This is a genomic window from Blastomonas natatoria, from assembly GCF_003201955.1.
Lineage (GTDB): Bacteria > Pseudomonadota > Alphaproteobacteria > Sphingomonadales > Sphingomonadaceae > Blastomonas > Blastomonas natatoria.
This window is the reverse complement of sequence record NZ_QJJM01000018.1, coordinates 1-57,671: the sequence shown is the minus strand read 5'-3', so window position 1 is coordinate 57,671 and position 57,671 is coordinate 1. Positions and strand designations below refer to the sequence as shown.

Below are 57,671 nucleotides of genomic sequence, written 5' to 3'. Positions count from 1 at the left end.
CCACGAAGAGCACGCGTCCGTCTGTGAAAGTCCGCTGTTCCTGAATCGCACAAGGTGCATCATCCCAGCCCGCAGATTGCAGCTTCGGCACAATGTATTTTCGGCAGGTGTCAGCTTCGGTATTCATCCTACTGCGCAATCTTGCTGATCAAATCGACTTTGGCAACTACGTCAGCGCGAGGGGCCGCCGCTCCACGTCAAAAAAGCGCACTCCGTAGTTGGGATCTGGACGGTGATTTTGCCAGCCAACATGGTGCACTCTATCGAGTTCAGGAGGGCCTTGCCAAAAGCTGGGCCTGATGGCGCTGTGCAACTACGATATGTCCGGTGCGAAAGCGATCGTCGCAAGGGCTTTGGTAGCATCCCCGCGGGTCTGGTACCTGCCAATGAAGATCCCCGGATCCGCCTGATCGGCAACGCGGCTAACTTCGCATTGACCGTTGGCACATCGCGTGAGGCGATAGGCGCGCCCATTTGATCGGCAGAATACGTCCTTCGAACCTGAAACCGGCGTCCATTTGCAGTCAGCGCCTGACACAAAGCGCTGCTCAAGCGATCGGCGCTTCTCTTCTTCGGCTTCCTTCCAGCGGGCGCGTTGCTCCGCTTGCAGCCGGTCCCCCTCACGCTCGACATGCTCCTGAAGGGCTCCAACGATCGCCGGCAGTTCAGTGCCTTCGGCATGCTCGCGATCAAAAAGCTCTTTGCAGGATTCCCGCAGATCATCCCTCGCAAAGTCGCACCGATCTTGCTCCTGCAGGTCCCGCATCCGCTGAGCCACATCAGTCCGTGTGAGTGTCGGCCCAGGCATGGTGTTGAGGTGCTGCGTCAAAGCATCGGTCGGGACCCAGCAAGGACCCGCACGGATCACAAGTTGCTCGCGCGTAGGTGTCCACTTCCGCCAGGCCGTATTGTTCCGGTTGAGGGTCGACACGATTGCGGCTGCAAGGTTCGACAATGCGCGGTAGTCGCGTATGTGTTTGAGCGACGGGCTGCTGATATATTCGACGAGCAGTCGGCGGACCATCTCGGCTTCATCGGGCATGGGTTTCCTCCGTATAGCTGATGCAGCGTGGTGGATAAGTAAGGGTCATCTTGCACCTCTGTCGAACCGAGCCTCCAAGCGGTCCTCTAAGGAAGGCCATCAGGATCGATCGGTTCAACGATCACATTTCCGGATTGCGCTACAGCTGCTGCGATATTGTCCAAAAGATCACCCCCTTTCATGACTTCAACACGCCCCTGACCGAACCCGGACAGGCGCTGCAACGCGCACTCGTGCGCACCGAGTTGCCGGCCGTTGTCCGGCTGCCCGCACCACTCCTTCGAGCGGCGTTTCCCTCTCTGCGATCGGTGCAGACCTGACCGTGCCCGGTCTCATCGGGGCTCAGTCAAAGGGATGGTCCCCTGGACGACAAGAACAGCTTCGAAAGGCAAATCTCATGAAGAACACGGTCACCCTCGTCGGCTTTGTTGGCAACACTCCCGAAACCCGGCAAACGCAGTCCGGCGCAAAGATCACCACGGTCTCTCTTGTCACCACACGCAGCTTCAAGGACAGCGAAAACAATCGCCAGACCGAGACCGAATGGCACCGCATCACCTGCTTCAACGGTATTGGCAAATGCGTCGCTGATTACGTTGCGAAGGGCGCCATGATCATGGTCACCGGCCGCATCCACTACACCCGCTGGACCGAAAAACGGTACCGAACGGTACGGCTGCGAGATCATTGCCGAGCAGGTCGATTTCCTGGCCAAGGCCAAGGAAGCCGCTCCGGTCGAAGCGGAAAAGAAGCGGCGCTCAAAGTAGCGCCGCCGGCATTCTTCGCCTGCCAGAATGAGGACCCTTGCCGCTGCGGCGGCAGGGACTTTTCGCATGCTTGAATCACGCTGCTCGAAGTGTTCAATTGTTGAAAACCATAGATCGCTGGTTTGCAAAAAAATCGAGTTCGCAAGGCTCGATCCGGGCCTTGTGACGGCCACCTTGTCAAGCTTGTGCAGCCGAGCGGAACATCAGCATGATAGAGCCCTCTATCAAGCAAGCAAAGTGCGTAAAAATTCATCTGAAATCGTGCAGCCGGGCCATTGGCCGAGGCGGGGTCCGAGGCTAGGCCATCTGCGTGTGTCGCATCCGCGCCGAGGCCGCTGCCCACTTCCAAAAGTTCGGCCTTCAACGCCCGATCGCTAACACCGACTGGCGCGAACGCAGGGTAAGCTTGGCGGCATCGACTGCGCGCCAAGGTATCAATTGAGGAACCCAATAATCGGCCCGATACGTCCGAATCCGGGTGGGGGATTCCGGACACTATCTTCTGCCCACCATGTGCTTGCATGGCTATCTGAGGGAGCGCCCGCAGGCCTTTGACAAACCGCGGCATCTTGACCCCTGCGTATGGCCAGATGACAACTTTTGCCGGTTTTGAGGTGGAATTCAGGTGCCTGAAGGGCTAACAGCCCTAGTCAGGAAAGCCAAATCATCAGCGAATCCAATGTGCTAGGTTTTTCGATATCAGCAAGGAATCAGTCCCTATGAGCAGCACACCGTACACCGCTGCGCGGTAGGCTGATGCAGCGAAGTTCTGCATATTTCACAATCAGTTAGGTAAGATTTTGCTCGAAATTCGCACGGTGCAGTCCGCTGCATACCGTCCAGTGCTCCATCATAAATATAAAAATACAGGGGCTTAGCGCTGCACCGGGCTGCATCTTCTAAGCTCTTGGCAAGGGGGCTGCAGCGTTATATACTCGGTCCTGCGATAGACGAACCACGCCTGAAAAGGTGTGGTAGTGGAAAAGAAACAGTTTCAGAGCGTCGGTGTAACGCTCAGCCCAAGGATGATCGACGTCGTCGATCAACTTGCGGCAAGCCGCGGTGTATCGCGGTCAGAAGCCATCCGCATTGCCCTTGAAGTCGGTATTCCGCTCCTGAAGGCGGGACTATCGCTCAATGCCGAGCGGGCTGTTACAATCCTCGAGCATACCCAGCTTGCGCTCTCGCTCATCGTCCAGGAGCAATATCCGGCTGATGCCGAACACCTGATCGCTCAGGCGCTCTCCAACGTGCGAGAGCATCATGGCTGAAGACATCAGGTTCAGCAAAAAAGCTGCCACTCTCACCCACGCTTCCGCGCGCGGAAAAGTGAAGCGGAACGCAGGCAATTTCACGCGCGGATCGCAGCTGTTCCACCATGAAATCCTGATGACCTGGGCGGGCATCAGAATGCCCCTCTACGTCTGGGTCGGAACCGCCATTCTTCTGCTGTGTGCCCTCGTCAGTTTGACCTTCAAGAACCACGAGGTGCAGCTCGTGCTTATGAAGCTCTACGCCGAGGCTTGGGGCTGGGTTCAGCTCAATCCGAACAAGCCTGTAAACCTGACGCTTCCATCGGGTCAGATGGTGCAAGGCACCATGTCCATGGTGCCCTATCATCCTGCAGTGGAAAGGGCGTGGGCCAAGGCTGTGCAGGTCAGCATTTCTGCGGGTCTTGGTGCAGCCTTTATCTGCGTCCCATTGACCGTCTGGTTCGTCGACTTTTCGAAACGGCGCGGCACCGACATTCTGACCGAGCGCCATGAGCGGGGGGCCGTGCTTGTGACACACAGCGAACTGGCCCAAGCCATCACCAGCCATAACTGGAAAGCGCATATCAGCGAGTGCCGCAAGCGCACGCCACCAGTGGACCCCGACAAGATCCTCGCAGAGCCCTTGAAGGACCGTGTTCGGGCGGGTCTGCATGCGCCTTACCGCCTGGCAGGTGTGCCGGTTCCTTGGCGTCTTGAGCAAAGCCATGCGATGTTCATCGGTACTACCGGTGCTGGCAAGACGACCGAGCTGAAGAAGATCGTCACGCAGGCGCGTGAACGCGGGCATCGCTGCGTCATTTTCGATCTGACCGGCACCTTCGTCGAAAGCTTCTATGATGCCGAAACGGACATCATCCTCAACCCGATGGATCGCCGCTGCGTGCCATGGTCGATCTTCAACGACTGCGACAATTACGCCGAATTCATGAGCGCTGCGACAGCGCTGGTTCCCAGCGGCCATAGCGCGGAAGATGACTTCTGGCAGAAGTCGGCACGCACCCTGTTCGTCGAGATGTGCGTCAAAATGATCAAGATGGGCGTGCGCTCAAATGGCGCGCTTTCCTACTTCCTGATGCAGTCGGATCTGAAGACGATCCATGCTCAACTTGAAGGCACGATCGCAGGTCCGATGATGTCACCCGCCGCTGCCAAAATGGCAGAGTCGATCCGGACCACCTTCATCGCCAATGCGAATGTTTTCCGCTTCCTGCCCGAACCTCCTCCGGGCGAAACCGGCTTCTCAATCAAGAACTGGATGACCACCGAGGTCAAGGAAGGGTCGATCCTTTTCATCACTTCCACGCACCCGGACCTGGTCCTCAATCGCCCGCTTTTGACGCTGTGGATGGACCTGGCCGTCAATGCGCTGTTCCACATGGGACGGACCCGAGATCTGCGCACCTGGTTTCTCATCGACGAAGTCCATGCGCTGCATCGTCTCCCGGCGATCGATCATGGTCTTCAGACCGCCCGCGCGTTTGGCGGAGCCTTCGTGCTTGGCATGCATTCCTTCGACAAGCTTGAAGAAACCTATGGCGAGAACGGAGCTACCAATCTGGCCTCGCTGGCGGGCACCAAACTGATCCTCAAGACGGCCGATCCCGAGACGTCGCGGCGATGCTCCGAGTTCATTGGCAACCGTCAGGTCCGGATCATGGATGAAGCCTATTCCTACGGCTATAATGACAACCGCGACGCCTCGACGATCACGCCTCGTACCAACGTCGAAGAACTCGTCATGCCGGTCGACATCAGCGACCTGCCCAGCATGCACGGGTTCGTGAAATTCCCCGACGGTTTCCCCGCTGCCCGGATCAGGCTGACGTGGAAGGATTACGAACCCCGCGCCAATGGCTTCGAGCGTGTCACCGACATGCGCGCCGCCGAATACACACCACCGTCCGGAGATATCGCGGAAATGGGGGGTGGAGATAGGGAAGGCGCGGAACCTGATATCGTGCCTCTGGAGCGCAGGGATCGCGAAGAGGTGGCGCTGAGTGAGGCGGAGCGGGCGGCGCAGCAATTGCGGGAGGCGATCGAGGGGCCATTGAACCCTGAGCGCGAGCTGACCGGAGAGGAGGTGGCGCGCAGGATCGAGGACGAAGAGGAGCGGGCAGAGTTCGAGCGCAGGCCAGCGCAAGGGGAGCTCTATGGCTATACCCGCCCGGGCAAGAAGGACCAACGCGAGCGGCAAAACCTTGCCATGCGCGACAGCGAAGAGCGCAGCGCGCAAGCGAAGATCGAAGGGCAAACGGGGCGAGCGCAGAACAGCAGGGCAGACGCGCAGGAGAGCGAGCTTTCCAAAGAGAACATGCGCGGCATCGGCAATGAAAAGCAGGGCCGGCAGGACCCTTCGATCGACGATGATCAGGAGCTTGGGCGATGAGCGCGGCAGGACAGACCTGCCATGTGTGCCCCCTATTTTGCGCGCCATGTGCCGGGCCGATGCTCCGGCGCGAACAGGCAAGGGTAGCCTGAGATGCTGTCGGTCGCATCAGTCGCATCAGCAGGCGGCGCCGCAAACTATTTTGCCAAGGACGACTACTATGCCGGGGATGGCCCTGCCGAGCTCAGCGAATGGGGCGGGAAGGGCGCTGAAGCGCTCGGGCTTGCTGGTCCCGTTGCCAAGGACGACTTCGAAAAAGTCCTCGATGGCAAACTGCCCGATGACACGGTCGTAAATGGCAACGCAAACCGCCGCTCGGGAATTGACCTCACATTCTCCATGCCGAAATCGGCCAGCCTGCTCGCGCAGCTGGGCGGCGACAAGCGGATCCTCGATGCACAAGTGGCCGCGGTCAAGGCGACCATGGCCTATCTCGAGAAGCATTATGCGCAGGCCCGCGATCGATCACGCAATGCCAACGGCGAGGGCGTGGTCACAGGCAAGCTCCTTTACGCCTTGTTCCAGCACGACACGAGCCGGGCGCTGGACCCGCAGAACCATACCCATGCTGTCATCGCCGCGATGACCCAAGACAAGGATGGCAACTGGAAGGCGCTGTGGAACGGAGAGATCTGGAAGAACAACACAGTCCTTGGCTCCATCTACAACGCCGCGCTGCGGACGAACCTCGAGAAGCTCGGCTACGAAACCCAGCTCACGGGCAAGCACGGTCAGTTCGAAATCAAGGGCGTGGCGCGCGATGTGATCGAAGCCTTCAGTCAGCGCCGCCTCACCATTCTGGCAACGGCGGAAAAGCTCGGGAAGAGCGCAAACGACACAGAAGCCTTGCGGGAAATCACCAAGCGGACCCGTGATCCCAAGCTAAACCCGGATGACAAGCAGGCGCTTCGGCGGGAATGGGAGAGGCGCGCCGCCGGGCTCGGGTTCGATGCCAAGGCCCTGGTCGAACAGGCACGGGAACGCGGCTCTGTAGAGCGCGAGAGCCCATTGGGATCGCCTCAGCGGGTGCAGGAAACCCTGAGCGCGCTCCGGGAAAGCGTGAAGCTCTACACGCGGCCAGCGGACATACTGACGACCAATGGCCTCCAACGGATCACCCTGACGCCCACGCAGCTGCGCACCGAGATGGCAACCGCTTCTGCAATCAGGATCATCGGCGAACGTGAAACCTCCTGGACCCGGGGCGAGCTAGTCAAGACCGCGCTCGACCTCGGAGTAAAGGGCGTGACCGCTGACGGGGTGGAAGCACGCATCGGCGTATTGGTGGCCGGCGGTAGGGTGCTGGAGGGCAAGAGCGACAGGCTCGATGGCCGGCCTGAGAGATTCACCACGCCCGAGCATGTCGCAATTGAGCGGGCAACTCTTGCCAATGTCGCCGCCGGAAAGGGCGCAGGCCAGGCCATCATTGAAGCTGCCGAGGCACCCGGGCGCTTGCGGCAAGTAGCGGGCACCCACGAGCTCAATGCCGAGCAGATTGCCGCGGGAACTCTGGCGCTGGCCAGCAAGGACCGCACGATCGTGATCCAGGGTGTCGCAGGCGCAGGTAAGACGACAATCATTTCGGCAATCGCAAGCGTAGCTCATCAGGAGGGAAGGGAGGTGATCGGACTCGCCTTTGCCAACAAGATGGTGAGCGATCTTCGCTGCGATACAGTGATCCGGGGGCCGGACGGTGAGGTTGTCAGGCAGGGTATCACAGCAAGAACCGTCTCATCCTTTGTGAATGAGCATCTGCGGCCCGCGCTTGAGGGCTCGGGTCCGAAGTTCGAGGCATCACGCGAAGCCTTGCGCGGCAAAGTGTTGGTGTTGGACGAGGCTTCGCTCGTGGCGAACAAGCCGATGAATGACCTGCTCACGATCGCCAACCGGCTTGGGGTTGAAAAGTTGGTCATGATCGGAGACCGGGCCCAGCTGCAGCCGATCGAGGCGGGCAAAAGCTTTTCCCTGATCCAGTCCGATATGCGATCAACATGCATCAGGCGCAGGGCGACACGCGCGACATGGCAATCGGTGAGATGCACTCATCAGCCAGGCACTTGTCGAACCAGCGTCTGGCGCTCGTGATGATGACCCGGGTGCGCGACGACATCACAATCGTCACCAACGACCGCGACCGACTTCTCGCGCAGATCGGCCGCAATCCGGGCGACAAGACCAGCGCACTTGAAACCCTTGGTGAAAAGCAGGTCGAGGCGAAGCGCGGCAGTCGCGAGGCTGGCGAGTTCCGGCCCACAATTCCCGATCATTTGAGGGCACCCGAGGACAGGCAAGCATCTGCCTCGCGGATCGATCCGGCGAGCCTTCGGGCAACGCCGCAATTGGACGTGCCCGAACGCAACATCGAACGCAGCCGATAGGAGGAAGATCGTGACACAGATGGGCCATGCCAACGCAGACACGACGCATTTCGACGCTGTCGAGATTTACCTCACGCAGCAGCTGACCCTGACCAATCTGGTGAACGAGGCAGGACTCTCGGAGATTGCGCGTGCCGCTGGCGGGGACAGCTTCGTGGTCTGCGATCTCAATACGCACGGGGTTCAGGGATGCGCCGATCTGCGGGCCGCCCTCGATAACCAGAAAATGGCCGCTGAGTTGGTGGCGATAGGTCTGATGATCCTTGTCGCTGTTCTGGTGGGCACGATCGCGGCCACCTTTGTGAGGCTGCTGGCGAAGCGGGCAACTCTTCTCCGCGAACAGTGCGCAGATGCCTCACTCACGCTGCCCAAGGGGCGGGCAAAACCACTGGAGGGGGCCGTTAACATCATCGTCAGGAAGGAGAAAAGACATGGCATTTGACTACGAAGACGCAGGGACCTTCGGGAGCGAGCGCGAGGCGAAGGACTGGGGGGCATCGATATCCCTGCAGAGCGGGTGCCCCTGTTCGATGTGGAATTTGCAGCCGGCTCGATACAGCATTCGCGCATCGAACTCTCGAGCTTCAGCAAAGGGAATTCGACGCTCCAGGCTGAAGCGCTCGTTGAAGACATCATCCAGGGTCGCGCAAAACTGAGGCAAAATGGCGACCTCAGCCAAGCCGAAGATAGGCTGAAGAATCTTCTGTCCCCCAGCTTTCCTGGACACCGCCCTGATTTGCGCGCCCGCCTGATCGCGTCCGGTCATTTGAAGCCACGCGCTGCCCGTTATGAGGCAACAAGAGCAAAGCTGGAGGAGCTATTATGCGGGATCGAGAGCGGAGAGGTGTGCTGGAGTAGCAAGCATCCGGACTATCGGTGGTTGGACAAGTATTACAATCCAACCTGCGTCTGCTTTCGGCCGGAAGTGCGCGAGAGGATGATCAAATGTGGCGCATTACAACCGGCCTCCATACCACTCGAGAAACAGGCGCGAATGCTGGAAGTCGTGGAGCAAGTGTTGGTTTGCCAGGAGTTGCCGCCGAAGGGCTCAGCAGATCGTGCTCTCCTCAACCCATACATACCGCGCCGAAACGCCAAGTTTGATGAACAGGTGCGAAGCAGGTTCGAGCACCTTCTCAGGAAGCGACCCAATGCTGTGTCCCAACCTTCTTCACTCCAGGCATAATGCGATACCTCTGATGGGATCCTGATCGTGAGCCAAAGAACAGGTATTCGTAGGTATGTCTTTGCTTTGGGCTCGAAATACACTGATTTCTGTATCAGCTGCGCTATGGGAGGTCGGGTGGCCCGAGGCGACCCAAGATGCTTCACCGGGGCGAAATAGGAAGGCTTACGGAATGAGTTTTTTGACGCTGGCTGCCAGTGCATCGTTCCTCTGCACGCCGGTTGCTGTCTGGGATGGAGATGGCCCGATCTGGTGCGCGGAAGGGCCGAAGATCCGACTGGGAAGCATTGCTGCGCGCGAACTGGACGGCAGTTGCCGGGCAGGCCACCCTTGCCCGCGGTCTTCAGGGGTCGAGGCTCGTGATGCACTGGTAGCTCTTCTGGGCGGAGCCAAGGGGAGGCTTTCTACTGGGCACGTAAAGGTTTCTGCGCCACAAATGCGCTGCAGGGCTTCGCACCAAAGCTACGGTCGCGTTGTTGCGTCTTGCAGGTTGAGCGATTGCCGCGATCTCGGCGCTGCAATGCTGCGCACGGGCACCGTTGTGCGCTGGCGCTGAGCCAGACATCTGGGGGCATGGTGGCAGAGGATATCGCCTGTTTCACTTGCCATCGCATTTCGGGATTGCTGGTATCGATTGCGGCCATCCTTTTCGCTGTTGCGCTTCCCGGTGGCATAAGGGCTGCAGTTTTCATGGTAGCCGCAGCGCTGCTGGCATTCGGCGCTGCCGATATCATACAAGAGACTTTCGCGATGTGAGCCCGGCGGCGGCGGCGAAGCGATGCGATCATCGGCGGGCCGAGAGCCCAAAGGTGGAGGGCAGCCTTGCGACTGTCAGCCGGACTGACCTGCCTCATGCTCAGCGTCGTGGGGTTCATGATCTGGGAAAGCGTCATAACCGAAATGTGAGAACCCAACCGAGCCAACGCCATGCGACCAATTCCGCAATCATTGCCAGGATGACCGGTCTTTGGGCAGGCGATTATCGTCATCGACGACGGTGACCTTGTGCGGCTTGTCTCGCGTCCAACGCCACAGGACCAGATTGATATCTCTCTCGCCAGCCCGCGCCGCAAAAGACGGGACAATGATTCCAGCGCATCCGGCTTCGATCAGGCGGTCAGCGAGCTCCCAGGTGGGCACGGGCTTGCGATCGGCGGCCAGCACTTCCCAGGCGCATGCGAGTTCGGCCCGCGTGACCAGAGCTGCTGCAAGACCCTCATCTGTGGTCAGATCGAGGATGTCACTGCAATCGATCCGGTAGCTGGACAGGGTCATTGGCTGCGCTTTGAAAGCGAAGCCCTGTTGCGCCTCGAGCCACGCGGTCTCAAGGCGCAGCGATGTGTAAAAGCATGCGGTGCTCGGCCTGTTGAACCGGCCGCCATACATCCGGGCACCCTCGCCGGATTCGGGATCGAAAGCCCAACCCGGGTGATGCGCGCGATATACCAGCCCTTCGAACCGCGTAACCGGCAGCGTCAAGCAAACCCGCCCTGTGCGATACGGGCGAGGTAGCTGCGGACGAGCTCGGCGCGTCCTTGACGAACCAATTCCTCGGCAGTTGCATCGCCCAGAGAGGGCAGGGGCTGCGAACGATACCACGCATAGGCCGCAAGCTCACTTCCGGTCCATGGGATCACGCGATTGATGATCTCGCTCATCTCGCGCAGCCGTGTCTGGGTGGGTACACTGCCATACCGTGAGCTCTTGGAGACCGCATCGCGTGACAGGCCCGCCGCCGCAGCCAGCTCGGACTTGGTTATCCGCAACGCTCCGGACAGACGGTCAGGCGATACGCCATCCTTTCCTGTGATCTCGCTAAGAAATGCAGCCGACGCCATAATGCCTCACCAATTGCACCATATGCGTCCAATGTGTGCGGCAATCCTGGCTCTGTCAAGGCTGATCCCAAAGAAGGCGGGAACATTGGGAGAGCTCGTCGCGGCTACGGATTACGGGATGCCGAAAGCGATGGCTGGCGCACATGCCTTGCCGCGATGCCCGGAAGAGCGTTCGCGCATCCGCAGGTCCGATCCCTTGAATTTCGCACATGCCAATGGCATTGTCGTGCGGCGACAGCAAGGCGCGAAGACCCGATTTCTGCGATGCGATAGGGAAAAGCCGGGCGCAACCCATTCAATACAAACAGAAATTCGTCAGTTTGATAACATACATTATGTTAAATGATGATCTATCCTACGATTATCTCGCCTGCCATCCAAAGTGCCATTGCGATCATCATCAGGTTCTCAGTCAGTGACACGAAACCAAGCGGTACGTTGCTCGATCCTCCGACGCATGCGCACTTGAGCTCGCGCTGGTCGATGTAGACCGCCTTGAACACAGAAACCGCGCCGATCGTGCCGATGAACAGGGCCACCGGGATCGAGACCCAATGTAGCACACCTGCCACCATCAGGACGCCGGCGAGACCCTCAGCGAAGGGGTAGATGCGCGCATAGGGGACCCAGCGCTGCGCCAGCAGGTCATAATTGAGGAACATGGTCGCAAATTTCTCGACATCTTGCAGCTTGAGCAGCGCCAGCACACACATTGAGAAGGCGATGAACCATTCTGCCACGCTGATGCTGACCGCTTGGCCGTCAGTCGCAATTCCGGTTGCGACTGCCATCAACGCTGTCATCGTGAATAGCGCAACAACAGGGCGATAGGTGGTGACATTTGGGTCAGCGACCTTGAGGCCGAAAAAGCGGCGGAGGTCATCGTGGCCGCCGATCCGCTGCCCATTGATGAAGGTTTGCGGCGTGCTGATCACGCCATGCTCGGCTTTGAATGCGTCGGTTTCTTCGCGCGTTGTCAGGTGATGATCCTCTACCCGATACCCGCGCGAGGAGAGCAGGTGCTTTGCCTTCAGGCCATAAGGGCAGGTGTGGCCGGGCATGACCATTCGGTAGAGCACGGCGGATCTTGCTGATTGGGGCACTGCGATTTCCTTTGATTCGCTGACAATGCCATCGCTATAAACTCCGTACCATGATACGGGATCAAGCAGGTTTATGAAAATCGGCGACTTCGCCCGTGCGGGCGGCGTAAACGTTGAAACGATCCGTTATTACCAGCGGCGCGGCCTGGTCGCTGAGCCGCCGCGTGATCATGGCCCGCGGCGCTATGGCACCGATGACCTTGATCGTTTGCGCTCAATTCGCGCGGCCCAGATGGCCGGCTTCACGCTCGATGAGATTTCTACCCTTTTGGATCTCGAAACGTCTGACCGATCGGCAGCGCAGGCGCTCGCCAACAGTCGGATCGCGGCGCTCGACGAAAAGATTGCGACGTTGCAAACCATGCGCGGAGCCTTGGTGCGTCTGGCAGAAGCCTGTGCCGCAGAGGACACCGGGCCATGTCCGATCATCGCCGCCTTTAATCCGGCGGCCCATACCTGAGGCGTGGTTTACTTGCTCGCGCTCCCCATGCAAATCCCGGTCCTCTTGCATCACTCTCGGCGAAAACGTTCCTGATAACCGCCGTCGCGGGTGCTGAATGCCAGCGTTTACCGTCACTCCGAGGTTATCCGGCCGACTTGCCCAATTGCAAGGTGCAGTTGGGCCGTCTGGAAGTCTCCAAGGTGCGGCGGCATCGGAGGTGAGTAGCATAATTCGCTGATGAAGAAGCAGCCCGCTGGATCGATGCTCGGCAACGCCGTACTCCCCGAAGGGCTGTAAGGCCAACGATTTGAAGTCGAGAATGGTTACGCACAATGCCTAGCCGAAAGGCCACGCCTGACCATCACGGTGCACGCAAGGGTTGTGTTCGAACGCCCTTCCAAAAGCGCGCTTCTAGCGGCCAACCTTCCAAGGAAGGTGTAATGAATGCCAGCGTCCATTGCGCCGTGATATTTCGAACGAAATAGCGACCCGCTGCCAGCCTGCATTTCTGAATGCGCGCAATGATGCGTGGTGGTTCCACCAGATATAGGCAAAAGCTTGTCGATAGCGACTGGGAACCAGCAAGCTCGTCGCTTGCGCAATCAAGAGAGATGCGTAGCGCTGCGACCGATGCTCGGGCAAAGTTGTGACGTTGACCAAAGCGACTTCGTTGTCCGCAAGCGGCCAGGTCGAGCTACTTTCATAGCTCGATCTATCGGCGAAATGGATGCAGGCTGCCGGCTCGGCATCGGCCAGAAGTACAAAGCCGACACAGCCCGCGCGATCGAAACTCATTGCACTTCGGACACGCGCGTCAGGATGACGTGCAAAGGCGGCGAGATGCTGCTCATCGAAAACAGCGATTTCGATAGATGGCGGCAGGGCTGGCGATTCAACAGCTGTGTTTTGCGCGAAAATCCAGTTGATACGGTAATCCACAATCCTGGACAAAGCTCGCTTAAGGAAATCCTTGATGCGTGCCCTCAGCGAGGCGTCTCTACGCTTCACATCTTCGGCTTCCAAGATCGAAGCGACACTGTCTTGGCTGGCCATCTGCAGGGCTTCCTTAGACGCCCCATTGTGCCCCATCCTGTCTTTACGAAAGACAGGGTCGTCATTCAGTGCGGATGGGCGGCAAGGAGGCCTCATGTGCCGACGTACCGATCCAGTCTGAAAAGCTGATTTCTCCAGCCTAATGTTCGACAGGACATTGGCTGGCGCTGGTCTAGGACCGTTGTCGACGCTGGTCCGCAGAAGACCAATGAATATGAAATATCTGCCAGCTTCCGTTTTCGCGCCGAAGCAACATCGTTTCGACAGACCGGCTCTTGATCTGCCGATCGCGGTACGTTCCCTCGACATTCTCGACGCTCATCACCCAGGCAATATCGCCCTGCTCACCGTGCGTTCTGCTGACGAGCATGCGCGGAACTGCGGCGCTGAAAGCGGCATCTGATTTGAGATGATGACTGGAATACTCAGCGCGGCTGTTTTCTGTGCTACCGGATTCAAAAATGATCACATCTTCGGCCAGCAGTGAAAGTGCAGCGGCAGTATCGCTCCTCGCTAGCGCAGCATGGAAGTTCGCCACCGCTTCAACGGGACCATCCAAGGCCGGAGCTACTGTGGCCCCTTCCTCAACGTCCTTCCCCTTCGCGGTGGTACTGGGATGCGCCAATACTGGGCTTTGTATCAGCAAGATCACGACCGCCAGTACGCCCGCAATTCGGCCTGCTCCATATCGAACCATTGAAACCCCCTTTTTGCGTGAACCTTCGATCTACATCATTCCTGGCGACGCGAGGCCCAGAACAGCTACGAGGCCCAGAACGCCAACGGCAAAACAAAGCTCACCTCCCAGACTGAGGCGCAACCGCGCTAGGACGTCGCGCACCGAATTTCCCGATTGTTCACCAGACGTAGCAAAACGGCGTCCGATCGCCGCGTTGTTGGCGCCGAACGCAACCATGCCGCCGACGAGGATCAGTTTGGCAGCCAGCATCAGCCCATAAGGTGTGCTCAAAACAACCAAACTGTTTAGAATACCGAATATCAGCTGGGAATTTATGAGACCCGTGATGGCCACCACTGCCACCAAACCCACGCCGAGCGGCGCGAAAGCATGGATCTGCGAAAGCAATGCGAGAGCCTGCTCTCGATCCGGCCGCCGATGCAACTTCACAGTGAGGTCAACAAAGCAAATGATGGCGCCCAGCCACAACCCTGCTGCGATCAGGTGGGCGCCATTGTTGAGCCGGTGCAAGAGTCCAATACCTCCCTCGCCAGCAGCGGCATGACCGCTCCATCCGAGCGAGAGAAGCGCCGCCGCGAAACAGGCGGCGACGACCACCTGGCTGAGTGTCGTGGTCCTCACTGCGACAAGAAAGCATAGCGCGAGCAACAGCAAGACGATGCGAACGGCAAATGCAATCCCGATATCCGTGCCGGAGACCATCATGGAGATCGTCGACCAATCAAGGTCGAATAGGGGCACGCCCATCATTGCGGCCACCGAGACGAGCATAAGAACAACTGAAAGCACGAACGCAGCTGCAGCACCCCCGATCAGGCGTAGCGACGCCCGACTACGGACAGTGAGAAAGCGGGCGCTCCGAAGTGCGATCAATCGAAACGCGGTGCTCCCGAACATGCCCAGAAGCACCGCGTAATTCAGAAAACGCAAGCCAGGTTCGACCGCCCACCCCATAGCGCGATCAGCTGATGGTGAACTTGACAGTGCCGTTCATGCGGTGGCCGTCAGCTCCTGCGGCTTGCCAGCGAACCTCATAGCTGCCCTTTGCCAAAGCTTTGGTAAGAGTGAGGGTCATGGTCTTGTTCCCTTTCGACCAGGCGGTGGTGAAATTGCGGATCGCCATCGGACTGTGGTTCGCCATCCCCGGCATTGCCGTCATTACGATGCTGGCGGCCGCAGTGGGGGGCAACAGCGCTTCATTGAAGGTCAGCGTGACCGTGCGCGTGCCAGCAACGGTTGCGCCCTCTGCCGGAGTAGAGGCGACCACGCGAGTGTGAGCAGCAGCCATGGACGGGAATGCCAAAGGCGCCGCAACCATTGCAAGAGCTGCGAAAATCGGAGCAAATTTCATGAGATTTTCCTTCGTTTCAAAACCAGAAGCGGATGCCGAAGACATAGTTGGTGGCACTCGGATCCTCGCCGCGGGCGCGGGCGAAGTCCGCGCCGTTGCCAATGCGCCAAGTCTGTTCGATCCCGATGTAAGGCGCAAATTCGCGGATAATCTCGTAACGCAATCGCAAGCCAGCCTCGACCTTGTCGATCCCCGCTCCGACGCCAAGGATCGGAATGTCCTGGGCAGCCATGTTGATCTCGACACGAGGCTGGAAGATCAGGCGCTGGGTAATCCGCTGGTCAAGCTCTGCCTCGATTCTGGCCGTAACGTCGCCGCGTTGTGAGACGAAAGCCGCCGCATCAACCTGAAAAAGATAGGGCGCAACACCTTGGATGCCCAGAACGGCATAGGTCGTATCGGGTCCTGCGAGGTCCTGGCGAATACCGGCCTGAAGGTCCCAGAATGGCCTGATCGCACGTGAATAGAGGGCTTGAAACTCAGCGCTTTCGGGCTTGTCGCCGAACGCTCCCTCACCTTCGGTCTTGAACCAGAACCGGCTCGTTGGACCGCCGTAATACCCCTGAAAATCCCAGATGTAGTCTTCTGCGCCCTCTCGGGCATGGACTTCCAAACGATCACCCTGAAACCAGAAAACCGGAAAATCACCGCTTTCACGCCTGAGATCGTCTCGCGAGGCCCGCATTGCATCGGCGCCCCAGATCGCGTCGGCGGCGCGCGGAGGACCGCTTCCTGCCTCTGGCGGTGGGGGGGTTTCCATCTCGGGACCGGGCGATGCAGGCATGGCGTCATCCATGGTGCTGTGATCCATGGTACTGTGATCCATGGTTTCCTGCTTCATTCCGGCCATGGCATCCGGGGCCGGCATTGATCCTTCGGGCATGGCATGGCCCGCATGCGGATCGACCGTTTTGTCATCGGACGCGGCGGGACTATCGGGCATGGCATGCCCGGCGTGGGGATCTGACTGCTGCAATGCCTGCGCCGGACTGGGGGCCGGCGCAGGCGCCGGCATCGGCATAGAATGCCCCTGATGCTGGGCCATCGCCGGTGCTGCGCTCAGCGCCGCTCCCGCAAGGAGGAGCGAGACAAGGGGGCGGAGGTTCATGCTGCACCGCCCGGGCCGACCACGGTCACGGTCTGCATCATACCGCCGTGCATGTGGTAGAGCAGGTGGCAGTGGAACGCCCAGTCACCCGGCTCGTTGGCAGTGAGGTCAAACTGAGCGCTGGCGCCCGGTTGCACGATCACGATGTTCTTGCGAGGCTGGTGGGCTGGCTCTGCCCCATTGACCAACTCGAAGAACATTCCGTGAAGATGGATCGGGTGCGCCATCATGGTGTTGTTGATGAGTTTCACCCGAACCCGCTCGTTCCAGGCGAAGCGGATCGGAACATCACTGACAGAAGAGTACATTCGCCCGTCAAAAGACCACATGTAGCGGTCCATATTGCCAGTGAGATGCAGCTCGAGGAGCCGCGAAGGTTCGCGCGTGTCACGATTCGGCTCAAGCGCCGTCAGCATGCGATAGTTGAGCACGCGGTGATCCACGTCCCGCAGGCCAAGACCGGGATCTCCCATCTTGTCCACCGGAGACATCGAGACCATGTCGAGGCCGGGGCCGACCTTGACATCAGGAGGCAGCAGCGTCGTGTCGCGCATCTTCATGCCGGCCATGCTCATGCCACCCATTGCCATCCCAGCCATAGTGTCATCCGAAGCGCCCATTGATGCATCAGGTGTGGTATGACCCATCGCGGCATGGTCCATGGCGCCCGCACTGCCCATCGCTTCCTTGGCACCGGTATCGGCAGAAGGCGCGCTATGGTCCATGCCACCCGAGCCGTGATCCATGCCCATGTCGCCCATCGTCAGCAGCGGTGGATCGCGCAGAGCGGGTACATCCGCCCGCGCTCCGGGACGGCTCGCCAGCATGGCCAGCGCCATTCCCGACCTGTCCATCGACTCTCCGACAATCGCATAGGCCTCCGCATTCCCTGGCGTAACAATCACATCATAGGTTTCTGCCGTGCCGATCTGAAATTCATCGACTTCAACCGGCCGGACGTTCTGGCCATCTGCGGCGATGATGGTCATTGCCAAGCCGGGGATGCGGACGTTGAAGAAGCTCTGCGCCGAGCCGTTGATGACCCGCAACCTTACGCGCTCACCGGCACGAAACAGATATTCAAGCCCCTCGGTCGGCCCTCGCCCATTGGCAAGGAAAGTGTAGGTCGGAGAGCCGATATCCATGATGTCGGTCGGCATCATCCGCATTTGGGCCCACATGCGTCGCTCTTGCGCAGACAGCGGATAGTCGTCGGTCCACGTGTTCTGCTGGCGATTGAAGTAGCCTTCGCCGGTGCGCAAACGGCTCATGATGAAATGCGGGTCGAGCACCGTGAAATCGCTGAGGAGCAGAATGTAATCCCGGTCGAACTCGACAGGTTCCGGACCAGAAGGATCGATAACCAGAGGGCCATAATGCCCCGATTGCTCCTGCAAACCGGAGTGGCTGTGATACCAATAGGTCCCCGACTGCCGGATCGGGAATTCGTAGCTGAATGTCTGGCCAGGATGAATGCCAGGGAAACTCACGCCGGGAACACCATCCATATGGAACGGGACGAGCAGGCCGTGCCAATGGATTGACGTGTCCGAACCCAGTTCGTTCGTGACATTGAGACGGACGTTCTGCCCTTCGCGCAAGCGGATCAAGGGACCGGGTACGCTCCCGTTGACCGCGACACCCGGACCACGCCGTCCTTCGACGATGCGATGACCGCTGGCCACGGTCAGATCGATCACTTCGCCGGAAAGCTCACCGAACCCAGCAGGAATGAGCGGGCCACCCCGACCGTGTCCGCCTCCCTGATCACGATGGATACTGTGGCCCTGCGCCCAGGCGGGCACAGTGGCAAAGGCTGACGCGGCACCGAGGCCTGCAATCAGGTGGCGGCGGGTAAGGATCGGAGTGTTCATACAAGCATATACGCGCCTGATGCGGACACCCCTCAAATTTTTTTCGCGTCTCTCGACTTTTGCAGTGATGAACTACGCTAGCAGGGCGGGATCGGTTGCTGCGCAGGATAGGCGGCAGCTCGGGGCGATCAGCGAACTTGCTTGCGATGGCCGCTGTGCATGACGATGACCAGCTTTATCGGCCAGACGCACTGGCTCACTCGGGGTCAGCCCATAGTCCCCGCGCCTAAATTCGGCGGCCAGTGGTCATTTGCTTTCGAGATTTGCTTTCAATCGGGCTCGCGCGCGATGCAGTCGCGTCTCGACCGCCTTTTCGCTTACCCCCAGCACAGCAGCCGCTTCTGACTGACTTAGCCCATCAATCGTGCGAAGCACGAGCGCTTCCCTGAGCCGTGACGGAAGGCGCGAGATAGCGGCTGAAACCCGCTTCAGTTCAGCCCGGCTCTCTGCCTGCACATCGCCGGATGTGGCGTCATCAGCGACTTCGAATGCGAGCTCGATCGGCTCCGCCCGAACGAAGAATGCCCGGGCTTTTCGTCTTCGCGACCAGTCGCGACACTTGTTGAGCGCGATACGCTTCAGCCAGAACAGGAATGGTCGGTCATGATCATATTTTCCAAGTGAAGCGAATGCTGCAACGAACGTCTCCTGCGTGAGGTCTACTGCTTCTTGAGAATCTCCAACCGACGCAGCCACGAACCGGAAGATTTTCTCACGGTAGCGTGCCAGCAGTTCCCGGTAAGCATCCTGACGACCAGCAAGTGCGAGAACCGCAAGTTCGCTGTCGCTCCCCTGGCTGAGCGGGAAAGTCACTGCACTTCTGGTGTCAGCGCTTTTGTTACGGTACGGTCAAACCGTGCTGCCTGGTCGGGCGTAAGCACCGCGCGCATGGCGAAAAGATGCTCCAGCGTTTCTTTTTGCAGTTCGCCCATCACCTGATGCGTGTGATCGACCGCAGCCGAAACCTCCGGCCCGTAGCCGTGTTCGGCCTCCATCGCTTCGGCAAGATGGGCATTGGCGGCGCGCATCTCGAGCTCGAGTGCTTTCCGGCGGGTTGAAAAACGGCGTTCAATCAACTCGATTTTTGCCGCCTGCTGCGCGTCAAGGTCAAGCTCGCTGTGCAGGAGCGCATGCAACTCCGTCTCGTCCTCGCCTGTGCTCGCAAGCAGCTCACGGCCAAGATACGTGCCCCCAAGAGCTGCCCCAAATGCAACAAGCCCAATCACGAGCAGGCGCTTTGTCCGGGTCATGAATGAACGTCCAGCAGCGTGGAGGGCGCCAGAGGATTATCGGGCGAAAAAGGCGAAAGTGGCTGGGCTATCGCGGGGCTGGCATCCGCCAATGTACCGGAGATGACGCCGAGCACTAACGCAAACGCGCCGGCGAGGCCCATCAGCCGGGATCCGGCACCAACTTCGCGCCGATGTGCCTCCAGACCTGCGAACACGGCCTCGTCGATCATAGCGAGGTGCGCGGGAATGGGCTGTGCAGCAAGGGCCCGCAGCGAATGGTCAAGGTCATACATTTACAATCTCCCGGACGTTCATTTCACATACGCATCTTATGATAAGATCCCTCAAAATATTTTTGCCCAACCATCGTGAGGGATAATGCGGCGACATGCGTATCAGTGTGTGTGGACAAAGGGATCGATCGCAAAGTCGGCGACTTGCCGTGATTGACAGTACGAGGATGCAGCATGAGCGAAACCCCAACTTTCACTCCGGCTGCGGGCCGGTTTGCTTCGACAAAATTGTATGACCGCGGCGTGGCATTGCTGACGCGCGAACGTCGCTGGCGCAGTGCCTTGCTGGACCTGCTTGACCCCAAGGCTGGGGAAACGATCCTCGATGTGGGCTGCGGGACAGGATCGCTTGCGATCGTTATGAAGCAGCGCGAACCCCAAGCCACCATCATTGGCCTTGACCCTGACGGGCAAGCCTTGGCGATCGCAAGAGAGAAAGCCGCAGTCGCAGGCGTTTCCATCGAATGGAAGAAGGGTTTCGCGCAGGATGCGGTAGCCTGCGGCCCGGCCGACAAGGTCGTGTCGAGCCTCGTATTCCATCAGGTGCCACTCGAGGGCAAGCGAGCCGGGCTCGCCGCAATGTTTGCCGCTGCCGCCCCCGGCGGCAAAGTGTTTGTTGCCGATTACGCCCGGCCGACCAGCTGGTTCATGCGACAAGCCTTTCGGATTATCCAGTTGATCGACGGACAGACCGACACCCAGCCCCATATCGATGGTTTCCTTGAGGCCGAGCTCGGAAAGCTTGGTGGCCGCACGGTGTCATCAAGCTATCAGTTGGATACGCCGACAGGGACGATTTCGATCTTTGTTGTGCCAAGCAGTGAAGACATCATGAAAGGATTGCACTAATGGTCAAGAAGTTCGCGATTTTGCTCGCTCTGATGTCGTCATCCGCCTTGGCGGCTAACGACATCGTCATGCACCGTGATCCGGGCTGCGGATGTTGCGAAAAGTGGGCCGCACAGGTGCGCTCAGCGTTCGGTCGCAAAGTCCAGGTCATTGATGACCGACAACGATCAAGCTTGCAGCGCAAGATTGGCCTGCCCGCAGATCTGGTGTCGTGCCATACCGCGCTGATCGATGGGGTGGCTTTCGAGGGTCACGTTCCGGTTGCAGATATGAAGCGTGTGCTTGCCTCCAAGCCGAAAGGCGTGAAGGGTCTGGCGGTCGCCGGCATGCCGCTCGGTTCGCCGGGGATGGAAGTGCCGGGGCGCCCTCGTGACCGGTTCAATGTGATCGCATTCGGCACGGCCAAGCCGATGGTCTTCAAGAGCTACTAGACGCTGACGTTTAGTCGCAGAGCTTTCGAGCCGCAGCCGGGCCTTACAACCTTAAGAGGGCCGCATATCCTCTCGATCTAAGGCTGAAACCACATCGCCATGTGCAATGGGCTACCCAAGGAGCATGAACATGACCGAGACGCAGCATCGCCATCGCGGGGAGAATGACCACCAGCCTCACCTGGAGGAGATGGCAACGGATCCGGTCTGCGGGATGAAGGTCGATCCGCAAACCGCTAAGCATGTCCTCACCCATGCTGGCGTTCATCACTATTTCTGCAGCGCGCGCTGTCTTACTAAGTTCACTGCCGATCCTGGCCGGTACATAAGCGATTCCCCCCAGCTGCCCAGTCCCGTTCCAAAAGGCGCAATCTGGACTTGTCCGATGCATCCGGAGATCCAGCAGTCCGGCCCAGGAAGCTGCCCGATCTGCGGCATGGCGCTTGAGCCGATGACCCCGACCCTCAGCGATGGGCCATCGGACGAATACAAGGATATGAAGCGCCGCTTCGCGTTCGGCCTCGTGCTTGCCTTGCCGGTGGTCGCGCTCGAAATGGGTGGGCACATGACAGGCCTGCGTCATGTTCTGGACGGAAACCTTGCAAACCTGATCCAGATGGTGCTGGCAACACCCGTGGTTTTGTGGGCGGGCTGGCCATTTTTCGAGCGCGGTTGGGCATCGATCAAAAGTCGCAGTCTCAACATGTTCACGCTGATTGCCATGGGGACCGGGGTCGCCTGGATCTACAGCATGGCCGCCTCTCTGGTGCCGGGAATATTTCCGCCAGCGTTTCGCTCCGATGACGGTTCGGTTGCTGTCTATTTCGAAGCCGCAGCGGTTATCACGGTGCTCGTCCTGCTTGGCCAGCTGCTTGAATTGCGGGCCCGGGAGACGACCAGCGGCGCGATTCGTGCATTGCTCGATCTCTCCCCCAAGCTCGCTCGCCGTGTTCGCGATGATGGCAGCGATGAAGAGATTGCGCTGGACCAGGTCCTGGTCGGCGACACGTTGCGCGTGCGTCCGGGAGAAAAAGTGCCCGTCGATGGCGCGGTCGTCGAGGGCCGCAGCACGATCGACGAATCCATGGTGACCGGCGAGTCGATGCCGGTGAGCAAGGAAGCTGGTGCTAAACTGGTCGGTGGCACAATCAACCAGACCGGGGGCCTGATCATGCGCGCTGAAAAGGTCGGACGCGATACCATGCTTGCGCGCATTGTGCAGATGGTTGCCGATGCCCAGCGCAGCCGGGCACCGATCCAGCGGCTTGCCGACACAGTCTCTGGTTGGTTCGTGCCTGCAGTTATCGCAGTCGCTGCCATAGCCTTCGTCACCTGGTCGCTGATGGGACCCTCGCCGGCTATGGGTTACGGCCTGATCGCAGCCGTGGCCGTCTTGATCATTGCGTGCCCCTGCGCGCTTGGTCTGGCCACGCCGATGTCAATCATGGTGGGCGTCGGACGCGGCGCGCAGGCCGGCATCCTGATCAAGAACGCTGAAGCCCTCGAGCGTATGGAGAAGATCGACACGCTGGTGGTCGACAAGACCGGAACACTGACGGAAGGCAAGCCGGCTGTCGTTGCTATCGAAACCGCTCGCGGCTTCGATGAGGACGATCTTCTTCGCCTTGCCGCCAGTCTTGAACGCAGTAGTGAACATCCGCTGGCGTTGGCGATTGTACGCGAAGCCGAAATCAGAGGGCTCGCGATCAGCGAGCCGACCAATGTCGATCAACCCGTCGGCAAGGGCATCATCGGCCAGGTCGATGGCCGCAGCCTCGTTGCGGGCAATGCTCGTTTTCTTGGCGAACAGGGCATCCAGCTGGGCGCCCTTGCGGAGCGCGCAGATGACCTGCGCAGTGAGGGCGCAACAGCCATTTTTCTTGGCATCGACGGCCAGGCTGCCGGCGCCATCGGCATCGCCGATCCGGTCAAGCAGACGACGCCCGCAGCGCTCCTTGCTCTGGCTCAAGCAGGCATTCATGTCATCATGCTGACAGGTGACAATCGCGTCACCGCCGAAGCAATCGCCCGGCGTCTCGGCATTGCGGATGTTGAAGCCGATGTGCTACCGGATCAGAAAAGCGCGATCGTGAAACGGCTGCGGGATGAAGGACGCATCGTCGCCATGGCCGGCGATGGAGTAAACGATGCACCGGCACTGGCGGCCGCAGATGTGGGTATCGCGATGGGTTCGGGGACCGATGTCGCGATCGAGAGCGCCGGCGTAACCTTGCTGAGAGGTGATCTGACCGGGATTGTGCGCGCTCGCCGCCTCAGCCATGCTACCATGAAAAACATCCGCCAAAACCTGTTCTTTGCCTTTGCCTACAATGTCGCAGGCATTCCGGTGGCAGCGGGAATACTCTATCCCGTATTCGGGATCATGCTGTCACCCATCATTGCTGCTGCGGCCATGGCGCTGTCTTCGGTGAGCGTGATCGGCAATTCGTTGCGGCTTCGACAGATTTCTCTGTGACTTCTACGAGGACAGATTTCTGAATTCCAGGATTCTTGCACTTCTGCCGGTGCAGGATGTAAACATCTCTGGCCTCGGGAACCAGAAGAAGTCAGACTGCGCGACCGCTTGTCGCGCCGCTTCGGTGCTCATCTATGTAGTTGGTAAATGAGGTCGCCGTTGTCCGGGTAACCGAGCGACGGCGACCTCGGCTGGATCAGGAAGCTGCGATCATCTTGCGGCATTCCTCGGCACATTTGCGGCATGCAGCTGCACAAGCCTGGCAGTGATCATGAGCATGTTGTCCGCATTCAGCGGCGCAGCTTTCGCATACCTCCGCGCAGAGCGAACAAAGCTGCTTGGCGAAGCTGCTTTTGCGCGCAATAAAGCTTGCCGCGAGGCGGCAAAGGGCTGCGCAATCGAGCGTGAGCTCGATGCATCGCGTCATGGCCTGAACCTGATCTGACCTGAGACATGAGACGGTGCAAGTATCGCAGGCATCTGCGCAGGCGTTGCATGCGGCAAGGCAGTCGAGATGGTTGTTCGACATCATTTTTCTCCAAATGAGTTGAGACCTTTGTCAGGTCGTTTGGCGTTCTACGCTCCGGACTACGGTCCCTGGTCAATGGTCGCTTTTCAGATTTTTCTGATCGCATTTTGACGAAGATCAATGATCCAGATTTCCCTTGACCTAGGACCATGGTCGAAGGTGCATAAGCCCGTTCGGTGCTGCGATCAGACGTGGAGCATGCGCCTTTTCGTCCCGAAGTATGTCTGCATAAATTTCTGATTTTGTGCGCAGGATTAACAGTTTGATCGCTGGCTGCGGCAGCGGCTGCGGCCTTTTGTAGGAGCATCGTGATATGAAGAAAATTTTCGCATCCTTGCTGATCGGCGCCGCGCTGATCAGCGCTTCACCGTTGATCGCCCAGGGCATGGAGCATAGCTTTTTCATGCGCGGGCACGTCGTCGCGATGGAGGATACGGGCCCGGTGATCTGCATCGGCAAGGCCGACGGCGCGCAGACCGGTCAGGTTCTGGATGTTTACCGGGTTGAGTACCGGCACGCGCACAGACCCGAGCAGACGAGTTACAAGCGGGTGAAGGTTGGCGAGGTCAAGATCACCGAGATCATCGATGATCATTTTGCTCGCACGCAGGTGACCGACGGCAAGCTCAAGGAGCACGACATCGTCGAGCTCAGCCGCAAATGAGCAGTGAGCGGGGCAACGCAGGCCGGCGGCTGCCCCGCTCCAGCCCAAGATGGATGCATGGCCCCAATGAGACGATGCCTACGGGTCTGGGAACAAGCGAACCCATCTGAAAGGAGCCGCAAATGCAAGGTTACACCATCGGGGCGCTGGCTTCAGCATGTGGCGTGCGGCGCGACACCATCCGCTATTATGAGCGCTCTGGTCTTTTGCCCGAACCCGACCGGACGGCCTCCGGCTATCGCATCTATGGGCGCGACGATGTAGAACGGGTCAACTTCATCAAGACCGCGCAGCTGCTCGGGTTTACACTGAGCGAGATCGTGCTGCTGCTATCGTTGCGGCACTCTCAGGCCAAGTCTGCTGCCGAGGTTGTCGAACTCACAGAAAAGAAGATCCGCAGTCTGTCGGACAAGCTTTCTCAGCTCCGGAGAATCAAAAGAGCTCTTGCTCAGCTGGTCGCGGATTGTCCTGTGGATGTGCCTGTCAGTGACTGCCCGATCCTCGGGTATATCGCCCATCCGCAATCCCGTCGCCAGCTCAAGCAGTGGTCCGAAAACCCCCCTCAACAGGTTGCTAGCTGACCTCCTCGCAAGACGTCTCCCGCGCACGGCCTTGGCCAGCCAGCGCTGCCTGATAGAGAAATTTCATTCAGAAGAAAGGAACGATCATGGCTTTGCTTAGCCCCAAATGGGCCCCGCTCGTATCGGCGCTCGCGATTACCGCAGCGCTGGGTGCCTGTAGCCCGGCATCAGAGGCCGACAACGTCGCTGCCACCAAGACCGATACCAGCACTCCAGAAGACGACCCGTCAGAAATTGCACGCGAAATGCACGATCAGATGAACGAGGGCCAAGCCATGCACGATTCGATGAAGGATGGCTCCATGCCCCACGATCAGATGGGGCCGGCTGCTTCGCATGGTCCGGGGATGAAAGGCATGGGAAGCAAGGCCGCCACCGACGCTCCGCCCAAGGACAAGGCCGACCCGATGCCGATGAACGACATGTAAGCGAAACAGCCGGGCGTAGGCCAACATGAGTATCGTCTTCACGAAACGCCTCGCGCGGCATTTCCTCATCGCGGCTGCCGCCATCATCGGCCAGGCGGCAGCCGCGCAATCAGCCGACGATCATGCCGCGCATCATCCCGGTGGCGCCGCGACATCGGATGCTGCGCCGCAGACAGTCTCACCGTCTCCTATTGCCGCCCCATCCGGCGCCAACCCCATGTCCAAGATCATGGACGAGATGATGGGCGGCGAGATGCAAATGGGCAAGCAGACCAGCACTTATTCCGCGTTGCTGGCATTTCCAGAACTCGACCGACCGGCGCGCGAGCGCGCGGCCGTCGAGGCGAACGCGCGGGTGCATCGCGGTTTGCGCCTGGCGAGCGAAGTCACAAGCAAAGCACATGGTCCCGGCGAGACCGACGGCACCGAAATTGCAACCCAGCTGCGCGAGGCAGCAGCGCTGATCGAAAGCGGCTCGGCCACGACTGCTGTCCTCAACGGACAGAGAAGCGGCGCCAGCGTCGCCAACGAATGGTTCCGCTTGGAAACGGGGCTTACGCCCGCCGACACACACGCTTCTATGGCAGGACGGCTGTGGGGCCTTACGCCGGGACATTGGCTGTTCATGGCGGCCACCCTGCTCGCACTGGGAGCGCTGTTAGCTCTGCAGATGCTGCGGCTACGCCGTGTCAGGGCACTCGTCGTCCCGGTCCCGCACGCGGCGCCGGCGACCGACTTGGCAGGCCCGTCGCCGATCGCCCCTGGCCAGGCTATCGCCAGCCCGCGCATCTCCGGCCCTACAAGCAAGTCGGCACGTCACCCGGACCTCTCTGGTCTTGCCCCCACGGGCAAACCTCGCCCCTGGAGCGGCGAGCTGCGCGTCGCCCAAATCTTCAACGAAACGCCGACGGTCAAGACCTTCCGCCTGGTGCTCCCAGGCTCCGATCGGCTTCCTTTCGACTTCCTGCCCGGCCAGTTCCTGCAAATCGCGGTATTGAAGGAGGACGGCACCAAAGCCAAGCGGTCATACACGATCGCCTCTTCACCGACGCAGCGCGCCTATGTTGAATTGACCATCAAGCGCGAGACGCAGGGCGCTGTCTCACGCCATCTGCACGATAGCGTCACAACCGGCGACCGGGTTCAAATTGCAGGACCATTCGGCCGTTTCACCTTCACCGGGAGCGAAGCTGAGAGCATCGTTCTGATTGCCGGCGGCGTCGGCATCACGCCGATGATGTCAGTACTGCGCTTCCTGACCGATACGGCCTGGCCCGGCGAGATTTTCTTCGTCTACGCAGCCCGCTCGACCGACGAATTTGTCTTCCGGGAGGAGATCGAACAGCTCGAGCGCCGCCACCCCAATCTCAGTGTTTTTGCATCGATGGAACGATCGCCGGGAACGGTCTGGAATGGACCCAAAGGACACATCACCCGCGAGTTGCTTGAAAGCGCGGTTCCCGAAATCGTCGGACGGCGCATCCATCTGTGCGGGCCACCGCCAATGATGGCCGCCATGCGCGAAATCCTGATGCAGATCGGGGTGCCCGAGGCGCAGATATTCAGCGAGGCGTTCGGACCCGCTTCGCTGCCAATCGACGAACCTGGCGAGCAGAGTGCCGCGCAGGCGGGACCCCTGCCCGTTGCGTCGGCCCGTGCACGGTTGGCGGCAACAACGGTAACCTTCTCGGTAGCCGGCGTTTCGGCGCCACTCCACACCAACGAGACGATCCTCGAGGCTGCCGAAACAGCCGGTGTTGAGATCCCCTATTCGTGTCGGGTTGGCGAATGCGGGGTTTGCGTTACCCGCCTGCTAGCAGGGGAAACCGCGATGGAGACCGAGACCGGTCTCGACCCCGACGACAAGGCACAAGGCTATGTGCTCGCCTGTCAGGCACGTTGCACCCGAGGTCCTTTGGTGGTGGAAGCTTGATGCGCGAGCGCGGCGACATCTTGATGACCTTGGCGGCAGCCTTCGTGCTTCTCTTTCCACTCGGTTTCGTGGTTCATGCGTCGCCGCGCTTTCCCGGCAGTCTGGCGGGAAGCTTGACCGGGATCGCGGCTGCGGTACTGATGCTCCTTCCTCTCGTTCATGTCGCCGCTCGGCGTATTGGGCGTTTTGGACGATGGCTCGATCATAGGATCGAGAAGCGGACTTTGCTGGCGATACACATCTATGCGGGTGTGGCGGGGCCAATCCTCGCACTTGTCCACGCGGCACACAAGTTCGAGAGCCCGCTCGGCATCGCACTGACCGGCACTGTCATACTGGTCGTCTGGAGCGGGTTTGTCGGTCGTTATTTCCTGGTCCAGATCACAAGAGCCGTCCGCGCCCGTACATCCGAACTTGCAGTGCTCCGGTTGGGACTCGAAGCGGATCTTGCAAGAGCCGTGCCCATTGCAGGCGGAGGTCGACCGAAAAGCAAAGGTTGGCGGTTCTTGTTCGCCCCGGCCGACGAATTCGAGCTCGCCGATATCGCTGATGCCAGACGACGTGCCGAGGCTCTTGCCGATGCCGAATACGCCGTGCGCGCCGAACGCGCGGCTGCCGGCCTGTTTGGGGGATGGCGAGCGATCCATGTCGTCACCAGCACACTTCTCTATGCGCTGCTGCTGCTCCACATCTGGGCTGGCTATTACTTCGGGTTTCGCTGGCTGTGAATGGCGCGCGCCTCCTCTACGGCATATATGCCCTGGTACTGGCGATGCTCGTCGTCATCGTCCCGCTGACGACCCATTCCGCTGGAAGCCGCGCGATTGCAGGTTGGACCGCGCTGATTGAACCTGGACCTTTGTCGCCCGCTCACGCCTCGCTTCGGCGCAATTGCGAAACCTGCCACACACCGCACCAAGGCGTTGAGGCGCAGAAATGCATCACCTGCCACATCCAAACCGATTTCGGGACCAAGGCGTCGACCCGCTTTCATGCCAAAGCGAAAGAGTGCACAAGCTGTCATGTTGAACATGACGGGGGCGCGAGCCTTGCTCGCATGGATCATGAGGCCTTGCTCGATCCAGACCTTTGGCGCGGTCCGCTTCGGACCCGAGATGTACGCATCTCGAAAACACATGCAGAGACCACGGACGCGCTCAATTGTATAAGCTGCCATGCGGCGCGCGATCGGCATCAAGGTTCATTCGGCAAGGACTGCCAGGATTGCCATACTCTGGTCGACTGGAAGATCGACGCCTTCAGGCACCCATCGGTCAACTCAGGCCAGTGCGCCGAGTGCCACAAAGCACCGCCCAGTCACTTCATGATGCACTTCGAAATGGTCTCTCAGCGCGTTGCGAGGGAACGCGCTCCGGTCAATCAATGTGCCGCATGCCACACCACCGACAGTTGGAACAACATCCGTAACCTTGGGCTATACGACCACCATTGAGCGGATGGCGCTGATCGCAAGGTCTCCCGCCAGCCAAAGCAGCGGTGAGCAGCCCGGAGGAGGATGTGCGGGTTTAACTCGCAAACTGAGAGAAAGGATCGAATAGATTTGACACGTTTCGCATCCACGCCGATTATGATCGTGTGCGGCGGCTTTTCTCCTTGATCATGCTTGTCGGAGCTTTGCTGGGTCTCCTGGGCCAGGAAACCGCGTTCGCGAACAGCATGCCCCTGACCTGGGCTGATCAAAACGTTGATGCTGGCGCGATGGACCCCGGCTGCGCCGAGATGATGGGGGTGGCTCAACCGGATAAGCCCGAAAAGCCCTGTGAAGGCATGACGCCCGAATGCGTTGCGAAGATGGGCTGCGCTGTGCCGGTGGCGCTGGTTCCTTTGCTGCCGATCACAGAGCCGATGTTGTTGCACGCCTGGGTTCCAGCGCGAAGGCCTGTCGCCACGTTGACAGGCCGCATTATCGGCCCTGAGCCCGAGCCGCCCACACCTCTTGCTTGAGCCGAAGTGTAGCGCTGCGGGCCCGTCTGCTTGCCTGCGCGCCGTTAAATCGTTCAAGCAAGGAAATACTCATGAAGACAGGACTTCTGCTCGCCGCTGCGATAGGGCTTCTAGCCCCCGTCTCTGCTGCTTTCGCCCAGGCGCCTGAAGGCGGCCATTGGGAATGGCGCTCCCGATCTCAACTAGGGCCGAGACCAACAACGCCGGCGCTCGTCCGCGTATGGATCAGCGATGACGTGGCGAACAGCGCCGCGTGCAAGTGCTCCGCGATGAAGGCTGATGCATCGGGCTGCACGATGGACATGTCCGGCAAGGCCCGGGTTCCCGCAATCGGCTAAGGCCGTTGCCTGGCCGATAACCAGAAAATAACTGGCCGGGCACGCGGCGTCGGCGGAGGTATCTTCTCCGTCGGCGCCGCGTCAGTCCGAGCCCGGCCATCTATATCGGCACGGTAGCCTCCACGAGGAGAGCTTCATGCAAACAATCCATTACCTGCCTCTTTTGGCACCATTTCTCGCGGCAGTGTCTGGTGCGGCGCTTGCCGAACCGCTCTCCTTCGAGGCGGCAATCGAACGTGCCACGCGCGATGCACCATCGATCCGGGCTGGCGTATCCGGCGTCGAGGCAAGTCGAGATGCGGCGGTGGCCGCAGGGCGCTTGCCCGATCCGAGCCTCAACCTCGGTATCGACAATTTTCCGGTCTCCGGCCCGCCGGCCTATAGCTTTACTGCAGATAGCATGACGATGACGCGGATCGGGATCGAGCAGCCATTTCCCAATCCGGCCAAACGTAGTGCGCAGCGCACACGGGCAATCGCGGACATTGGCATGGCCGAGGCTGAGCTGGCGATTGAGGCTCAGAATGTTCGGCTCGCGACCGCACTTGCGTGGATCGATCTCCATTACGCCAAGCGGCAACTGGCACAGCTGAAGCAACTCGACGAAGCTCTGAACGATCTTCAGTCGACCGTCTCTGCCCGCTTGGCTTCAGGCTCTGCTCGTCCAGCCCTGGCGCTGGAACCCGAGCAGTTGCGTGCCGCCGTCAATGATCGGCGCAGTGAACTGGCCGCAGAGGTCTCGCGCGCACGCGCCCAGCTGATCCGCTTTACTGGTGATCCTACTGCCGATGTCATGGGCGATCCTCCTGTTTTCGCCATAGACCGCAATGCGTTGACTAAAGATATCTCATTGCTTCCACGCCTGAAGGCGCTAGATGCCGGGATCACCGGCGCTGAAGCCGATACCGGGCTCGCCCGTGCTGACAAGCATCCCGACTGGCGGATTGGCGCAAGCTACGGCCGCCGTGACCCGGCCTTCGGCGACATGGTCTCGGTCGGTGTGAGTATAGATCTGCCGCTGTTCGCCAAGCGTCGGCAGAACCCCAGAATCGCTGCCAGCCTTCTCGGCGAGACGCGGGCGCATCTGACGCGGGTCGCCGCAGAGCGAGAAATCCTCGCGTCACTCGAAACCGACCTTGCAACTCATGCCATGCATGTTGAGCTTGTGGCGAACGCACAAAAGGTGCTGGTCCCACTCGCCAAGCGCCGGGCTGAGCTCGACCTGGCGAGCTATGCGGCTGGCAGGCTCGACCTGGGCAGCGCGCTCTTGTCATCGCTTGCTCTCGCAGAAGCGGAAGTCGACGCGCTGGCGCGCGAAGCCGACGCGGCCCGCGACGCTGTGCGGATCAGCTACACCTATCGAGGAGTCAAGCCATGACAATGAACCCAAAAAATACCGCGCGATGGGCTGCGGCATTTCTGACAGTTGCATCCGTTGCTGGCGTTGGCGGGTTCTGGTTAGGGAAGCGTGACCCCTCACAACGCAGTGATACGAGCGCGGCGCAGAACGGCCGCAAGATCCTCTACTGGTACGATCCCATGGTGCCGACCGAACGCTACAACAATCCCAACTCGCTCTCTTCGATGGGAATGAAGACCATCCCGAAATATGCCGATGAAGTTCCGGACGCAGGGCCAGGTGTGCGCGTGGATGCCGATGCGAGACAAAGTCTCGGAATGCGCGTCGCAACGGTGACATTTGGCTCTCTCCCATCGGGCCTGACGGTTACAGGCACGATCGATTTCAATCAGCGCGATATTGCTATTGTCCAGTCGCGTTCGAGCGGCTTTGTCACCCGCGTCTACGCCCGTGCCGCGGGCGATGTGATCGGTGCGGGCGCACCGATTGCCGATCTCCAGTTACCCGAATGGGGCGGCGCGCAAGGCGAGTTTCTGGCAGTCAAGCGGCTCGGGCAGGAAGACCTCGCCCACGCAGCCAGGCAGCGTCTGAAGCTCATGGGCATGTCAGATGCACTGATCAATGAGGTCGAGCGAACCGGCCGAACCAACGGGACTGTGACTATTCGCGCACCAATTGCTGGTGCGATACAGGCGCTTGACGTGCGTGAGGGAATGACGGTCGCGGCAGGGCAGAGCCTTGCACAGATAAGCGGGATCAGGACAGTGTGGCTTAATGCCGCAGTGCCGGAAGCGCAGGCGAACCTCATCCGTATTGGTCAAGGAGCAAGGATAGCACTCAGCGCCTTCCCTGGTGAGAGCTTCACCGGCAAGGTCACAGCGATCCTGCCGATCACGCAGCCCGACAGCCGCACGATGACCGTGCGGATCGAGCTTGCCAATCGTGGGGGACGCCTGCGCCCAGGCATGTTCGCAAGTGTCAGTTTTGACGGAGACAACAGGTCCGCGTTGCTTGTCCCGAGAGACGCTCTGATCCGCACCGGTGCGCGAACGCTCATCATGCTGGCCCTTCCCGATGGCCGGTACCGCCCCGCTGAAGTTCGTACCGGGCGGGAGAGCGGCGACAAGACAGAAATTGTTGCAGGACTGTCCGCTGGCGAAAAGGTCGTAGTCTCGGGTCAATTCCTGCTCGATTCCGAAGCAAGTCTCGCTGGTGTCTCTGCCAGACCCATTGGAGATAAGCAGTGATTGCCGCGATCATCCGTGCCGCGATCAAGCGGCGCCGCATAATTATCGCCGCCGCGCTCGTTCTGGCCGTCGCGGGAATTGTATCACTGCGCAACACACCGGTCGACGCCCTGCCCGACCTGTCCGATGTGCAAGTCATCATCCGAACATCATGGCCGGGGCAGGCCCCACAGATCATCGAAAATCAGGTCACCACGCCCGTCGCCTCGACCATGCTCTCGGTGCCCGGCGCGCGGGTGGTGCGCGGCTATTCATTCACCGGCGACAGTTTCGTCTACGTCCTCTTCGATGACGGGACCGATCTTTACTGGGCGCGCAGCCGCGTACTCGAATATCTCAGCCAGGTGCAAAGTCGTCTACCGGAAGGCGCAAGCGCATCTCTCGGTCCGGACGCAACAGGGGTGGGCTGGGTCTATGAATACGCGCTCATTGACAAGACGGGGCGGCACGATTTGTCGCAACTCCGGTCACTGCAGGACTGGTTTCTTCGGTACGAACTGAAGACCGTACCGGGTGTTGCCGAGGTCGCCAGTATCGGCGGTATGGTGAAGCAGTATCAGGTCGTGCTCGATCCAATTAAGCTTGCCGCCTTTGGGGTGACAAGTGAGGATGTCGTTGAAGCTCTGAAGCGGGCCAATCAGGAAACTGGCGGATCGAGCATCGAGCTGGCGGGCGCAGAGTATACGGTGCGTGCAAGCGGCTACCTCAGATCGATCGAGGATTTCCGCGCCGTGCCGATCCGCACCGCCGCTTCCGGCGTACCGGTGACCGTGGATAATGTCGCCATCGTCCAGCTTGGGCCTGAAATGCGGCGCGGAATTGCGGAACTCAATGGCGAGGGCGAGGTCGCCGGGGGCGTGATTGTCATGCGTCAGGGCCAGAATGCGCGCGATGTGATCAAAGGTGTTCGCAGCAAACTCGACGAGCTCACAAAGAGTCTGCCTCCGGGCGTCGAAGTGGTTACCACCTATGATCGTTCTGGCCTGATCGACCGCGCAATCGAAAACCTGACTGCGAAGCTGATTGAGGAGTTTATTGTTGTCGGTTTGATCTGCGCGCTGTTTCTCTGGCACGCGCGCTCCGCGCTGGTAGCGATCCTCACGCTTCCGCTGGGCATTTTGATGGCGGTCATGGTGATGCGCTTGCAGGGCCTCAATGCCAATATCCTGTCATTGGGCGGCCTTGCCATCGCGATCGGCGCGATGGTCGATGCCGCGGTCGTGATGATCGAGAACGCGCACAAGCATCTTGAGCACTGGCGTCACGAGCACGAGGACACAGAGCCTGACACGACCACGCGTTGGGCGCTGATTACCACGGCAGCCAGCGAGGTTGGTCCCGCGCTGTTCCTCAGCCTCCTCATCATCACATTCTCGTTCTTGCCGATCTTCGCGCTGCAAGGCCAGGAAGGCCGCCTGTTCGCGCCGCTTGCTTTCACAAAAACCTATGCCATGGCCGCCGCGGCGATACTGTCGATCACGCTGGTTCCGGTGCTGATGGGCCTGCTCATCAAAGGCAGGATCCCGAGCGAGGAGGAAAATCCGCTTAACCGTTTTCTTGCCCGCATGTACCGCCCCCTGATCGACTGGGTGCTCAGGCGCCCGAAACAGACCTTGCTGATCGCCATGCTGGTTTTCGCCACCAGCATTTGGCCGGCTTCTCGTATTGGAGCCGAGTTTCTGCCACAAATGGACGAGGGCGACCTTCTCTATATGCCCTCGGCACTGCCCGGCCTTTCGGCAGCTGAGGCTGGCCGTTTGCTCCAGCAGACCAACCGGCTGATCAAGACCGTGCCCGAGGTTGAGAGTGTTTTTGGAAAGGCCGGCCGTGCTGACAGCGCAACCGACCCTGCCCCGCTCGAAATGTTCGAGACGACGATCCGTTTCAAATCCCGCGACAAGTGGCGAGCAGGCATGACCCCTGAAAAACTTCGCGATGAACTTGATGCGAGGGTAAAAGTGCCAGGCCTTGCAAACTTCTGGATTCCGCCGATCCGTAACCGCATCGACATGCTGGCCACCGGGATCAAGAGCCCGATCGGGATCAAGGTTGCCGGATCGAACCTCACGGAGATCGACCAAGCCGCAAAGCGCATCGAGACGGTGGTAAAGGGCGTGCCGGGTGTCTCATCTGCGATCGCAGAACGGCTTTCTGGCGGGCGCTATATTGATATCGATGTCAACCGCGCCGCCGCTGCGCGTTTCGGCCTTAATGTCGCAGACGTTCATGCCGTGGTTTCGGGAGCAATTGGCGGCGAGACCATCGGTCAGACGGTCGAAGGGCTTGCTCGTTACCCCATCAGTGTACGCTATCCGCGCGAAATGCGCGACAGTGTCGAAAAGCTCATGGATCTCCCGGTGCTTACTCCCTCAGGCCAGCAAATCACGCTCGGCACGGTTGCAGCTTTGCGAATAAGCGATGGACCGCCAATGTTGCGTAGCGAAAACGGCCGGCCGGTCACCTGGATCTATGTCGATGGGACCCGGAGCGACATGCAGCAGCTGGTGGGAGACATCAACCGAGCCTTGACCACGAAGGTCACCTTGCCGCCAGGTGTCAGCGTATCGTACACTGGCCAGTATGAATTCCTGGTCCGCGCCAAAGAGCGAATGAAGCTGGTCATCCCCGTCACGCTCGCAATCATTTTTGCCCTGCTCTACCTCACGTTCCGCCGTTGGGACGAGGCGCTGTTGATCATGGTCACGCTCCCCTTTGCACTCACCGGAGGGCTGTGGATGCTCTACTGGCTCGGCTACAACCAGTCAGTTGCAACTTCAGTGGGCTTCATCGCACTCGCCGGCGTTGCGGCAGAGTTCGGAGTGGTGATGCTGATCTACCTGAAACAGGCACTCGAGGCGCCTGCGTCTGGCGATGTTGCTCACGCGGTGCGCGAAGGCGCATTGCTCCGGGTGCGGCCGAAGGCGATGACGGTTGCGGTGATCCTCGCAGGCCTTCTGCCGGTCCTGATCGGGAGCGGCACCGGGTCAGAAGTGATGAGCCGCATTGCTGCACCCATGGTCGGCGGCATGCTCACCGCTCCGCTGCTTTCGATGCTCGTCATCCCGGCTGCTTATCTGCTGATGCGCAGACGTTATGTTCATCCTGCTCCACCCGAAGGAGAAGTTAAGTGAAGAAGGTCCTTATTCTTGCATGCAGCCTTACGCTGATGGCCGCCCTTACCGCTTGTCAGGAGAAATCGGACACCACCGCAGCTGTCCCGAGCGGCACCACCAAGTCAGGCGATATGGCTGACATGCCTGCCGCCGGAGCAATGCAGCATGGTGTCGCGGTCGGTACCGTTACCGCGATCGATGCCGCCAAGGGGGCGATCACGCTTGATCACGGACCGATGACCGGCGTGGAGTGGCCCGCCATGACTATGGAATTCACCGCTGAACCAGAGCAACTTGGTGGGGTAAAGGTGGGCGACAGGGTGGATTTCGAGATCGATTGGGATGGCAAGGTAGGGCGGATAACGAGGATATCCGCACAAAATCCGGCCGTCGAATAGGGTTGAGCTTCAGCGGTCTGCAAATGGTCGCTTGGAGAATAACGGACCAGACCAGGATTTCGAAGAAACCTGCCAGAGGCTGGCGACTGCAACGGCCATGCATCTCCGGCGAGTTCTTCTGGTGCCTGTGCTGGGTTATTCCGCATGACACCCAGGCTGATGCCTGCTAAGAGGCCGTGTGCTGTTCCTCTCGCGTCTCCTTCTGACACTCGTATTGTCAGCGCTCGTTACGAGCGTCACCCTCGAGGCCGGGGAACTGCCGGGTGCGCCGGCGTCAGAGTGCGCCGCTGAATTTAATGACGAAAAGAGCAGCGGGAGCGAGCAGGGCACGGCTGACAAGGCCCTCCCCCATCACCACGGCATTTGCCATTGTCCGGCGATCCAGGCTCCAGCTGATATCGGCGTTGCGCCCCGATTTGGCTCGCTTTCAGTGCCGCTGTTCGCGCGGTCCACGCCTCCGCTTGATTCTAGCGCGCCCGAACCGGGCCTGAGGCCACCAAACGCCTGACACATGACACTGGCCGGAGTTTCCGGCCGAGGTTATCTGTCAGGAGAATTCCCAATGAAGATCGTGCGAGCAGCCCTTCTGGCTGCTGCGACCTGTGCATCCGTGGTGCAGGCGCAACCGCAAGGGGATACGCAAGATATCCCCGCTGCGAAGGTATTTACTCTCAAGGAAGCTGTCGCGGCTGCCGGCGGCGCAGCACCGGCTTCCGAGGCTGCAGTAGCTGCAGTTGAGGCAGCAGAAGCAGGCCAAAGGTTGGCAGGCTTGCGCCCCAACCCGGTGGTACAAGTACAGGTAGAAAACATCGCTGGTTCCGGGCCTTACCGCGGCTTGAGAAGCGCTGAAACCACCATAGGCCCCGCGATTCCCATCGAGCTCGGCGGTAAGCGAAGCGCCCGCGTCGCCGTAGCACGGGCACAGCTGACCCGCGCGGAGATCCAGCAAGCGATCACTGCCGCCGATGTCAGGCTGCAGGTTACTCAACTCTATGTCGAAGCAGTAGCGGCCGAACGGCGTCTTGCCACTGCGAGAGACCAGGCCCGGATTGCCAACGATGCACTGCGCGCGGCAAGCATAAGGGTGCAGGCGGGACGAGCCTCGCCTCTTGAGCGGCAACGTGCAGATGTTGCTGTCACTTATGCGGAAGCCAATGTTGAACGGCAAGCTCGTCTGGCTGAAGCAGCCCGGATCAATCTCGTGCGCCGGATCGGGCAGCCCATCAGTGGCATACTTGATGAATCGGTGCTCGACATCCTCCCGGGTACAAATGTGTATGGACCGGCTGTGCCGGTGGACCCATCTGGCACCCTTGCCCTCGCAGCAGCAAACGCCGATTTCACGATAGCCGAAGCCGGCGTGCGGCTTGCCCGCGCAAACCGGGTCCCTGACCTCAACGTCGGCCCCGCTATCCGCCGACTTGAGGCGACCAACGATCTGGCTGCGGTATTCACTGTCACCATCCCGATACCGGTTTTCAACAATGGGCGCGCGGCAATCGCTCAGGCGACTGCGCAGCAAACCCAAGCTGATGCCCTGCGCCGCTTGACGGCCCTGGATATCGAGCAAGCGATCACTGATGCGCAGGCCGAGGCGGCCAATGCCGCCACCACGGCGCGCGCCGCGGCAGGTCCGGCGTTGGCCAGCGCGCAGGAAGCCGCGCGCATTGCACGGATCGGTTACCGCGAAGGCAAGTTTGGACAGCTCGAATTGCTCGACGCCGAACGCACCCTTGCAGAGACGCGGGTCGCAGCGATCGATGCACTTGCCGCCTATCAGAATGCCCGAGCGCAATTGGAGCGATTGATCGCTCGTGCGCCCAACGCGGAGTACTAATCATGAAGAAGCATTATCTTGTTGGAGCGACGATCAGTGCGCTCCTTTTGGCAAGCTGTGGGGGAGCTGATCCATCCAAAGAGCAGACTGCTTCTGGTTCTGCAGACGCGGGCGCTGAAGCCGCCCATGCCAACGAAGGGCAGGTGACCCTCACGGCCGAGCAGATTGCTGCGGCGGGTGTCGAGGTGGACCGGCCCATCGTTGGCGGCGCCGGCACGGTCGAACTGCCGGCGATCATCGAAGGTGATCCGCAAAACACCCAGGTGGTTTCCGCAGCCATCGGCGGGCGTGTAGTGGCGCTTACACGCAATCTCGGTGAGACGGTCGGGCGCGGTCAGACAATCGCCGTAATCGAAAGCCGCGACGTCGCCCAGATGAAGGGCGAGGTCGAAGCCGCTCGGGCGCGCCTTGCTCTGGCCAATTCAAACCTTGCGCGAGAGCAACGGCTGTTTGACGAAAAGGTCTCGCCCGAACAGGATCTTATCGCCGCGCGAACGGCTGCAACGGAAGCACGCATCGCGCTAACGCAGGCACAAAGCATGGTCTCGGCTGCGGGTGTCGGCGGCGCTGGCCTGAACCGGCTCGGCATCACTGCTCCGATTTCAGGCCAGATCATCGGCCGTCCGGTCACGCTGGGGCAAACGGTTGCGGCCGACGCCGAGCTCTATCGTATTGCCAATCTGGGTCAGGTGTCGATCGCGCTGAACCTCAAGCCTGAGGATGCCGGGCGGGTTCGGCCTGGCAATCTGGTGACTGTGAGGGCGGCGGGGCGCGAAGCGAGCGCCCGCATCACATTCGTCTCGCCAGCTCTCGACCCCCAGACGCGCCTCGTCCCTTCGATTGCCACGCTCAACAATCGCGGCGGACAATGGCGGGTCGGGGAGCCGGTCATGGTCGCCATAGAGCTCACGGGCAGCGGCGGTAGCGGCGCTATCCGCGTGCCATCAACAGCGGTCCAAAGCCTCGAGGGGAAAACGGTCGTTTTCGTCCGCACCCCCACCGGCTTCAAGGCGGTCCCGGTTCAACTAGGCGACGCGTCGGGCGATACCGTGATCGTAAAGTCTGGACTGAAGGGTAACGAACAAATCGCCACCACCGGAAGCTTCACGCTCAAAGCCGAAATCGGCAAGGGCGAAGCCAGTCATGAGGATTGAGCCATGATCGCCCGCATCGTTACATGGGCGGTCGAGAAGCGCTGGCTCGTCCTGCTCCTCACCGTCATTGCCGCCGCCATTGGCGCATATTCACTCTACCGGCTGCCGATCGACGCTGTGCCGGATATCACCAACAACCAGGTGCAGATCAACGTCCGAGCGCCCGCGCTGTCACCCGAACTGGTCGAGAAGCAGGTCGCCTTCCCGATCGAAACGGCGCTCGCCGGGACACCGGGTCTTGAATACACAAGATCCCTGAGCCGCAATGGCTTTGCCCAGATCACGGCCGTATTTTCCGACTCCACGGACATCTACTTCGCACGCCAGCAGGTGGGTGAGCGGTTGCAGGGGGTGCAGGAGAACCTTCCCGATGGTGTAAACCCCGAAATGGGCCCCATCGCGACCGGCTTGGGCGAAGTGTACATGTATACGGTTCGGCTAGACCACCGCGATGACGACAAGCACAAGCCTGGCGAACCGGGCCAGCAACCGGACGGTAGCTATATCACGCCCGAGGGTGAACGGCTGACGACCGAAGTCGACAAGGCGACCTATCTGCGAACAGCGCAGGACTGGATTGTCACGCCTCTGCTCAAGGGCACCCCAGGCCTTGCCGGCGTCGATTCGATCGGCGGCTATGCCAAGCAGTTTCTTGTAGTGCCCGATGTGCAGAAGCTGGCCTCGCTTGGCATATCCCTGACCGAACTTGGCAATGCATTGGAGCAGAACAACACCAGCGTGGGCGGCGGCTTTGTAAACCGCAACGGCGAAGGTTTGGCGGTGCGTTCCGACGCACTGATCCGTAATGCCGCTGAATTGGGAAGAACTGTCATCGCGACACGCAATGGCGTGCCGATCACGGTCGAGCAGGTGGCCACCGTCAAGACGGGTCAGGCTATCCGCATGGGCTCAGCGTCGGAGAACGGAACCGAAGTTGTCGTCGGCACCGCAATCATGCGGATCGGCGAAAACAGCCGCATTGTGTCGACAGCGGTCGCCGAGAAACTCAAGACAATCAACGCATCCCTGCCCCCGGATGTGGTGATCCAACCCGTCCTCAATCGGACCGAACTCGTCAATTCAACGATTTCAACGGTTGCCAAGAACCTGTCTGAGGGCGCCTTGCTGGTCATCGTCGTGCTCTTCATTTTGCTCGGCAATTTCCGGGCAGCGCTGATCGCTGCCTTGGTGATTCCGATCACGATGATGCTGACTGGTTTCGGGATGCTGCGTGTCGGCGTGTCGGCCAACCTGATGAGTCTCGGCGCGCTCGATTTCGGCCTGATCGTTGATGGCGCCGTTATCATCGTCGAGAATGCCTTGAGGCGCCTTGCCGAGCAGCAGCACCACGAGGGACGTCTTCTCAGCGTCAAGGAGCGATTGGCGACCGTCGCCTCTGCCGCCCGCGAGATGATCAGGCCATCTGTCTACGGGCAGGCCATCATTATCCTCGTTTACGTCCCCTTGCTGACCCTGACAGGCGTCGAGGGCAAGACCTTCGTGCCTATGGCGCTGACCGTCATCATCGCCCTCGCCTTCGCGTTTGTTCTCTCGCTCACATTCGTTCCGGCGATGATCGCAATCTGGCTTTCCAAAAAGGTAGAGGAGAAGGATGGCCGCATCATCACATGGCTCAAGAAGCGTTATGAGCCTGGCCTCGAGCGGGCGATGAAGCGCCCGACGGTAACGATCGGAGCCGGTGTCGCCAGCCTTGTCGTGGCGGCACTGGCTTTCACCACCCTCGGCTCGGTGTTCCTGCCGCAGCTCGATGAGGGCGATCTGCTGATCCAGTCGCTGCGCATCCCGGCAACGTCTGTCCAGCAGAGCCAGGCGATGCAGGTGCCGATCGAGCGAATGATGTCGAACCAACCCGAGGTCGCGTTCGTCTATTCCAAAACCGGCACTGCCGAACTTGCTTCGGATCCGATGCCCCCCAATGCAACCGACATGTTCGTGATCCTGAAACCGCGTGAGGAATGGCCCAACCCTGAGCTTCCGAAGGAAGAGCTTGTAAGCCGGATCGAGAGCAATCTTTCGAAGATTCCGGGCAATGCCTACGAGATTACCCAGCCCATCCAGATGCGGTTCAATGAATTAATCGCCGGCGTTCGCGGTGACATAGCAGTCAAGGTCTTCGGCGACGACTTCAACCAGATGAACCGGACCGCCGAGGAGATTGCCGCCGTGCTGCGCCGAACCGAGGGCGCAGCTGACGTGAAGGTCGAGCAGACAACCGGTCTTCCCATGCTCGACATTCGCGTCAATCGCGACGCAATGGCGCGGCTCGGGGTCACGTCTCAAGACGTTCAGGATACGGTGACAGCCACGCTCGGTGGCCGGGTGGCCGGGCAGATCTTCGAAGGCGATCGCCGGTTTCCGGTGGTGCTGCGTCTCGCGGAGGCTCAACGCTCGGACATCAGCGTGCTGGAGCAGGTTCCGGTACCTGTTGCGGGTGGCGGTAGTGTACCGCTTTCCAGTGTTGCCGACATCCAGGTGGTCGACGGACCCAATCAAATCAGCCGCGAGAATGGCAAGCGGCGTGTGGTGGTCCAGGCCAATGTCCGCGGCAGGGACGTAGGATCGGTTGTTGCCGATGCCCAGGAGGTCATCGCGAAGGAGATTCGCTTGCCAGCTGGTGTCTATCTGGAATGGGGTGGTCAATTTGAAAACCTCCAGTCAGCAAGCGAGAGACTGAAGCTTGTCATCCCGGCCTGCTTCATTCTGATCCTGGTGCTGCTTTACGGCGCATTGGGTTCGGCCAGAGATGCAGCGATCGTGTTCACTGGCGTGCCCTTTGCGCTGGTTGGCGGTGTCTTGCTGTTGTTCGCACGCGGAATGGACTTCTCCATTTCCGCCGCCGTTGGCTTCATCGCGTTGTCAGGCATCGCTGTTCTCAATGGCCTGGTCATGGTCAGTTCGATCCAGGATCTGATCCGCTCTGGGATGTCCCGGGAGGAGGCGGCCTATGTGGGAGCCATGCAGCGCCTGCGACCAGTCGTGATGACAGCCCTTGTTGCGAGCCTGGGATTCGTTCCGATGGCGCTGGGCGCCGGCGCCGGTGCTGAGGTCCAGAAGCCCCTGGCAACGGTGGTAATCGGTGGCTTGATCTCGGCCACCCTGCTGACGCTGTTTGTCCTGCCGACGCTTTATGCCCGGTTCGGCCAGAAGACCATCAGACAGCCCGAACACTACAATGAGGCGTTCGAAGGCGCCGACCACGGGCAGACTATCGTGGAGACGTCGTCATGAAAAATCCAGCGGGGCGGTCGGTGATCGCCCCGCTTACCCTTGTCGCAACTGCACAGGAGGCCCGATTGTCAGGTTCGGCAGCGATGTCCTTCAGCAGTTCAGAGACCCAGAGCCAGCCTATGCGGAAAGTCAGGCCTTTGATTTCTATCGTTGCCATGGCGGCGGGCTTTTCAGCGTGCTCGGGCGATCCAGAGCAAATGCCGACATCGGAGCGAGATATCCACGCGTCGCAGATCCCGGACGGATCCGCCCAATCGGGTCGACATCCATACCAATGTACTGATGGGCAAAGCCGGTTTGTGGACTTCAAGAACGAAGGTCTCACCATGGAAGTCCGCAAATCTTACGAAGGCGAGCCGCTTGTCCTGAATGCGCCTGCACAGGGCTTTCAGTACCGCAGCGCCAACCTCAGTGCCCATTTTCGGGACACCAATCTGGTCCTCGTCACTGGCGAAGGGGCCAAGGTTGTTTGCGAGCGAGGACGAAAAAGATGAGATTCTTTTCGATCATGAAGCAAGGCGACCTTGGTGCACTCAAGCACCGCCGGGATCGTCTGCTCCCCCAAGATAGCACGTTGTCCGGCTGCCCCGCCCCTTGCGTACTCCAGAGCCTTGCGAGCCGCGTGGTTAGGGAGAGAAAGCCGTGATTGCCGTGAACGACAATGACAACTCGCAGGAGCGTCGCACGCTCTGGATCGTGCTGCTGCTCAATGCGGCAATCGCGGGGGGCTTCTTTGCTACCGGCGCTTTCGCAGACTCGAGCGCGCTGATCGCCAATGGCGTCGATAACCTGTCCGATACGGCCGTTTACGCGCTGAGCCTTGTCGCACTGACCCGGGGTCAAACATGGAAGACCCGCGCAGCGATGGCTTCAGGCGTCATGCTGCTGCTGTTTGCCGGTGGCATCCTGCTCGATGTCGGGCGGCGCTTCATCCAGGGGAGCGAGCCCATCGGGCCCACCATGATGGTGATGTCCGCGATTGCTGGCGCGGTAAACTACCTCTGCCTTCGGCTGCTTCAACGCATCAAGGAACCGGACGTCAATCTCCGGGCCGCGACCACTTTCAGCTTCAACGACTTCATCTCCAACGGCGGCATCCTGATTGCCGGTGTGCTGGTGTTCTGGCTGGGTACGAACTGGCCGGACCTGCTCGTCGGTTTCGCTACCGCGCTCATCGCCATCAAGGGCGGCGTCGAAATCCTGCGCGACGCACGCACCGAACCCAATACAACGAAGGGAGGTCGTCATGAATGACAAGCTCGAACTCGACATTCCGGTGCTATTGCCCGACCTTCCCGACGCAGCTGACGCATGTCTCGATCGTCTCGTAGCAACGCTGACGAAGCGCGAAGGCGTTGAGCGGGCGCATGTCATCTGTGTCGACGACGATACGCCAGCAGCGCTGTGCATCCATTTCGACGCTGCCAAGCTGCCTTTGCCGCGTTTGCGCGAAATCGTGCGCGCAGCCGGCGCTGAAATCACCGAGCGCTATGGCCATGCTATCTGGCAAGCAACGGGGATCAACCATGAGCGTCGCGCTCGAACGATCAGCGATGCGCTTTGCGCCTTACCCGGCGTGGTACAGGCCAGCGCCAGTTCAGGGGGGTCTGTGCGGGTCGAATATGATCGCCGCGAGACCACCGAAGAGGAAGTGCTTTCGGCCCTTCGCAAACTCAAGGTTGGCATCGAAAAGCGGGTCAGTGCCGATGATCATGCCGGTCATGATCATGGGGCAAGTGGCCATGGGTCGGCTGAGGAAAGGCATAGCTCCGGTGATGGTCACGATCACAGCCACGCTGATTTTCTGGGGCCCAACACTGAACTGATCTTTGCCCTCGCCTGCGGCGCGCTGCTGGGAATCGGTTTCGCAATTGAGAAGCTGATAGCCGGTCCGCCCGCTTGGCTCCCGACCGCCTGCTATATCGCAGCCTATTTCTTCGGTGGTTTCTTCACGCTACGCGAGGCGATTGACAACCTTCGGTTGAAGAAGTTCGAGATCGACACCCTGATGCTGGTCGCCGCCGCCGGGGCAGCCGCCTTGGGGGCGTGGGCCGAAGGCGCGCTTCTCCTGTTCCTGTTCAGTCTCGGACACGCGCTGGAGCACTATGCCATGGGCCGCGCCAAGAAGGCAATTGAGGCCCTGGCGAAGCTTGCCCCTGAAACCGCAACGGTGCGCCGCGATGGCGCGACCAGCGAAATCGACGTCGGACAAATGGTGGTCGGCGACATCGTCATCGTGCGTCCGAACGAGCGCTTGCCCGCCGACGGCTTCGTTCTGAAGGGATCGAGCGCGATCAACCAGGCGCCCGTCACGGGTGAAAGTATCCCGGTCGACAAGATACCGGTAGCCGACGTGGTCGCCGCACGGGCCAAGCCCGACATGGTTGATCCGCAAAGCCGGGTATTTGCCGGAACGATCAATGGCAGCGGCGCGATCGAGATTGAGGTGACGCGCCGCTCCAGTGAAAGCGCGCTTGCGAAAGTCGTGAAGATGGTGAGCGAAGCGGAGACGCAAAAATCCCCGACGCAGCGCTTTACCGACCGGTTCGAACGGGTCTTCGTCCCCGCAGTCTTGGTTGTATCGTTCGTGCTGCTGTTCGCCTGGACCGTTGTGGACGAGCCGTTCCGCGACAGCTTTTACCGAGCGATGGCGGTGCTGGTTGCAGCGAGTCCCTGCGCGCTTGCCATTGCGACGCCAAGCGCAGTTCTATCGGGTGTGGCGCGCGCAGCGCGCGGCGGTGTACTTATCAAGGGCGGCGCACCCTTGGAAAATCTCGGTTCGCTCAAGGCAATAGCATTCGACAAGACCGGCACTTTGACCGAAGGCCGCCCGCGCATTACCGACATCGTCCCTCTGGGAGGCACTGATGAAAGTGAACTGCTTGCGACTGCGGTCGCTGTCGAAGCATTGAGCGATCATCCACTGGCCCAGGCGATCGTCAGGGATGGTAGCGCACGTCTGGGGGGGCGCGCCCTGCCCCATGCCGCCGATCTCAAGAGTCTTACCGGCCGGGGTGTTACCGCGACCGCGGACGGCGAGACAGTGTGGATCGGCAAATCCGAAATGTTCGGTAAGGACGCAATTCCGGCGCTGGGGCAGGAGGCACAGGACGCGATAGCGTCACTGCGCGAAAACGGACGAACGACGATGCTGGTCCGGAAAGGGGACCGTGACCTCGGGGCGATCGGTCTGCTCGATACGCCTCGCGAAGCGGCCAAATCCGCGCTGCTTCGCTTGCGTGAGTTGGGCATCACCCGGATGATCATGATCTCGGGGGATCACCAAAAGGTTGCCGAAGCGATCGCCAAGGACGTCGGGATAGACGAAGCATGGGGCGATCTCATGCCGGAAGACAAGGTTGTCGTGATCAAGAAGCTTGCGGGCGAAGACAGGGTCGCAATGGTTGGCGACGGCGTCAATGATGCACCGGCCATGGCCAGTGCTACGGTCGGCATCGCCATGGGGGCGGCAGGATCGGACGTGGCGCTGGAGACAGCCGACGTTGCCCTCATGGCCGACGACCTGGCGCACTTGCCATTCGCTGTGGGCCTAAGCCGGCATACCCGCGGGATCATCCGGCAGAACGTGTTTGTGAGCCTCGGCGTAGTCGGGTTCTTGGTTCCCGCCACGATCATGGGACTCGGCATCGGTCCAGCGGTGGCCGTGCATGAAGGCTCAACCATCATTGTAGTGGTCAATGCACTCAGGCTCTTGGCGTACCGCGACTGACCAATTGACGGTTCTAACCGTAAGGCAGCGCACGCTCTGACAATCAATCACGGCCCGCATTCACGATCTGCGCAATATCCGCCGGTATTGGCATAGAGGCAAAAGCACTGACGTCCGATCGCCCGGTATTTCCCATCGGCGTGCGACCGGTCAGTGTGCCCAATGGCGCTAGAAACAGACGCAGCACCTGGCCTGCAACCTCGGCCCATTCGCGCCGCGACACCGCGAATGCCAGCATTACGCCGTGCGAGTGAATATGCAGCTGCAGACTACCCTGAGCGATGATGTGCCCGCGTTCGAGCCTTTGCCAGGCGCTGGCGTGATCGCCGCTGGCACGCGCAGCACGGAATTCTGCCAGTTCATTTCGATAGGCTGTCCGAATAATGCTCATCGCACCAATCTTCATTTTGTTTTCGACCTACCAATGCTTGTGCGCGGGGTAGCAAGTACCAGGTAAAGCTGTTCCACCAAATAAGGAAGGTCTATCGCCTGCTTCTCAAGTGCCGTAGCGGCGGGGCAAACAAGCATCGCAACTACGGGTGCTAGGCATCGATACCCGCAATATGTCATGGTCCTCTGACAAACACCAGATTGGCTGCGACACCGGCGGCAAGGTGCGGGCTGCCTTTTCTCTCGGCCGCTACGATCGCGGAATAATGGGCTTCGTCGCCACCACTGCCGGCATACACGTTTAAAACGTGCACAATTTTACTGCAGCCACCCGGCCACCCGTAATCCAAAGGCACGGCCAGAACGGTTGTACTACACCAACTCCGTTCATCCGCTTCAGGCACTTGGAGTAGAGAACTCACCCTGCGCGAACACATCAACTATCCAACCGATGCGGAACTGACCGGCAAGCAAAAAAGCGACGCTACCTTTTGGTATCAGAACGTTTGCCGCGCGGTCACGCCGAAGGTGCGCGGCTGACCGATGTTGAAGCCGAGCCGCGCCCGGCCGCCACGCTCGCGATCGAACGACAGCAGCGGGTTCTCGTCGAACAGGTTGTTGACATAGGCCGTCAGCGACAGGCCGTTCTCAAGCTCCACCCCGGCGCTAAAGTTGACCAGCTGATAATCGGGCAGTTCCAGATCGATCGTGGTCGCCGCGGTTGCCGGAGCGCCGCCGAAGGGCAGACCATGCACGAAGGTGCGCGGATTGTTTTCCTGATCGGACGGCTGCGTGAAGCGCGAACCGACATGCTGGAACGAACCGGTCACGAAGGCCGTGGTCGCCTCGCCCAGCTCCCATTCGTAGCTGCCGTTGGCCGAAAGCTGGAATTCAGGCACCGAGGGCAGGCGATTGCCATCGCGGATCCCGGTCGCGGTCGCCAGCACGCCCGGAAGGGTGCTGTTGAACTCCGACTGGATGTAACTGCCGCTGACGTTGAAGCTAAGACCCGGTGAGGGGCTGAAGCCCAGTTCGGCCTCGATCCCGGCAGCGTAGGCTTCGGGTACGTTGAACACGATGCGCGACGAACAGCTGCCGGCATCCAGCGTCACCTGAAGGTTGCTGATGTCGTTGTAGAAGGCGGCCGCGTTGAAGGTGAAGCCTGCGCCTTGCGTCTTCACGCCCAGCTCGTAGTTCCACAGCTTTTCGTCGCTGTAATCCTGGAAGCCGCCGAACAGCGCCAGGTCCTGCGCGTTGCACAGCGGGGTGTTGAGAGGATCGTTGACCCCGCCAAGCCGGAAGCCCTGCGCGGCCTGGGCGTTGATGGTCACGTCGTCGCTCGCCTTATAGCTCAGCAGGAAGCGCGGGGTGAAGCCGTCGGAAGCGGTGGTATCCACCACGCCGCTATCACCATTGGCAAACAGGCCACCGGTGGTGATGATGCGCACTTCCTCGAAATCGTAGTAGCGCCCGCCAGCGGTGAAGGTCAGCTTGTCGGTCAGCTCGTAGCTGACCTCGCCGAACACCGCGAGCTGCTCGATATCGAAGGGCAAGTCGGAATTGAACGGCGAGTTGACCGGGAAGCCATTGGCGACGGCCGCCGAAGTGCCCGCGCCCAGCGTCGCGTCAGTGAAGGCGTCATAACCCGGGGTGGGCAGGCGCTGACGGTAATCGCGCTGCACATCGGAATAGAAGCCGCCGATAAGCCACTGGAACGGACCGTCATAGTCCGAGGCAAAGCGCAGTTCCTGGGTGAAGGTCGAAAGATCGGTGGTGTCGCGCAGGTTCGAGGGCAGCACCACCGCCGCCGCCGGGAAGCCGAGATCGACAGAAACCGACCCGGTCAGCGCGCTCGCATCGCGGCTGACGAGAATGTCGCGGTTGATGTAGGACGACACCGACGTCAGCTCGTGCGCGCCGAGCCCGACCTTGATCGTCAGATCGGCGATGAAGGTTTCATCCTCGAAGGCCTCGGGCAGCAGCAGGAACTGCTCGCGCTCGCCAAGCTGCACCGCAGGCCGCGTGGCGGTGAAGCGGTTGGCGAAGAGGTTGTAGGTCTCCTGCCGGTTGAACCCGTTCGCCGTGATCTTCTGGTAGATGATGCGCGGGGTGATCGAGAAGGTATCGGAAGGCTCGAAGGTCAGCGCAATGCGGCCGCCGTAACGCTCGCCATCATTGACGTTCTGTCCGCCACCGGGGCCTTGCGCATCGATGAAGCCGGAATAGCGGGTGTAATATCCGACCGCGCGGATCGCAGCGGTATCGCCCAGCGGCACGTTGACAGCGCCCTTGAGATGCCCGCCGACATTGCCGCCGTCGATTACATTGACGTTCGCTTCCACCTGCCCCTCGGTCACGCCAAGGGTCGGCTGGTTGGTGATGTAGCGGATCGTGCCGCCGACGGAGCCCGAACCGAACAGCGTGCCCTGCGGCCCGCGCAGGGTTTCCACGCGGTTCAAGTCGAACAGGTCGATATCTGGCGTGAACAGCGACAGCGAGATCACGGATTCGTCGAGATAGACGCCGACCTGCTCCTTCACGCCGGGCTGATCGCGGACGACCTGCCCTGCGGAAATCCCGCGAACCGAAACCTGGCTCTGGCCCGGCCCGAGGTTCTGGATGGTAAGGCCTGCGACATTGCGCGACAGATCCTCAAGCGTCACCGCGCCCGAACGCTGAATGTCTTCCTGCGTCTGCGCATTGATCGAAAACGGCACGTCCTGGATCGTCGTGTCGCGCTTGGTCGCGGTGACGATGATGACATTTCCCTCATCAGCTTGAACATCGTCAGTCGCAGCATCTTGCGCCAGAGCGGGATTTGCGATCAAAATGGCTGCGGTCCCTACCAGCAACTGGCTGATGTAGGTCGAACGATTTGTAGCACCCATCTTCATTTGCCTCTCTCCCGTCACGCAACTTTTTTGGTTAGATCTTCTCACAGCGCGTGCATCGCTCGCACAAGGCGCTCACTACAACAAGATCGCTCCCGACGTCGTTTGACGTTGAGTGAAATGGTCGTTGCAATCATGCAACAGTCGGCGAATGCTAGCAGTACTTTGGCAGAAGTGCATTCTCTGGCTCTCCATGAATCGCTTATGGAAATCTAAATGTCGTCAGCTTTTGGAGGCTGGCAATGGCGGAGGCTTGGTGAGACGATCTGTCGGTGTGACTTGGGCCATTTGTGGGGCTGCTGAGTGACCGGTGCCCGGCGCGGATGTGCCCTGCTCTTGTCGAGGGACTGATCGGCCTTGGCGGCCGCAGGAGCGTGCAGCCGATGGCGATACGCGCGCCCGGCATCGGCTACGATCGCTGCATCATTTTATCGGCGGTGCCCTGTGGGACAGCGCTTCATCAGAAGAGGAGCTAGCCAGACAGGCAGATTGCTGGTTCGCGGCACCGATGCCTAGCTGATTATCGATGACACGGCTTTGTCCAAAATGGGAAGGTCCTCGGTCGGCGTAGCGCCGCAATATACATCGGCTCTGGGTAAGAACGCCAACTGCAAGACGCTCATTTCGCTGACGCTGGCATCGAGCAACGTGCCGGACATGATCGGCCTTTACCTGTCCATGCCTCAGAGCTGGACCAGCGATGTGGCGCGGATAAGCCGTGCCAAGTTACTAAAGTGGTGCGGAAGGCGTGCGCCAATCTACCTGGTGACATGCCGTTCATGAAGGTCGCCGTGCCATCGAGGCACAGTGCATCAGCGCGCAAGCTTGCAATTGCAAGTAACTTGCAGTAGCGACTCGTCGGGATTACAGCAACGAACGGGGATCAAATGGTAAATATTTTTCGGGCCGGTATTCTGCTCGGCTCTTCAGCTATAGCTGTTCCCGCCACTGCGGACGTCGCAAGTGCGCGAGCTGAGATGACTGAGTATGGAATGGTCGATGCTGCGACAGCTACCGAAACCCAGCCAGCGACGGACATTGTCGTCGTCGGGAGCCCTGAAGAGTCCGAATCAATTTCCGGATCCTTTGCGACCGTAAGCAATAATGACCTACGCCGCACCCGCGTACTTAACGTCAACGACGCACTGCGGCAGGTGGCCGGGGTGTTCGTGCGGGACGAGGAGGGCGCGGGAATGCGGCCCAATATCGGCATTCGCGGGCTAAACCCGATCCGATCAACTAAAGTGCTGCTGCTCGAAGACGGCGTGCCGCTGAGCTTTGCGCCATATGGCGATAACGCTTCCTATTATCACCCGCCGATCCAGCGCTTTAGCGCGGTCGAGGTGCTCAAGGGCGCGGGCCAGATCCGCTTTGGCCCCCAGACCATCGGCGGCGTGGTTAATTACATTACCCCGGAAGTGCCTGAGGAGTTTGTGGCAAGCGGAACGGTTGCAGCAGGTAATCGCGGTATGTTGATGCTTGATGGGCAGGCCGGCGGCAAACTGCTGGGCGGGGGTGTGCTGGTGCACATCAACCGCAACCAGACCGATGGCAACCGGGACAATCAGACGCTGCGATTTACCGACATCTTTATTAAGGGCGCATGGGAGTTAGGCCCCGATCACGGTTTAACCGTGAAATTGTCGCGCTTCCGTGAGGATAGCCAAGTCGGCTACTCGGGCCTGCGCCGAGATGAATTTGCCGCCGACCCGCGCGGCAACGTGTTCGTCAATGATGACTTCCAGACCGAGCGGCTGAACGCCACCATCGCCCACCGCTGGGATCTGGACGAAAACCTTCGCCTGCTGACCACCGGCTATTACCACTACTTCACCCGCGACTGGTGGCGGCAATCCTCGAACAGCGGCCAGCGACCCAATGATGCGAGCGACCCGGCCTGCGGCGGGCTGACCAATCTCAACACCACTTGCGGCAATGAAGGCCGTCTGCGCGATTATGACACCTACGGGATCGAAAGCCGCCTGAGCATCGATCACGCGCTGCTGGGTATCGGCGGCGAGACCGAAATCGGGGTGCGTTATCACGCAGAACGCCAGACCCGCCGCCAGTGGAACGGCGACACCCCCAATGCCCGCGCCCCCGGCAACGGGGTAAATGCCGGCGTGCGCGAGAACAACGAGCGCGATGCCAACGCCTTTTCCGCCTTCATCCAGTCGCGCATCGTCCTTGGCGACTTTGCGCTAACGCCGGGTGTGCGCGGGGAGTTCATCGATTTTGCCCGCCGCAACCTGCCGATTGACGTGCTGGTCGGCGGCGGCCCCTCGGGCGCGTTGACAGCCGCGACGAGCGGTTCGAGCAGCCTCAACAAGGTGCTTCCCGGCCTCGGGGCGACCTGGGAGATTGCCGACAACATCACCTTGTATGGTGGCGTACACCGCGGATTTGCCCCGCCGCGGGTCGAGGATATCATTACCGCCACGGGCGGATCAATCGATCTCGGGGCGGAGCTCAGCTGGAACTACGAAATGGGGATCCGCGGCGAGATCGTGCCCGGGCTCAATGCTGATGCGACCTTCTTCGTGATGGACTTCGAAAACCAGATCGTCGCCCAATCGGTCGCCGGCGGGGTCGGCGCGACGCTCACCTCGGCAGGCGAAACCCTGCATCGCGGCGGCGAGCTTGCGCTCAACGCCTCATCGCGCGCCGCCGGGTGGACCGAGGGGGATACCGATGTCTTCGCACGACTTGCGGTGACCTGGGTGGAGGAAGCGCGCTACAACAGCATGCGCATTGCCACGCCGCCCTGCTTCGACGGCGCAACTACGGGGACTCCAGTCGCCACCGACGCCGGCCCGGTGCCTTGCGGCGTGGCCCGCAATGTCGAAAGCAACCGCCTGCCCTATTCGCCCGAATGGCTTGTGTCGGGCGCGATCGGGGTGGAGCACAAGGGCTTTACCGGCCAGGTCGAAATGGTCAGCCAGTCGTCGATCTTTGCCGATGACGTCAATCTGATCCCCGTCACGCCCGACGGCCAGCGCGGGCTGATCGAAGGCTGGACGCAGTTCAATCTCGCGGCATCCTATGGCCCGCCCGGCGGCAAGTGGGAGGTGTTCGGCACCGCGCGCAACCTTTTCGACCGGCTCTATGTGGTCGATCGGGCCCGCGGCGTGCTGCCCGGCCAGCCCTTCACCATTCAGGTCGGGTTGGCGCTGCGATACTGATAAGACCGTTCCGATGAACCTTAGCCGATGTTGTCGGATTGTGCTTTGCGAGGACGCGGCTGCTTTGTCCCCGGCGCCAACAAAGGCACGAACGGCTTCCCGACATGTTTAGCTGCCAAGCCCTTCTTTCGGCGCGTTCCTAAGAATTTTGCAAAGCGTTTTAGTGTTTGCTGCATCAGATTGTGGCTTCAATTTCCCGCCAAATGAGCCGCTGCCGACTGCATTGCTGGGCCCGTCCTACCAACTGCTATTGGAACATCTATAGCGGAAATGCTGTCATTGCTTAAGCTGCGGCATCTTCATCCGTTGGGAGATATCGCCCCACACAGTGCCCTATCTTCGGCGGACTACTATCTTTCAATTGTATTGCGAATTATTCGCAGGAAGTATAAGGAAGAACACCCTTACAGGAGAGGCTATCGTGAAGCTCGATGTGACGAACGCTGCATTTGAATGCGTCACCGAGCAGTCTCTGGCTCAGCCCGATGGCGGCACTCATATCGCCAGCGCCTCCACACCTGCTGCGCTCAAGACATCCGTCATTCTCTGTAAGGCACTGCGGATCTGGCACCATCAGCGAACTGAGGGCGGGCCGGTACAGCCTGCGCTCTATACACTCCTTGCTTCCCGAGGCTTGTGCATATTGGCGCCCGTTCTTGACGGGCTTTTCCGCTGTGCCGAGATGGCGCTTGGGCGACAACTCGTCGCCGGCGCGGGCTGCACGATGTCGGCCGACGAAGCATGGCTGGCCAGCCTGATCGGCCTCGCACGCCGCGACGCGCCAGGCTGGATAATCCGCGATCCGCAGCAGGCGGCACAGCTCGAAGGCGCAGCGCGTTCGGCCAGGATCATGCTGCGTGAATGCCTTATCTGATAACAACCTCGCTCAAAGAGGCCCTACCAGCGACATAGCGATCCCCATTGCGGAAATCGCGACGAAGATGTTCAAGCAATCCAGAGGCTAACCCTCCGAAAAGTCGAATACCTGCCCTCTCCCGATCAAAACCGCGAAGTCAGCGTCAGCGCCCCCATTCGGCCGGGCCCGGCAAAGCGGCGGTCGGCGGTGGCGCCAAAACGGCTCTGGCTTTCGACCGGAAGGTAGAAATCGTTGAGCAGGTTGGTGATGTTGAGCGCGATGCTGCCCCAACCCAGATCATAGGCCGCACCCACATCGATCGTCTTGTAAGATTGCAGCTCGAAGTTATCGACCCGCGCGACCCGCGCCCGATCACGATTTCCGGCGAACAGCAATTGCCCGGTCAGTTCCAAGCCATTGATCGGTCGCCATGCGCTGGTCAGTGAGACCTTGAGCGGCGGGATCTGCACCGATCCCAATGGCAGAAAGACCCCGTCGTTATTGGCGTCGTTCTCGCCATCGTTCCAGCCAATTGCTACCCCGGCATCGAAGCGCGGTGAAGGTGCGACATCGACGCTCGCCTCGAAACCATAATTGCGCTGCGGCGCGCGAATCAGATCGGCGATGCCGGTGGTCGGGTTGACTAACGCAGACGCGCCATTGTCGGACCGGGCATAGAATCCGGAAAGCGCATAGCGCATCGCGCCGCGCCCACCCCGCAACCCGCCCTCGAAGCTCTCGACCAAAATGGGTGCGACGAACTCCGATCCACTGATGGCGACGCCGGGCCGGATGCTGTTGGCGGCAAAGCCCAGTTCAGGGATCGAAAAGCCCTGTGCGTAGCTGACGAACAGATTGTGATCCTCGGCAACGGCGAGTGTTGCGCCGAGATTCCAGGACTCACCCTCGGATTGACCGCGGCCGCCGGGCCGCAGGCCCTGCACGCCGAACACCACGGTATAGGCCCCTGTGCATTATTCGGACACAGATTCACGGTAGCTGTTTGACGAGCAGCGGCATGAAGCCGTTGGCGTCGAGATCGAGGCGATCAGACCAGACGTAATCGCCGGTGAGATTGATGCGGTCCCAGCCCAGCGGCGAGAGCCGGGACAGCATAGCCGGATCGATCGGCGTCCCGCGACGGCGCATTTCGTCAACGGCGCGACCGAGATACCGGCAGTTGAACAGGATGATCGCAGCGGTGACCAGGTTGAGCGCAGCCGCCCGGGTTTGTTGGTTCTCCAGGCCCCGGTCGCGGAAACGACCGAGCCGATGAAAGGCAACTGCCCGGGCCAGGCTGTTGCGCGCCTCGCCCTTGTTCAATTCGGCGGTAACGGTGCGGCGCAGCACCGGATCGTCGAACCAGCGCAGCGTGAACAGCGTGCGCTCGATCCGCCCGACCTCGCGCAATGCCGCGGCGAGACTGTTCTGCTGGCGGTAGGCGGACAGCTTCTTCAGGATCAACGATGGCGTGACGGTGCGGTCGCGCATTGCGCCGATAACACGCTCGATATCCGGCCAGTGGCTGACGATCAGATTCCGGTTGAGCTTGTGACCGAACAGCGGCGCGAGCCTGCCATAACGCTTCGGGGGTTCGAAGGCGTAGAGGCGTCGATCGGACAGGCGGGGAATACGCGGCTCGAAATCGAGCCCGAGCAGGTGCATTGTCGCGAACACGATGTCGGAAACGCCGCCTCCATCGACGTGCAGGGCGGTCAGATCGGCGTTGCTGTCGTGGCCGAGGATACCGTCGAGCGCATGGATGGCCTCTCCAGCCGTGCCAGCGATCACAGTCTGGTGAAGCGGCGCGTAGCGATCGGTGATGGTGGTGTAGATCTTGATCACCGGGTCGCGACCATAATGCGCGTTGACCGCACCGCCGGCTTTACCCGGTCCGCCCAGGTAGAACGCCTGACCATCTGCAGATGCCCGGTGTCCCTGCCCGAACCAGGCGGCGATCGGCTCGGCGTGTATAGCGTCGGTCAGACAGGAAAGCGCCGCGCGAAAGGTTTCCTCGCGCATGTGCCATGTCTGCATGCGCAGGAGCGCGCGGCGTGATCCTGCGCCGCATACCTCGGCCATGCGCGACAACCCGAGATTGGTCGCCTCGGCAATCAGGGTGGCGAGGAAGGCGCGCTCGTCAGCAGGCGGCAATCCGGTTGAAACATGACCGAAATGCCGAGTGAAGCCGGTCCAGCGTTCGACCTGCGACAGCACATCGGTGATACGGGTAGCAGGCAGCATGCCGTAACAGGCGAGCGTCAGGTGCCGCCCTTCATCTTGCCCGCCGTCATCATCCTTCTGCTCTTTGGGGAAGCGTAATCTCTCTCCGGCGAACAGGGCGGCATCACGCCCGTCCAGATTGCGGGCGACGCCGCGCAAGGCGCTGTCGAGTTGCTCAGCGCGCTGGTCGAGCCATGCATGCGGATCGCCGAGTGAGAACGGCGGTTGAAGCGTTGCGCCGGGCGATGGCGCAAGCAGCACGTCCAGCGACCGGTGCATCCGCGACGTCGGCACCCAGATATCACCCGATGCCAGCGCATTGGCGAGCGCGCCGTAGGTCGCCATCTCCCAATGCGTCCGGTCGATCTTTCCTGCGACCACGACATGGCGTTGCCAGCGCCGCTCGACATGACCGAGCGGAACGTCGGCGGGAAGCGGCTTGCGCCAGTCGCCATCGAGATCCGACAAGACCGTCATCGCATTGCGCAATGTCGCGGTGCCGGCCCGGCAGTGGAAATCGAGCGCTTGCAGGAACTGTGGTCCTGCCCGCTTGAAGGTCCGGTACTCGGCTGCAATCTCACTCAGCACATCATCCCTGTGAGGCGCGGCGGTGCGACGGATGATCGCCGCATCGGCATCGAGCATGTCGAGAGGCATGATATCCCTGATGGCCGCGCCGATATCTTCACCAGCGCGTGCTGCCCGGCTGATCGTTTCCAGCACCGTGGCGATGCGCATCAGCCGGTCGCGTCCCTCGCGTCCTGAGATCGCGACCCGCTGTTCAAGGCGTTTGCGAGCACGAAGGTGAGCGCGTCCTATCAAGGCACCGAACATGGCGATCGCCGCGTCGGTAAGCGTGGCCTCCAACTCGCGCAGCGTGGCAAGGAGGATGACCCGCCTGCGGGTAGGGCGCATCTGTTGGAAAGCCTGAGCGGTATAGCGCACACCTTCGCGGGCGAATTGCGACAGGCGTGGATCGTACCGGGGATCGATCGGAACACGGGAAACGCCAGTCCACCGGATCAGTGCGACCTTCTCGAGGATTTCGGCGAGCGAGACGGATGCGACGCGGGGTTCCGGTTCGCGTAGCCAGGAAAAGCGGCTTTGTCGGCTATGCACCTTGTCGTCCACCAGCGTGTCGAGACGCTGACGCGTCTCTGTATCGAGCGTGTCGTCGACCGCGGTGACCAGATCGGTTTCCGCCCGAAGCATCGCCTCGGCCGCCATCCGTTCCACAACGCTAATACCGGGGATGACGATGCGCCGGGTGCGCAGCTCGTCCAGAAGTCGGTCGAGCAGAATGCGCCCGTCAACGATGGGCATAGCTTCGGTCGCCAGCCACGCCATCATCGACTGGCGAACTGGCTGGCTCAGATCGGTAAAACCAAACCGGGCTTTGATGGCAGCAAGCTGATCGTAGCGGGTCGGCGTACGCCGCGCGAAGTAGGCAATGACGTCCGCATCAACCCCAACCTGGTCGGCGATATGCTCGAGCATGATCGCAGGCAACAGCTCGCCGGCGCGCAGATGCCGTCCCGGAAAGCGCAGGCAGCAGAGTTGGAGCGCATAGCCCAGACGGGTCGCCGGAGTACGTGTGATGCCGATCGCGGACATGTCTTCGGCGTCGAGGCCATGATGTCGCACAACCATCGTCTCGGTATCAGGCAACGCCAGCAGTGCGGCGCGCTGCCGCTCGGTCATTGGAATGCGTGCGGGCATGTTTCAGGCGTCACCTCAAGCTTTGTTCGCCAGACAACGATTTCTCGGACATAAGCGGAACATGGGCTACGCTACACGCTTCAACCGCGCCATTGGCTCGT

The 57,671-nt window shown here is 60.5% G+C and carries 48 protein-coding genes and 2 pseudogenes (1 of these 50 running past the window's edge); 31 read left to right on the top strand and 19 right to left on the bottom strand.

Annotated elements, in window-relative coordinates:
* Both hsdR and C7451_RS17725 read right to left on the bottom strand, forming a co-directional pair.
* Positions 1-127, bottom strand: the beginning of a protein-coding gene (gene hsdR / locus C7451_RS17730; protein WP_110300230.1) for an EcoAI/FtnUII family type I restriction enzme subunit R. Its footprint begins 2,240 nt before the window's first position; only the first 127 of its 2,367 coding nucleotides appear in the window; its start codon is at positions 125-127; its stop codon lies beyond the left edge, outside the window.
* Between the two features lie 186 nt (positions 128-313).
* Positions 314-1,042, bottom strand: coding sequence for a hypothetical protein (locus tag C7451_RS17725; protein WP_110300229.1), 729 nt, complete (start codon positions 1,040-1,042; stop codon positions 314-316).
* Between the two features lie 397 nt (positions 1,043-1,439).
* Here C7451_RS17725 and C7451_RS17720 point away from each other — a divergent pair.
* From C7451_RS17720 to C7451_RS19825, 7 genes and pseudogenes are all read left to right on the top strand, one after another.
* Positions 1,440-1,809: pseudogene (locus tag C7451_RS17720) on the top strand (single-stranded DNA-binding protein).
* Positions 1,810-2,786: 977 nt separating this feature from the next.
* The gene (locus tag C7451_RS17715) at positions 2,787-3,080 is read left to right on the top strand and encodes a ribbon-helix-helix domain-containing protein (RefSeq protein ID WP_058818294.1); all 294 of its coding nucleotides are present in this window, start codon (positions 2,787-2,789) and stop codon (positions 3,078-3,080) included.
* Positions 3,073-5,469, top strand: coding sequence for a type IV secretion system DNA-binding domain-containing protein (locus C7451_RS17710; protein WP_110300228.1), 2,397 nt, complete (start codon positions 3,073-3,075; stop codon positions 5,467-5,469). Before C7451_RS17715 ends, C7451_RS17710 begins: the two co-directional genes overlap by 8 nt.
* Positions 5,470-5,562: 93 nt before the next feature.
* On the top strand, positions 5,563-7,554 hold the full coding sequence (gene mobF, locus C7451_RS17705) for a MobF family relaxase (RefSeq protein WP_110300227.1): 1,992 nt from the start codon (positions 5,563-5,565) through the stop codon (positions 7,552-7,554).
* Complete coding sequence (locus C7451_RS17700) at positions 7,554-7,847, top strand: hypothetical protein (protein ID WP_167398604.1); 294 nt, start codon at positions 7,554-7,556, stop codon at positions 7,845-7,847. Before mobF ends, C7451_RS17700 begins: the two co-directional genes overlap by 1 nt.
* 10 nt (positions 7,848-7,857) lie before the next feature.
* Positions 7,858-8,289 (top strand): hypothetical protein, encoded by a 432-nt coding sequence (locus C7451_RS17695; protein ID WP_146215409.1) that lies wholly within the window; start codon positions 7,858-7,860, stop codon positions 8,287-8,289.
* A gap of 75 nt (positions 8,290-8,364) precedes the next feature.
* Positions 8,365-9,033: a hypothetical protein gene (locus tag C7451_RS19825; protein WP_146215408.1), complete on the top strand. Its 669-nt coding sequence runs from the start codon at positions 8,365-8,367 to the stop codon at positions 9,031-9,033.
* 945 nt (positions 9,034-9,978) lie between these two features.
* Here C7451_RS19825 and C7451_RS17675 read toward each other — a convergent pair.
* From C7451_RS17675 to C7451_RS17665, 3 genes are all read right to left on the bottom strand, one after another.
* On the bottom strand, positions 9,979-10,512 hold the full coding sequence (locus C7451_RS17675; protein WP_110300221.1) for an RES family NAD+ phosphorylase: 534 nt from the start codon (positions 10,510-10,512) through the stop codon (positions 9,979-9,981).
* The gene (locus tag C7451_RS17670; protein WP_110300220.1) at positions 10,509-10,871 is read right to left on the bottom strand and encodes an antitoxin Xre/MbcA/ParS toxin-binding domain-containing protein; all 363 of its coding nucleotides are present in this window, start codon (positions 10,869-10,871) and stop codon (positions 10,509-10,511) included. Before C7451_RS17670 ends, C7451_RS17675 begins: the two co-directional genes overlap by 4 nt.
* A 350-nt stretch (positions 10,872-11,221) precedes the next feature.
* Positions 11,222-11,938: a glutaredoxin family protein gene (locus C7451_RS17665; protein ID WP_110300219.1), complete on the bottom strand. Its 717-nt coding sequence runs from the start codon at positions 11,936-11,938 to the stop codon at positions 11,222-11,224.
* A gap of 109 nt (positions 11,939-12,047) precedes the next feature.
* On the opposite strand from C7451_RS17665, the gene C7451_RS17660 reads away from it, so the two are divergent.
* The gene (locus tag C7451_RS17660; protein WP_110300218.1) at positions 12,048-12,434 is read left to right on the top strand and encodes a MerR family transcriptional regulator; all 387 of its coding nucleotides are present in this window, start codon (positions 12,048-12,050) and stop codon (positions 12,432-12,434) included.
* Positions 12,435-12,827: 393 nt separating this feature from the next.
* Here C7451_RS17660 and C7451_RS17655 read toward each other — a convergent pair whose 3' ends face one another.
* The 9 genes from C7451_RS17655 to C7451_RS17615 form a co-directional block, all read right to left on the bottom strand.
* Entirely contained in the window at positions 12,828-13,469 is a 642-nt protein-coding gene (locus tag C7451_RS17655; protein ID WP_146215407.1) for a GNAT family N-acetyltransferase, read from the bottom strand.
* 172 nt (positions 13,470-13,641) lie between these two features.
* Positions 13,642-14,166 carry a YybH family protein gene (locus tag C7451_RS17650; RefSeq protein WP_110300216.1) on the bottom strand — a complete coding sequence of 175 codons (525 nt, stop codon included), beginning with the start codon at positions 14,164-14,166 and terminating at the stop codon, positions 13,642-13,644.
* A 30-nt stretch (positions 14,167-14,196) separates the two neighbouring features.
* Complete coding sequence (locus tag C7451_RS17645) at positions 14,197-15,099, bottom strand: CopD family protein (RefSeq protein WP_167398603.1); 903 nt, start codon at positions 15,097-15,099, stop codon at positions 14,197-14,199.
* A 31-nt stretch (positions 15,100-15,130) separates the two neighbouring features.
* The gene (locus C7451_RS17640; RefSeq protein WP_110300214.1) at positions 15,131-15,520 is read right to left on the bottom strand and encodes a copper resistance protein CopC; all 390 of its coding nucleotides are present in this window, start codon (positions 15,518-15,520) and stop codon (positions 15,131-15,133) included.
* A 16-nt stretch (positions 15,521-15,536) separates the two neighbouring features.
* Positions 15,537-16,463: a copper resistance protein B gene (locus C7451_RS17635; protein WP_341866648.1), complete on the bottom strand. Its 927-nt coding sequence runs from the start codon at positions 16,461-16,463 to the stop codon at positions 15,537-15,539.
* A 161-nt stretch (positions 16,464-16,624) separates the two neighbouring features.
* Positions 16,625-18,502 carry a copper resistance system multicopper oxidase gene (locus C7451_RS17630; RefSeq protein WP_110300212.1) on the bottom strand — a complete coding sequence of 626 codons (1,878 nt, stop codon included), beginning with the start codon at positions 18,500-18,502 and terminating at the stop codon, positions 16,625-16,627.
* Positions 18,503-18,748: 246 nt separating this feature from the next.
* Complete coding sequence (locus C7451_RS17625) at positions 18,749-19,315, bottom strand: RNA polymerase sigma factor (RefSeq protein WP_110300211.1); 567 nt, start codon at positions 19,313-19,315, stop codon at positions 18,749-18,751.
* Positions 19,312-19,752, bottom strand: coding sequence for a periplasmic heavy metal sensor (locus tag C7451_RS17620; protein ID WP_110300210.1), 441 nt, complete (start codon positions 19,750-19,752; stop codon positions 19,312-19,314). Before C7451_RS17620 ends, C7451_RS17625 begins: the two co-directional genes overlap by 4 nt.
* On the bottom strand, positions 19,749-20,027 hold the full coding sequence (locus C7451_RS17615) for a hypothetical protein (protein WP_110300209.1): 279 nt from the start codon (positions 20,025-20,027) through the stop codon (positions 19,749-19,751). The genes C7451_RS17620 and C7451_RS17615 overlap by 4 nt, the downstream gene beginning before the upstream one ends.
* A 174-nt stretch (positions 20,028-20,201) precedes the next feature.
* Here C7451_RS17615 and C7451_RS17610 point away from each other — a divergent pair, with 174 nt between their 5' ends.
* From C7451_RS17610 to C7451_RS17600, 3 genes are all read left to right on the top strand, one after another.
* Complete coding sequence (locus tag C7451_RS17610; protein ID WP_110300208.1) at positions 20,202-20,876, top strand: class I SAM-dependent methyltransferase; 675 nt, start codon at positions 20,202-20,204, stop codon at positions 20,874-20,876.
* Positions 20,876-21,307 carry a DUF411 domain-containing protein gene (locus C7451_RS17605; RefSeq protein ID WP_244182016.1) on the top strand — a complete coding sequence of 144 codons (432 nt, stop codon included), beginning with the start codon at positions 20,876-20,878 and terminating at the stop codon, positions 21,305-21,307. Before C7451_RS17610 ends, C7451_RS17605 begins: the two co-directional genes overlap by 1 nt.
* A 190-nt stretch (positions 21,308-21,497) precedes the next feature.
* Positions 21,498-23,783, top strand: a complete 2,286-nt coding sequence (locus C7451_RS17600) for a heavy metal translocating P-type ATPase (RefSeq protein WP_279629506.1) — start codon at positions 21,498-21,500, stop codon at positions 23,781-23,783.
* Between the two features lie 196 nt (positions 23,784-23,979).
* Here the strand turns inward: C7451_RS17600 and C7451_RS17595 are convergent, their stop codons facing one another.
* On the bottom strand, positions 23,980-24,312 hold the full coding sequence (locus C7451_RS17595; protein ID WP_208625251.1) for a four-helix bundle copper-binding protein: 333 nt from the start codon (positions 24,310-24,312) through the stop codon (positions 23,980-23,982).
* A 313-nt stretch (positions 24,313-24,625) separates the two neighbouring features.
* On the opposite strand from C7451_RS17595, the gene C7451_RS17590 reads away from it, so the two are divergent.
* The 17 genes from C7451_RS17590 (at position 24,626) to C7451_RS17510 (ending at position 46,309) form a co-directional block, all read left to right on the top strand.
* On the top strand, positions 24,626-24,976 hold the full coding sequence (locus tag C7451_RS17590; protein ID WP_110300206.1) for a hypothetical protein: 351 nt from the start codon (positions 24,626-24,628) through the stop codon (positions 24,974-24,976).
* Positions 24,977-25,098: 122 nt separating this feature from the next.
* Positions 25,099-25,557 carry a heavy metal-responsive transcriptional regulator gene (locus tag C7451_RS17585; RefSeq protein WP_110300205.1) on the top strand — a complete coding sequence of 153 codons (459 nt, stop codon included), beginning with the start codon at positions 25,099-25,101 and terminating at the stop codon, positions 25,555-25,557.
* An 86-nt stretch (positions 25,558-25,643) separates the two neighbouring features.
* A complete protein-coding gene (locus C7451_RS17580; RefSeq protein ID WP_110300204.1) occupies positions 25,644-25,985 on the top strand; it encodes a hypothetical protein in 342 nt (113 codons plus the stop codon).
* 217 nt (positions 25,986-26,202) lie between these two features.
* Positions 26,203-27,918: a 2Fe-2S iron-sulfur cluster-binding protein gene (locus C7451_RS17575; protein WP_244182014.1), complete on the top strand. Its 1,716-nt coding sequence runs from the start codon at positions 26,203-26,205 to the stop codon at positions 27,916-27,918.
* Complete coding sequence (locus C7451_RS17570; protein ID WP_110300202.1) at positions 27,918-28,646, top strand: hypothetical protein; 729 nt, start codon at positions 27,918-27,920, stop codon at positions 28,644-28,646. Before C7451_RS17575 ends, C7451_RS17570 begins: the two co-directional genes overlap by 1 nt.
* Before the next feature lie 44 nt (positions 28,647-28,690).
* Positions 28,691-29,371: a cytochrome c3 family protein gene (locus tag C7451_RS17565; RefSeq protein WP_244182013.1), complete on the top strand. Its 681-nt coding sequence runs from the start codon at positions 28,691-28,693 to the stop codon at positions 29,369-29,371.
* Positions 29,372-29,532: 161 nt separating this feature from the next.
* A complete protein-coding gene (locus tag C7451_RS17560; RefSeq protein WP_409581504.1) occupies positions 29,533-29,883 on the top strand; it encodes a hypothetical protein in 351 nt (116 codons plus the stop codon).
* Between the two features lie 657 nt (positions 29,884-30,540).
* Positions 30,541-31,599 carry a TolC family protein gene (locus tag C7451_RS17555; RefSeq protein WP_482758282.1) on the top strand — a complete coding sequence of 353 codons (1,059 nt, stop codon included), beginning with the start codon at positions 30,541-30,543 and terminating at the stop codon, positions 31,597-31,599.
* A complete protein-coding gene (locus tag C7451_RS17550) occupies positions 31,596-32,828 on the top strand; it encodes an efflux RND transporter periplasmic adaptor subunit (protein ID WP_110300198.1) in 1,233 nt (410 codons plus the stop codon). Before C7451_RS17555 ends, C7451_RS17550 begins: the two co-directional genes overlap by 4 nt.
* Positions 32,825-35,959 carry an efflux RND transporter permease subunit gene (locus C7451_RS17545; RefSeq protein WP_110300197.1) on the top strand — a complete coding sequence of 1,045 codons (3,135 nt, stop codon included), beginning with the start codon at positions 32,825-32,827 and terminating at the stop codon, positions 35,957-35,959. Before C7451_RS17550 ends, C7451_RS17545 begins: the two co-directional genes overlap by 4 nt.
* A complete protein-coding gene (locus tag C7451_RS17540; RefSeq protein ID WP_244182012.1) occupies positions 35,956-36,339 on the top strand; it encodes a copper-binding protein in 384 nt (127 codons plus the stop codon). The genes C7451_RS17545 and C7451_RS17540 overlap by 4 nt, the downstream gene beginning before the upstream one ends.
* Before the next feature lie 562 nt (positions 36,340-36,901).
* Complete coding sequence (locus tag C7451_RS17535; RefSeq protein WP_110300196.1) at positions 36,902-38,176, top strand: TolC family protein; 1,275 nt, start codon at positions 36,902-36,904, stop codon at positions 38,174-38,176.
* A 2-nt stretch (positions 38,177-38,178) separates the two neighbouring features.
* Positions 38,179-39,330, top strand: a complete 1,152-nt coding sequence (locus C7451_RS17530; RefSeq protein ID WP_110300195.1) for an efflux RND transporter periplasmic adaptor subunit — start codon at positions 38,179-38,181, stop codon at positions 39,328-39,330.
* Between the two features lie 3 nt (positions 39,331-39,333).
* The gene (locus tag C7451_RS17525; protein WP_110300194.1) at positions 39,334-42,579 is read left to right on the top strand and encodes an efflux RND transporter permease subunit; all 3,246 of its coding nucleotides are present in this window, start codon (positions 39,334-39,336) and stop codon (positions 42,577-42,579) included.
* Complete coding sequence (locus C7451_RS17520) at positions 42,576-43,073, top strand: hypothetical protein (RefSeq protein ID WP_146215406.1); 498 nt, start codon at positions 42,576-42,578, stop codon at positions 43,071-43,073. Before C7451_RS17525 ends, C7451_RS17520 begins: the two co-directional genes overlap by 4 nt.
* Before the next feature lie 148 nt (positions 43,074-43,221).
* Positions 43,222-43,833, top strand: coding sequence for a cation efflux transmembrane domain-containing protein (locus tag C7451_RS17515; protein ID WP_110300192.1), 612 nt, complete (start codon positions 43,222-43,224; stop codon positions 43,831-43,833).
* Positions 43,826-46,309: a heavy metal translocating P-type ATPase gene (locus tag C7451_RS17510; RefSeq protein WP_110300191.1), complete on the top strand. Its 2,484-nt coding sequence runs from the start codon at positions 43,826-43,828 to the stop codon at positions 46,307-46,309. Before C7451_RS17515 ends, C7451_RS17510 begins: the two co-directional genes overlap by 8 nt.
* 43 nt (positions 46,310-46,352) lie before the next feature.
* On the opposite strand, the gene C7451_RS17505 is transcribed toward C7451_RS17510, so the two are convergent.
* The gene (locus tag C7451_RS17505; protein ID WP_244182011.1) at positions 46,353-46,715 is read right to left on the bottom strand and encodes a DUF3703 domain-containing protein; all 363 of its coding nucleotides are present in this window, start codon (positions 46,713-46,715) and stop codon (positions 46,353-46,355) included.
* 481 nt (positions 46,716-47,196) lie between these two features.
* On the bottom strand, positions 47,197-49,587 hold the full coding sequence (locus C7451_RS17500; protein WP_110300240.1) for a TonB-dependent receptor: 2,391 nt from the start codon (positions 49,585-49,587) through the stop codon (positions 47,197-47,199).
* A gap of 293 nt (positions 49,588-49,880) precedes the next feature.
* Between C7451_RS17500 and C7451_RS20305 the strand changes: the two are divergent.
* The 3 genes and pseudogenes from C7451_RS20305 to C7451_RS19820 all read left to right on the top strand — a co-directional run.
* A pseudogene (locus C7451_RS20305) lies at positions 49,881-50,319 on the top strand (transposase); the annotation flags it as partial.
* Between the two features lie 248 nt (positions 50,320-50,567).
* The gene (locus C7451_RS17490; RefSeq protein WP_167398600.1) at positions 50,568-52,772 is read left to right on the top strand and encodes a TonB-dependent receptor family protein; all 2,205 of its coding nucleotides are present in this window, start codon (positions 50,568-50,570) and stop codon (positions 52,770-52,772) included.
* A gap of 421 nt (positions 52,773-53,193) precedes the next feature.
* On the top strand, positions 53,194-53,646 hold the full coding sequence (locus tag C7451_RS19820) for a hypothetical protein (protein WP_146215404.1): 453 nt from the start codon (positions 53,194-53,196) through the stop codon (positions 53,644-53,646).
* A 125-nt stretch (positions 53,647-53,771) separates the two neighbouring features.
* On the opposite strand, the gene C7451_RS17480 is transcribed toward C7451_RS19820, so the two are convergent.
* Positions 53,772-54,584: a TonB-dependent receptor domain-containing protein gene (locus C7451_RS17480; RefSeq protein ID WP_110300187.1), complete on the bottom strand. Its 813-nt coding sequence runs from the start codon at positions 54,582-54,584 to the stop codon at positions 53,772-53,774.
* Positions 54,585-54,618: 34 nt separating this feature from the next.
* On the bottom strand, positions 54,619-57,570 hold the full coding sequence (locus C7451_RS17475; protein WP_244182010.1) for a Tn3 family transposase: 2,952 nt from the start codon (positions 57,568-57,570) through the stop codon (positions 54,619-54,621).
* Positions 57,571-57,671 lie beyond the last annotated feature (101 nt).

What these genes read in the sequence shown, in the direction of transcription:
- C7451_RS17710 (WP_110300228.1), top strand. Translation starts at nt 3,073, where the DNA reads ATGGCTGAAGACATCAGGTTCAGCAAAAAAGCTGCCACTCTCACCCAC.
- C7451_RS17615 (WP_110300209.1), bottom strand. Translation starts at nt 20,027, where the DNA reads ATGTATGACCTTGACCATTCGCTGCGGGCCCTTGCTGCACAGCCCATT.
- C7451_RS17475 (WP_244182010.1), bottom strand. Translation starts at nt 57,570, where the DNA reads ATGCCCGCACGCATTCCAATGACCGAGCGGCAGCGCGCCGCACTGCTG.
- C7451_RS17505 (WP_244182011.1), bottom strand. Translation starts at nt 46,715, where the DNA reads ATGAAGATTGGTGCGATGAGCATTATTCGGACAGCCTATCGAAATGAA.
- C7451_RS17510 (WP_110300191.1), top strand. Translation starts at nt 43,826, where the DNA reads ATGAATGACAAGCTCGAACTCGACATTCCGGTGCTATTGCCCGACCTT.
- C7451_RS17575 (WP_244182014.1), top strand. Translation starts at nt 26,203, where the DNA reads ATGTCCAAGATCATGGACGAGATGATGGGCGGCGAGATGCAAATGGGC.
- C7451_RS17630 (WP_110300212.1), bottom strand. Translation starts at nt 18,502, where the DNA reads ATGAACACTCCGATCCTTACCCGCCGCCACCTGATTGCAGGCCTCGGT.
- C7451_RS17525 (WP_110300194.1), top strand. Translation starts at nt 39,334, where the DNA reads ATGATCGCCCGCATCGTTACATGGGCGGTCGAGAAGCGCTGGCTCGTC.
- C7451_RS17620 (WP_110300210.1), bottom strand. Translation starts at nt 19,752, where the DNA reads ATGACCCGGACAAAGCGCCTGCTCGTGATTGGGCTTGTTGCATTTGGG.
- C7451_RS17600 (WP_279629506.1), top strand. Translation starts at nt 21,498, where the DNA reads ATGGCAACGGATCCGGTCTGCGGGATGAAGGTCGATCCGCAAACCGCT.
- C7451_RS17595 (WP_208625251.1), bottom strand. Translation starts at nt 24,312, where the DNA reads ATGTCGAACAACCATCTCGACTGCCTTGCCGCATGCAACGCCTGCGCA.
- C7451_RS17490 (WP_167398600.1), top strand. Translation starts at nt 50,568, where the DNA reads ATGACTGAGTATGGAATGGTCGATGCTGCGACAGCTACCGAAACCCAG.
- C7451_RS17640 (WP_110300214.1), bottom strand. Translation starts at nt 15,520, where the DNA reads ATGAAATTTGCTCCGATTTTCGCAGCTCTTGCAATGGTTGCGGCGCCT.
- mobF (WP_110300227.1), top strand. Translation starts at nt 5,563, where the DNA reads ATGCTGTCGGTCGCATCAGTCGCATCAGCAGGCGGCGCCGCAAACTAT.
- C7451_RS17610 (WP_110300208.1), top strand. Translation starts at nt 20,202, where the DNA reads ATGAGCGAAACCCCAACTTTCACTCCGGCTGCGGGCCGGTTTGCTTCG.
- C7451_RS17725 (WP_110300229.1), bottom strand. Translation starts at nt 1,042, where the DNA reads ATGCCCGATGAAGCCGAGATGGTCCGCCGACTGCTCGTCGAATATATC.
- C7451_RS17700 (WP_167398604.1), top strand. Translation starts at nt 7,554, where the DNA reads ATGATGACCCGGGTGCGCGACGACATCACAATCGTCACCAACGACCGC.
- C7451_RS17535 (WP_110300196.1), top strand. Translation starts at nt 36,902, where the DNA reads ATGAAGATCGTGCGAGCAGCCCTTCTGGCTGCTGCGACCTGTGCATCC.
- C7451_RS17570 (WP_110300202.1), top strand. Translation starts at nt 27,918, where the DNA reads ATGCGCGAGCGCGGCGACATCTTGATGACCTTGGCGGCAGCCTTCGTG.
- C7451_RS17585 (WP_110300205.1), top strand. Translation starts at nt 25,099, where the DNA reads ATGCAAGGTTACACCATCGGGGCGCTGGCTTCAGCATGTGGCGTGCGG.
- C7451_RS17580 (WP_110300204.1), top strand. Translation starts at nt 25,644, where the DNA reads ATGGCTTTGCTTAGCCCCAAATGGGCCCCGCTCGTATCGGCGCTCGCG.
- C7451_RS17660 (WP_110300218.1), top strand. Translation starts at nt 12,048, where the DNA reads ATGAAAATCGGCGACTTCGCCCGTGCGGGCGGCGTAAACGTTGAAACG.
- C7451_RS17500 (WP_110300240.1), bottom strand. Translation starts at nt 49,587, where the DNA reads ATGGGTGCTACAAATCGTTCGACCTACATCAGCCAGTTGCTGGTAGGG.
- C7451_RS17520 (WP_146215406.1), top strand. Translation starts at nt 42,576, where the DNA reads ATGAAAAATCCAGCGGGGCGGTCGGTGATCGCCCCGCTTACCCTTGTC.
- C7451_RS17670 (WP_110300220.1), bottom strand. Translation starts at nt 10,871, where the DNA reads ATGGCGTCGGCTGCATTTCTTAGCGAGATCACAGGAAAGGATGGCGTA.
- C7451_RS17530 (WP_110300195.1), top strand. Translation starts at nt 38,179, where the DNA reads ATGAAGAAGCATTATCTTGTTGGAGCGACGATCAGTGCGCTCCTTTTG.
- C7451_RS17665 (WP_110300219.1), bottom strand. Translation starts at nt 11,938, where the DNA reads ATGGTCATGCCCGGCCACACCTGCCCTTATGGCCTGAAGGCAAAGCAC.
- C7451_RS17650 (WP_110300216.1), bottom strand. Translation starts at nt 14,166, where the DNA reads ATGGTTCGATATGGAGCAGGCCGAATTGCGGGCGTACTGGCGGTCGTG.
- C7451_RS17635 (WP_341866648.1), bottom strand. Translation starts at nt 16,463, where the DNA reads ATGCCCGATAGTCCCGCCGCGTCCGATGACAAAACGGTCGATCCGCAT.
- C7451_RS17590 (WP_110300206.1), top strand. Translation starts at nt 24,626, where the DNA reads ATGAAGAAAATTTTCGCATCCTTGCTGATCGGCGCCGCGCTGATCAGC.
- C7451_RS17655 (WP_146215407.1), bottom strand. Translation starts at nt 13,469, where the DNA reads ATGGCCAGCCAAGACAGTGTCGCTTCGATCTTGGAAGCCGAAGATGTG.
- C7451_RS17565 (WP_244182013.1), top strand. Translation starts at nt 28,691, where the DNA reads ATGCTCGTCGTCATCGTCCCGCTGACGACCCATTCCGCTGGAAGCCGC.
- C7451_RS17550 (WP_110300198.1), top strand. Translation starts at nt 31,596, where the DNA reads ATGACAATGAACCCAAAAAATACCGCGCGATGGGCTGCGGCATTTCTG.
- C7451_RS17605 (WP_244182016.1), top strand. Translation starts at nt 20,876, where the DNA reads ATGGTCAAGAAGTTCGCGATTTTGCTCGCTCTGATGTCGTCATCCGCC.